The organism is Ramlibacter sp. JJN2-2R (genome assembly GCF_057747835.1).
Map to the genome: position 1 here is coordinate 3,266,266 of NZ_CM173226.1, position 54,756 is coordinate 3,321,021.

The following is a 54,756-nucleotide window of genomic DNA, read 5'->3' on the forward strand; positions in this document are numbered from 1 at the left end:
ACCGGCAGCTGCTCGCGCATCAGCGGCGCCTCCTTGGCCAGGATGGGCGCCACCAGCAGCAGCAGCGACAGCAGCGTGACGACGAACAGCAGCTCCACCACGATCACCGACACCACCCGCGGCAGCCGGCCGCGCCCGGTCTCGTCCAGCCGGTCCACCAGCGGCGTGAGCGCGTAGGCCAGCACCGCCCCGACGACGAACGGGGTGAGCACCGGGCCGAGCAGGCGCAGCACCAGCACCGCCAGCAGCGCGATGAGCGCCCAGGCGGCGACACGTTTCTGGGTGAATGTGAATTGCATTGGGGGCGCGCCGGGGCGCGGTGCGGCACGGGGGCCGCCGGTAGAATCGCCGCAAATTCTATCGGGCACTCTGCAGTGCCCGGCTTTGCGCCCTCCTCCATGAGCCAGACCCCCCTTTCCTACAAAGACGCCGGCGTCGACATCGATGCGGGCGACGCGCTGGTCGAGCGCATCAAGCCGCTGGCGAAAAAGACGCTGCGCGAAGGCGTGCTGGCGGGCATCGGCGGCTTCGGCGCGCTGTTCGAGGTGCCCAAGCGGTACAAGGAGCCGGTGCTGGTGAGCGGCACCGACGGCGTGGGCACCAAGCTCAAGCTGGCCTTCGAGTGGAACATGCACGACACGGTGGGCATCGACCTGGTGGCCATGAGCGTCAACGACGTGCTGGTACAGGGCGCCGAGCCCCTGTTCTTCCTCGACTACTTCGCCTGCGGCAAGCTGGACGTCGACACGGCGGCCCGCGTGGTGGGCGGCATCGCCCGCGGCTGCGAGCTGTCGGGCTGCGCGCTGATCGGCGGCGAGACGGCGGAGATGCCCGGCATGTACCCGCCGGGCGAGTACGACTTGGCGGGCTTCGCCGTCGGCGCGGTCGAGAAGTCCAGGATCCTCAGCGGCGCCGACGTGCAGGCCGGCGACGTGGTGCTCGGCCTGGCTTCCAGCGGCGTGCACTCCAACGGCTTTTCGCTGGTGCGCAAGTGCATCGAGCGCGCCGGCGCCTCGGTGCCCGCCACGCTGGACGGCAAGCCGTTCCGCGAGGCCGTGATGGAACCGACCCGGCTGTACGTCAAGCCGGTGCTCGCCGCGCTGGCGCAGCACCCCATCAAGGCCCTGGCCCACATCACCGGCGGCGGCCTGCTGGAGAACATCCCGCGCGTGCTGCCCGACGGCCTGGCCGCGCACCTGCGCGCGGGCAGCTGGCCGCGCACCGAGCTGTTCGCCTGGCTGCAGGACACGGCGGGCATCTCGGACCACGAGATGAACCGCACCTTCAACAACGGCATCGGCATGGTCGTGGTCGTCGATGCGCAGCAGGCCCAGGCCACCGCGGCGACGCTGCGCGCCCAGGGCGAGGCCGTGCACGAGATCGGCGTCATCGCGCCGCGCGCCGGGGGCGCGGCCGTCACCGTCGCCTGACGCCCGGCCCCGCGATGCCGGCGCCGGCCCCGCCCTCGCCGCGCCTGCCCGCCAGCATCTGGGCACTCGGTTTCGTCAGCCTGCTGATGGACATCTCCTCGGAGCTGATCCACAGCCTGCTGCCCGTGTTCATGGTCACCACGCTGGGCGCCAGCATGCTGCTGGTCGGCCTGGTGGAAGGCGCCGCCGAGGCCACCGCCCTCGTCACCAAGGTGTTCTCGGGCGCGCTGTCCGACTGGATGGGGCGGCGCAAGCCGCTCGCCGTGCTCGGGTACGGCCTGGGCGCCGTCTCCAAGCCGCTGTTCGCCCTGGCCTCCACCTCGGGCATGGTGCTGGGCGCCCGCCTGCTCGACCGCGTCGGCAAGGGCATCCGGGGCGCGCCCCGCGATGCGCTGATCGCCGACATCGCGCCGGCGTCGATGCGCGGCGCCGCCTTCGGCCTGCGCCAGTCGCTCGACACGGTGGGTGCGTTCCTGGGCCCCCTGCTCGCCGTTGCGCTGATGCTGCTGTGGGCCGACGACTTCCGGGCCGTGTTCTGGGTCGCGGTGATTCCCGCCGCGCTGTGCGTCCTGCTGCTGGTGGTCGGCGTGCGCGAGCCCGACACGACCGCCGCGCACCGCGGCGTCAACCCGATCTCGCGCGCCAACCTGCGCCAGCTGACGGCCGCCTACTGGTGGGTGGTGGCGGTGGGCGCCGTGTTCACGCTCGCGCGCTTCTCGGAAGCCTTCCTGGTGCTGCGCGCGCAGCAGGGCGGCCTGCCGCTCGCCTACGCGCCGCTCGTGCTGATCGCGATGAACGTGGTGTACGCGCTCGGTGCGTATCCGTTTGGCAAGCTGGCGGACCGGATGGACCGCACCCGCCTGCTGGCCGGCGGGCTGGTGCTGCTGATCGCCGCCGACGCGCTGCTCGCGATGGCGGGCCAGGGGCCGCTGTTGTGGGCCGGCATCGTGCTGTGGGGCCTGCACATGGCGATGACGCAGGGGCTGCTGGCGGCGATGGTCGCCGACAGCGCGCCGGCGGCGCTGCGCGGGACGGCGTTCGGCGTGTTCAACCTGGCCAGCGGCGTGGCGCTGCTGGCCGCCAGCGGCATCGCCGGCTGGCTGTGGGACCGGCATGGCGCCGGCACGACGTTCGTGGCGGGGGCGGTGTTCAGCGCGGTCGCGCTGGCCGGCGTGCTGCTGCGGCCGGCCCCGGCGCGCTGACCCTCAGTTGTTGCGGGCGCGGCGCAGGTCGGCCACGCGGTCGGCGATGGCGTCGATGTCCAGCGAGTCCTGCGCGTGGATCAGGTACGTCTCCAGGTCCAGCACGGCCAGCGCGGAATGGCCCTGCTCGGCATGCGCGAGGCCGCGGTCGCGGTACTCGGCCCAGGCGTCGGGCAGCAGCACCAGCAGGCGGTCCTGCACGGCGATGAGGCGCTGCCAGTCCTCCTGCGCACGGTGGATCTCCTTCAGGTTGCGCAGCATGCGCGCGATGATGTCGCGCGGCGGCGCGGCCTGCAGGTACAGCCCCAGCGGCACCTCGAAGTCGTCGACCAGGCCGCTGCGCCGCTTGTACGGCTCGAGCCGCTCGGACAGCTCCTCGCGCGAGAGCGACTGGCCGGTGAAGGGGTCGATCACCACCTGGCCCTTGGGCAGGTTGACCTTGACCATGAAGTGGCCGGGAAAGCAGACGCCGCGCGCATGCAGGCCCAGGCCCTGCGCGAGCTCGATCCACAGGATGGCCAGCGAGATCTGGATGCCGCGCCGGGTGCGCAGCACGACGTTCAGGTAGCTGTTGTCCGGGTCGCAGTAGTCGTTGACGTTGCCGCCGAACGAGAGGTCGCGGAAGAAGAACTGGTTGAGCGCGCGCAGCCGCTGCAGGGGCGGCGCATCGGCGGGCAGGCGCCGCTTCAGGCGCGCCAGCAGCTGGTCCACGTCGCCCAGCACCTGCTGCACGTCCAGGTCCGGGTATTCGTCCTGCGCGATGCTGGCGGCCGCCTCCATCAGCGGGAAATGGTCGTCGTCCTGCACCAGGGACCGGAAGTAGTCCAGTGAAGTCGGGACGTCGAAATGGAGGGCCATATGGCCAACCGTTGTAATGGAGCCGCCCGGGGGCGTCAAGGCGGCCCCCCTGTGGGTCCTACCAGCGCGTGACAAATTGCCTCAGGCGCACGCCGGCCACGACCAGCGCCCCGAAGTAGATGCCGGCCGCGGCGACGAGCAGCACGGCGAGCAGGCCGGCCCGCATGGGCGCCTGCGCGCGCAGGGCCAGCCAGTCGAACTGCGTGGCCGACCAGGCCAGGAAGGCGGTGAGCAGCGCGGTGGCGGCGATCACCTGCAGCAGGAAGCGCGGCCAGCCCGGCGCGGGCTTCCAGCTGCCGCGCCGGTGCAAGCCGAACAGCAGCCAGCCGGCGTTGAGCAGGGCGCCCAGGCCGATCGACAGCGCCAGCCCGGCATGCTGCAGCCTCGGGACGAACACCACGTTGAGCAGCTGGGTGGCCACCAGCGCGACGATGGCGATGCGCATCGGGGTCTTCATGTCGTGGCTGGCGTAGTAACCCGGCGCGAGCACCTTGATCGCCACCAGCCCGAGCAGCCCGGTGCCGTAGCCGCCCAGCGCCAGGCCGACCTGCACCACGTCGCTGTCCTTGAAGGCGCCGTAGTGGAACAGCGTGGCCACCAGGGGCTGGGCGAACACCAGCAGCGCGGCCGAGCACGGGATGGCCAGCAGGACCACCAGCCGCAGCCCCCAATCCAGCATCTTCGAGTAGCGATCCCCGTCGCCGCCGGCGCGCGCGGCGGCCAGCTGCGGCATCAGCACCACGCCCAGCGCCACGCCCAGCAGCGCGGTGGGGAATTCCATCAGCCGGTCGGCCGCATTGAGCCAGCTGACGCTGCCGGGCGCCAGGTACGAGGCGATCTGCGTGTTGATCAGCAGCGAGATCTGGGCGACGCTGACGCCCAGCAGCGCCGGCAGCATCAGGCGCAGCACCTGGCGCGTGCCCTCGTCGGCCCAGGCCGCCCGCAGCGCCGCGCGGCTCGCCCCGATGCGCGGCCACTGGCCGATGCGCCGCAGCGCCGGCACCTGGATGGCCAGCTGCAGCACGCCGCCCACCATGACGCCGACGCACTGGGAATAGATCGGCTCGATGCCCCAGCCGCGGAACAGCGGCACCAGCCAGAGCATGGATGCGATGAGCGACACGTTCAGCAGCACCGGCGCGAAGGCCGGCACTGCGAAGCGCCGCCAGGTGTTGAGCACGCCGCCGGCCAGCGCCACCATCGACATGAAGCCGATGTAGGGGAACATCAGGCGCGTCATCACCACGGCCGCGTCGTAGGCGTTCGGGGTCTGCCGCAGCCCGCTGGCGAGCGCCCACACCAGCAGTGGCGCGCCCACCACGCCGGCCACGCACAGGACCACCAGGGTCCACAGCAGCACCGTGCTCACGTGGTCGACCATGGCCTTGGCGCCGGCTTCGCCGTGCTTCTCGCGCGTGGCGGCGAGCACCGGCACGAACGCCTGGCTGAACGCCCCTTCGCCGAACACGCGGCGGAACAGGTTCGGGATGCGGAAGGCGACGTAGAAGGCGTCGGTCAGCGCCGTGGCGCCGAAGAAGGCGGCCATCAGCAGGTCGCGCACGAGCCCGGTGATCCGGGAGGCCAGGGTCAGCAGGGAGACGGTCGAGGCAGCTTTGATCAGGCTCATGAAGGCTCGCGGCCGCCGAGTTTATCGTGCGGCCCGGCCCCGGACGGCAATCCCGGCGGTGCCCCGGGCGTGGGGAGCCGGCTTGCGGGTACAATGGAAGGCTTTGCTGGCATCATCCTCAGACACCAAGGATCACTCTCATGGCATCAGCCAAACCCAAGAAAAAGAACCCGCGCCTCGCGTCGGGCCGCAAGCGCGCCCGCCAGGACGTCAAGCTGAACTCGGCGAACACGTCCCTGCGCTCCAAGTACCGCACCGCGGTGAAGAACGTGGAGAAGGCCGTCGCCGCCGGTGACAAGGCCAAGGCCACCGAACTCTTTGCCAAGGCCCAAGGCATCGTCGACGCCGTCGCCGACAAGGGCATCTTCCACAAGAACAAGGCCGCTCGCGACAAGAGCCGCCTCTCGGCCAAGGTCAAGTCCCTGGCCACGGCGCAAGCCGCCGCCTGACCTCCCAGGTCACCCGCCCGGGCTTCGCCTGAAGCCCGCCGTTTGAACCGGGTGCGCTGCCAGCAAAAGCGAAAAAACCGCCTTCGGGCGGTTTTTTCGTTGCGCGACGCGCAAGCGCGTCCCGCGCACCCTGGCTGGCACCCGAATGCATCGCGGGACAGACGGCGGACGCGCGCGCAGCGCCCCGCGCTCTGTCCCCGACTGGCTAGAAATCCGCTGCTGGTGAATTCCCAGGCGCGAATTGCCCGCGCGCTCCCCTCAAGCCGCCGGCCGCTCCTCCGGCAACAGGCAAGCCTCCATGACCTGCAGGTCGTTGTCGCGGGCGAAGCTCATGACGAAGTCCCAGGCCATGGGCTCGTGCTCGCGCAGGTCGGCGTGGACGACGACGGTCTTGATGCCGCTGATCAGGCACGGCACGCACCACGGCGAATAGCTCAGGTGGCTGCCGGGGCGGGCGCCGCCGGGACGGAAACTGCTCATGACGCCGGCCAGCCGTTCGGCCCAGTCGCTCGGCCGGAAGGTGCGGCCATCCCGGGTGATGCCCTGGATGAAGACTTCTTTGGCGCTGCTGGAGACCATCGGTGCTGGCGGAGGGGGGATGCGCCGCAGCCGAGGATCGCTCATTGCTGCGACGCACAAGAATTCTATCTTATATAAGACTTCGCGCCCGGTTTGCCAAGCCCGGCGGCGGCCTGCCCGGCCGCATCGCTGCGATGCGAAAACGGCAAGCAACGAGCGCGCGCGCCGTGCCTAGAATCGGGCCTCAACGGCTCACGCGTTGAGCCGATTTTTTTTTGCCGCCGGGCTTGCCGCCCGCACGACCAGGAGAACCGACGCCATGGCACTGATCGAGGCCGCCTCGCCCCACACGATGAACACCTACGGCCGCGTGCCGATCGCCCTGTCGCACGGGCAGGGTGCCCGCGTGTGGGACGTCAACGGCAAGGTGTACCTGGACGCGCTGGCGGGCATCGCCGTCAACACGCTCGGCCACAACCACCCCAAGCTGGTGCCGGCGCTGCAGGACCAGGTGGCCAAGCTGATCCACAGCAGCAACTACTACCACGTGCCGAACCAGGAGAAGCTGGCGGCCAAGCTGGTCGAGCTGTCGGGACTGACGAACGTGTTCTTCTGCAGCACGGGCCTGGAGGCCAACGAGGCCGCCATCAAGCTGGCGCGCAAGTTCGGCCACGACAAGGGCATCGAGCGGCCGCAGATCGTCGTCTACGAGAAGGCCTTCCACGGCCGCAGCATCGCCACCCTGTCGGCCACCGGCAACGAGAAGGTGCAAAAGGGCTTCGGGCCGCTGGTCGAGGGCTTCATCCGGGTGCCGCTGAACGACATCGGCGCGCTGCGCGCGGCGACCGAGGACAACCGCGACGTGGTGGCCGTGTTCTTCGAGACCATCCAGGGCGAAGGCGGCATCAACCCGATGCGCGCCGAGTACCTCAAGCAGGTGCGCGCCCTGTGCGACGAGCGCGACTGGCTGCTGATGATCGACGAGGTGCAGTGCGGCATGGGCCGCACCGGCAAGTGGTTCGCGCACCAGTGGGCGGGCATCAAACCCGACGTGATGCCGATCGCCAAGGGGCTGGGCTCGGGCGTGCCGGTGGGCGCCGTGGTGGCCGGCCCGCGTGCCGCCAACATCTTCCAGCCGGGCAACCACGGCACCACCTTCGGCGGCAACCCGCTCGCCATGCGGGCGGGCGTCGAGACCATCCGCATCATGGAGGAGGACGGCCTGCTGGAGAACGCGGCGGCGATCGGCACGCACCTGCGCGAGGCCCTGGCCCGCGAGCTGGGCGCGCTGCAGCAGGTGAAGGAGATCCGCGGCCAGGGCCTGATGCTCGGCATCGAGCTGGACCGGCCCTGCGGCGTGCTGGTCAACCGCGCGGCCGAGGCCGGCCTGCTGATCAGCGTGACGGCCGACTCCGTGGTGCGCCTGCTGCCGCCCCTGATCTTCACCAAGGCCGAGGCCGACGAGGTGGTGGCCATCCTCGCGCCGCTGGTGAAAGGATTCCTCGCGGAGTGACCATGGCGATCCAGCATTACCTGCAGTTCACCGACCTCACGGCCGACGAGTACGCCTGGCTGTTCGCGCGCGCGGCGGCGATCAAGCGCAAGTTCAAGGCGTACGAGAAGTACCACCCGCTGGCCGACCGCACGCTGGCGATGATCTTCGAGAAGGCGTCCACGCGCACGCGCGTGAGCTTCGAGGCCGGCATGTACCAGCTGGGCGGCAGCGTCGTGCACCTGACCACCGGCGACAGCCAGCTCGGCCGCGCCGAGCCGATCGAGGACACGGCGCGTGTGATCAGCCGCATGGTGGACCTGGTGATGATCCGCACCTTCGGGCAGGACAAGATCGAGCGCTTCGCCACGCACTCGCGCGTGCCGGTGATCAACGGGCTGACCAACGAGTTCCACCCCTGCCAGATCCTGGCGGACATCTTCACCTACCAGGAGCACCGCGGCTCCATCGCCGGCAAGGTGGTGGCCTGGGTGGGCGACGGCAACAACATGGCCAACACCTGGCTGCAGGCCGCCGACCTGCTGGGCTTCACCGTCCACGTGAGCACCCCGCGCGGCTACGAGGTGGACCAGGCGGTGGCCGGCGTGCGCAGCCGCGACAGCTACAAGGTGTTCAAGGACCCGATGGACGCCTGCCGCGGCGCCGACTTGGTGACCACCGACGTGTGGACCAGCATGGGCTACGAGGCCGAGAACGAGGAGCGCCGCAAGGCCTTCGCCGACTGGTGCGTCGACGAGGACATGATGCGCGTGGCCAAGCCCGATGCGCTGTTCATGCACTGCCTGCCCGCCCACCGCGGCGAGGAAGTCGCCGCCGAGGTGATCGACGGGCCGCAGTCGGTGGTCTGGGACGAGGCCGAGAACCGCATGCACGCGCAGAAGGCCCTGATGGAGTACCTCCTGCTCGGCAAGGTCGCCGGCTGAGCCCCGGGCTCAGTGCGCGGGCGACAGCGCGGCCGGCGCGCCGCCCAGCGTCATCACCCCCAGCTTGACCAGGCGCGACTCGACCGCCCAGCGCGTGCGCCCGAGCGCCGCCGCCAGGTCGCGGGTGGGCGTGCCGGCGTCGAAGCCGGCGCGCAGGTCCTCGTCGTCCTGCGCCGTCCAGGGCTTGCCGGTGTTGGCCGGCGTCTCGCCGCGCGGCCGCTTGCGCGCGGGCGGGCCGTCCGACCCGAGCGCCTGCGAGACGGCGAACAGGGCCCGGATGACGGGCGGAGCGTTGTAGGGACTGTCCTCGGGCATGGCTTCCCCGGTGACGGGGTGAATGCCCTGGGCCAGCGTGTCGATAATGGCGCGCGCGGTTTGCAGTTCCATGTCGTACCCTTTCGTCGAATGGCTGTATGGACATACAGCCTTTCCGCAACGCCGGGCGCCCCGGCGCCGTTGACACCATGTCCGAGCCCCACCCCTGCCTGAGTTGCGGCGCCTGCTGCGCCGCCTTCCGCGTCGATTTCTCCGCGCACGAGCTCGACGAGCACGGCGGCACCGTGCCCTCGGGGCTGGCCGTCGAAGTCACCGGCGCCACCTGGCGCATGCGCGGCACCGACCACGTTCCCACGCGCTGCGCCGCGCTGCAGGGCCGCATCGGCGAGCGCGCCAGTTGCGGCATCTACGAGTGGCGCCCCAACCCCTGCCGCGAACTGGAGCCGGGCAGCCCGGCCTGCGAGAAGGCGCGCGCCCGCCACGGCATGCCGCCGCCGGCGATTGCTTGAAGCTTCAACAATCTGCGTCGGTGTTGGAGGGAACCGACACCACGCCCCCGCGAGCCGGTCCACACTCCGCGCATGCCACGCCTCTGGGACATCTCGCCGCCGGTGCAGCCCGGCTCCCCTGTCTTTCCGGGTGACACGCCCTACCGCCAGGAGTGGGCCGCGCGGATCGCCCCCGGCTGCCCGGTGAACGTCAGCAGCCTCACGCTGTCGCCGCACGTGGGCGCGCATGCCGACGCGCCGCTGCACTACGACTCCGCGGGGCAGGCGATCGGCGCCGTGCCGCTGGAGCCCTATCTCGGTCCGTGCCGCGTGATCCATGCGATCGGCAGGCGCCCGCTCGTCACCTGGGACGATCTGGCGCATGCGGCGGGCAGCCTGCCCGCGCGCGTGCTGGTGCGCACCTACGAGCGCGCGCCGGCCGATCGCTGGGACGGCGAGCTCGCGGCGTTCGCGCCGCAGGCCATCGAGCGGCTGGCCGACCTGGGGGTGCAGCTGGTGGGCATCGACACCGCCAGCATCGATCCGGCCGACAGCAAGACGCTGGACAGCCACCAGGTGGTCCGCCGCCGCGGGCTGCGGGTGCTGGAGAACCTGGTGCTCGACGACGTGCCCGAGGGCGACTACGAACTGATCGCGCTGCCCCTGAAGCTGGTGACCGCCGACGCGTCGCCGGTGCGCGCGGTGCTGAGGAGCCTATGACCATCACGCTGCAAGACTGCCGCGCGCGCGACGCCGCCGACCCGCTGCGCCCGCTGCGCGACCTGTTCGTCCTGCCCGCCGGGGTGACCTACCTGGACGGCAACTCGCTCGGCCCCCTGCCGCGCGCGACGGCCGCGCGCGTCGCGCAGGCGGTCGAGCACGAATGGGGCCAGGGCCTGATCCGGTCGTGGAACGACGCCGGCTGGTTCGAGCTGCCGCAACGCGTGGGCAACCGCATCGGGCGCTGGATCGGCGCGCGCGACGGCGAGGTGGTCGCCACCGACACGACGTCGGTCAACCTGTACAAGGTGCTGAGCGCGGCCCTGTCGATGGCGGCGCAGGACGCGCCCTCGCACCGCGTCGTCCTCAGCGAACGCAGCAACTTCCCCACCGACCTGTACATCGCGCAGGCGCTGTGCCGCGAACGCGGCTGCACGCTGCGGCTGGTCGAGGCGCACGAGATCGAAGCGGCGCTGCGCGAGGGCGACGTCGCGGTGCTGATGCTCACCCACGTGAACTACCGCACCGGCGCGATGCACGACATGGCCGCCCTCACCCGCTTCGCGCACGCCGCGGGCGCGCTCACCGTCTGGGACCTGGCGCACAGCGCCGGCGCCGTTCCCGTGGACCTGCATGCCGCGGGGGCCGACTTCGCGATCGGCTGCGGCTACAAGTACCTCAATGGCGGCCCGGGCTGCCCCGCCTTCGCCTGGGTGCACCCGCGCCACGCCGACCGCTTCTGGCAGCCGCTGGCCGGCTGGTGGGGCCACGCGGCGCCGTTCGAGTTCGACCCCGAATACCGCCCCGCCCCCGGCGTGGCGCGCTACCTGTGCGGCACGCAGCCTGTGCTGAGCATGCTGGCGCTCGACTGCGGGCTCGACACGCTGGAGGCGGCCGTGCCGCTGGGCGGCATGGCGGCGCTGCGCGCCAAGTCGCTCGCGCTCACCGACCTGTTCATCGACCTGGTGGACGAGCGCTGCGCCGGCGCCGGGCTCGAGCTGGTGACGCCGCGCGAGCATGCGCGCCGCGGCTCGCAAGTGTGCCTGTCGTATCAAGGTCCCCACGCTGGCGCCTACGCCATCGTGCAGGCGCTGATCGCCCGCGGCGTCATCGGCGACTTCCGCGCGCCGGACATCCTGCGCTTCGGCTTCACGCCGCTCTACACCGGCTTCGAGGATGTGTGGAACGCGGTGGACCACCTGCGGGCGGTGCTCGATTCCGGCGAATGGCGCCGGCCCGAATTCGGCCGCCAGAACGCGGTGACCTGACATGAACCACACCACCCGCCCCGAAGACATCGTCCGCGCCGAAGGCGCGCAGCTGGATTTCAGCCGGGCCATGAGCTACGGCGACTACCTGCACCTGGACGAGATCCTGAACGCGCAGCATCCGCTCTCGCCGGACCACAACGAGATGCTGTTCATCATCCAGCACCAGACCAGCGAGCTGTGGATGAAGCTGATGCTGCACGAGCTGCAGGCGGCGATCGCCTGCATCGCGCGCGACCAGCTGGGCAGCGCGTTCAAGATGCTGGCGCGCGTCTCGCGCATCATGGAGCAGCTGGTGCACGCGTGGGACGTGCTGGCCACCATGACACCGCCCGAGTACAGCGCCATCCGGCCCTACCTCGCCAGCTCCAGCGGCTTCCAGAGCGCGCAGTACCGCCGCATCGAGTTCGCGCTGGGCAACAAGAACGCCGCCATGCTCAAGCCCCACGAGCACCGGCCCGACCTGCTGGCGCAGGTGCGGGCGGCACACGAGGCGCCGTCGCTCTACGACGAGTCGCTGCGGCTGCTCGCGCGCCGCGGGCTGCCCGTTCCCGCGAGCCACACGCAGCGCGACTGGACCCAGCCGTACGTGGAGGACGCGGCGGTGGAGCAGGCCTGGCTCACCGTGTACCGCGACCCCGACCGGTACTGGGACCTCTACCAGCTCGGCGAGGAACTCACCGACCTGGAGGACGCGTTCCGCCTCTGGCGCTTCCGCCACGTGACGACGGTCGAGCGGATCATCGGCTTCAAGCGCGGCACCGGCGGCACGGGCGGCGTGCCGTACCTGCGCAAGATGCTCGAGGTGGTGCTGTTCCCCGAGATCTGGCGGCTGCGCACCGACCTCTGACTCAGGGTCCGCGGTAGAGCCAGGGCAGGTCCAGCAGCGGCTCGCCCAGCAGGCGCATGGCGGTGTCGCGGCCCCAGCGCGTGAAGCCGCCCGCGTGGAAGATCCATGCGTTGCGCAGCGCCCGCGACTGCACGCGCGCGCAGCGGTGCCAGCGGCCATGCGCGTAGCGGTGCAGCGCCTCCGGCAGGCCGCTGGCGGGCAGCACCTGCTGCAACGTCCACGCATCCTCGATCGCCATGCCCGCGCCCTGGGCCAGGTAGGGCAGCATCGGGTGCGCGGCGTCGCCGAGCAGCGCGATGCGCCCGCGCGCCATCTGGTCGGGCGAGCGCACCGGCGCGCGCGCGTGCAGCGCCCACAGGCGCCACTGCACCGCCGCCTCGACCTGCTCGCGCAGCGTGCCGGCAAGCGGGCCCACGGCGCCCCGCAGCGCCTCGGCCACGGCGGCCCGGTCCCAGCTGCGCGGGTCGCCGTCGACATGGCCTTCGGCCAGCACGACGAGATTGAGCCACTCGCCCCCGCGCACCGGGTACGTGACGGCGTGCATGCGGCTCGCCAGCCAGACGCAGACCTCCTGCGATCGCAGGTGGGCCGGCAGGTCGGCCTGCCGCAGCAAGGTGCGGTACGCCAGGTGGCCGGTGAAGGCGGGCGGTCCATCGCCCAGCAGGGTCTCGCGCACGCGGCTCCACAGGCCGTCCGCCCCCACCAGCGCCGAACAGCGCACCTGCGCCCCGCCCTCGAGCCGCAACGACACGCCATGGGCGTCCTGGCGCGCGTCGTCCACGCGGCTGGCGGTGCGCAGCGCGACGCCATCGGCCTGCGCCTGCGCGAGCACGGCCGCATGCGCGTCGGCGCGGTGCAGGGTCAGGTAGGGGCCGTCATAGCGCGCCGCGAAGTCGGCGCCCAGGCGCAGCACGCCGCGCTCGGCGCCCGTCGCGGCATCGCGCACCCGCAGGGCCGAGGGCGCGGCCGCCGTGGCCTGCACGGCCCGCCAGGCGACCGGCCAGCGCCGCAGCAGCCGGGTGGCATTGGGGCCGAACTGCAGGCCGGCGCCCACTTCCGAGAATTGCGCCGCCTGCTCGAGCACCTGCGCGCGGCAGCCCCCGCGGCATGCCCCGACGGCCGCCGCCAGCCCGCCGATGCCGCCCCCGGCGACCACGATCTCGTGTTCCATCGCGGCGGATTGTGCCGCGTGCGCGCCGCGCGACGCGGGCCGTCTAACCCAGCGCGGGCGGTGCGGGCGGGATGCCCAGCAGCAGGGCCATCAGTTGCGCCTCGGTCAGGCGCGGACTGCGCGGGATCACTGCGCCGGGCAGCCGCGCGCGCAGGAAGTCGCCCACGCTGCTTCCGACGGCCGCGCTGTCCGCGAGCAGGTCGATGTCCGCCGCGGCGCTGCCGCGCTGCAGGAAGGCCGCCACGCCGGCGGCCAGGTCCATGGCCTGCCGGTGCTGGTCGCCCAGCAGCAGCGCCAGCCGGTCCGGCAGCCGCAGCGATTCGTGCACCAGCGCATGGCCGAACGCCCGCCGCGAGACCGCCTGCACGCGCAGCGCGCGCCCCTGCACCGGCAGGTCGAAGTAGGCGGCGCCGACATCGTTGCTGGCCGGATCGGCGGCGGCGAACCGGCGGTAGACCAGCGGCCGGCCGAAATGCTCGGCCAGGCGGCGCGCGAGTTCCATCGAGCGCTGGTCGTCGGAAGCGAGCAGCCCGACGCGGCACGACTGCGGCGGCAGGTGCCCGGGCGTGCCGAGCGTGCACGGCTCGCTGAGCGCGCGCCAGACTTCCGCCGGACGCATGCCGGCCGCGGCGGCGGTGACGGACGCGATGCGCTGCTCGAACTGGTCCGGGCCTTCCAGCCACTGGGTGGTGCTCAGCCCGATCGGCTCGCGCAGCGACGGCGGACCGACGCTGCGGTGGACCACGAGCGGCGAGCCGTGGTCCTGCTTGCGCAGCGAGGCCTGCAGCGCCTGCTCGATCGCCTCCTGCGGGCCTTCCTGCCACAGCACGTACCAGCCGCTCGCGTGCAGCACGGCCCCGCACAGGCCCGGCACGGCGCCGGCCCCGGTCACGCGGCGGCGGGCCGCGAACAGCCGCTCCATCGCGGAGCCCTGCACGCGCGCGCGGCTGGCGCGGATCAGCCGGGTCACCGTGGCGGCCGGGGCCGGGGCGAGCGATCCGGGCAGCGGACCCTGGCTCATGGCGCTTGCCGGCCGCAGGCGGCCCGGCCCGCGATGCGGACTCGCGGTTCGAAGGCTCCCAAGCTCAAGGTCGGCTCACTCCACGAAAACGCCCGCATCGGCGGGCGTGAAAACTGGCACCAACGGATTATTCAGTGGCTCGACAATTCAATCCAATGCATTGCTTTGCTAGAGTCAATGCGCTGGGTGCATCCCATGAACATCCGCCGGCTCCAACACGTCGTGGTCCTGGCCGACGAAGGCAACTTCCGTCGCGCCGCCGAGCGCGTTCACCTGAGCCAGCCCGCCTTCAGCCGCAGCATCCAGGCCGCCGAGGCCGAACTGGGCCTGAAGCTGTTCGACCGCGGCACGCTGGAGGCCAAGCCGACGCCCGCCGGCGCCTTCGTCGTGGAGCGCGCGCGCAGCCTGCTGCAGCAGACGCGCAACCTCGAGCGCGACGTCTCGCTGTACCGCGAGCGCGCGATCGGCGACCTCACGTTCGGCTCGGGGCCGTTCCCCGCGGTGTCGCTGGTGCCCGCGCTGATCGCCGACCTGCGCCGGCGCTACCCGGACGTGGGCGTGTGCGTGCAGGTCAACAACGCGCACCACCTGATCGGCTACGTGCGCCGCGAGGAGCACGAGTTCTTCGTCGCCAACACCATCGACGTGCCCCGCGACGGCGCGTTCCACGTCGAGCCCATCGGGCAGATGCCCGCCGGCCTGTACGTGCGGCACGGGCATCCCCTGCTCGCGCGGCGCCACCTCGCGGTCGCCGACCTGATGCCGTACGGCATCGCCGCCGGGCGGATGCCGCGCGAGACCACCGCGCGCATGCTCGAGCTGATGGGCATGCAGCCCGACCAGAAGCTGCCGATCGCCGTCGAGTGCGACGACATGCACCTGCTGCGGCGCATCGCGCTGGACAGCGACACCGTGCTGATCGCCAACGGCGACGTCCTCGCCGAGGACCTGCGCCGCAAGGTGATCCACGAACTCGTGCCCAAGGACCTGCCACCGCAGATGTCCCAGCTGGGGATCGTGACCCTGGCGGGCCGCACGCCTTCGCCCGTCGCCGCCTTCGCCATGCAGTTCCTGGCGCAGCTGGCACGCTCGCGCGCGGGCGGCAAGGCGGCAGCCGGCAAGGCCCTCGCCGGCTGAATGCGCCTCAGGCGGCCGCTGACTGCGGCTCGGCGAGCAGCTGGCGCAGCACGAACGGCAGGATGCCGCCGTGCCGGTAGTACTGCACCTCGATCGCGGTGTCGATGCGCAGCGTGACGGTGATCTCCTGGCGGCTGCCGTCGGTGCGCACGATCACCACCTTGGCATCGCTTTGCGGACGCAACTGCGGGTCCGGCACCACGTCCACCAGCTCCGATCCGTCCAGGCCCAGCGACTGCCAGGTGTCGATGCCCTGCAGCTGCAGTGGCAGCACGCCCATGCCCACCAGGTTGCTGCGGTGGATGCGCTCGAAGCTGCGCGCCACCACGGCCTTGATGCCCAGCAGCTGCGTGCCCTTGGCGGCCCAGTCGCGCGAGGAGCCGGTGCCGTACTCCTCGCCGGCGAAGATCACCGTCGGCCGGCCCTCGGCCATGTACTTCATCGCCGCGTCGAAGATGAACATCTTCTCGGCCCGGCCCTGCGCATCGCGGTGCAGCGTGAGGCCGCCCTCCTCGCGCGAGCCGTCCGCCAGCGCCGGCAGCATCAGGTTCTTGATGCGCACGTTGGCGAAGGTGCCGCGCATCATCACGTCGTGGTTGCCGCGGCGCGCGCCGTAGCTGTTGAAGTCCGGCTTCATCACGCCGTGCGCGAGCAGCCACTGGCCGGCCGGCGAGCTTTCCTTGATCGAGCCGGCGGGCGAGATGTGGTCGGTGGTGATCGAGTCGCCGAACAGCGCCATGATCCGTGCGTTGCGCACCGAGACGTCCTGCCTCGGGTCATTGGCCGGCGGCTGCGGATCGAACCCCTTGAACAGCGGCGGCTCGGCGATGTACGTGCTGGCCGGCCAGGCGTAGGTCTCGCCCGCGACGCCATGGATGGCCTTCCACAGCTCGCCCGGCTCGCTCTTGACCTTGGCGTAGTTGTCCCGGTACGCCTTGCCGTCCATGGCGTACTTCATCAGCTTGTGGATCTCGTCGCTCGTCGGCCAGATGTCGCCCAGCCAGACGTCCTTGCCGCCCCAGCCCTTGCCCACCGGCTCGGTCATCAGGTCCCGCAGCACGGTGCCGGCAATGGCATAGGCCACCACCAGCGGCGGGCTGGCCAGGAAGTTGGCCTTGATGTTCGGGTGGATGCGGGCCTCGAAGTTGCGGTTGCCCGAGAGCACGGCGGCGCACACCAGGTCGCTCTTGCTGATGGCCTCGTTGATCTCCGGCGCCAGGTCGCCGGAGTTGCCGATGCAGGTGGTGCAGCCGTAGCCGGCCAGCGAGAACCCGAGCTGCTCCAGCGACGTCAGCAGCCCGGCCTTCTTCAGGTACTCGGTGACGATGCGCGAGCCCGGCGCCAGCGATGTCTTGATGTGCGGCTGCACGCGCAGGCCGGCCGCCACCGCCTTCTTGGCCAGCAGGCCCGCCGCGAGCAGCACGCCGGGGTTGGAGGTGTTGGTGCAGCTGGTGATGGCGGCGATCAGCACGTCGCCGTTGCCGATCGTCACGTGCTGCGGGGCGGCCGGCGCGGCCGGTGCCTCGAACTGCGCCGACGCCAGCGTCTGCTTGTTGGACTCCATCTCCGTTTCGGATTCCTGCGCCGCCGCACGCACCGGCGGATTGGCCGGCACCTTGGGAGTCGGGGTCTCGCCGCCGCGGTGCAGCAGGTGACGCGTCTGCAGCGTCTCGGCCTGCTTGTTGAAGCCGTTCTCGCTCGCGGACTTGGCGAACAGGGTGCGGAACTGCTCGGCCACCTTGCCGATCTCGATGCGGTCCTGCGGGCGCTTGGGACCCGACAGGCTGGGCGTCACCTCGCCCAGGTCCAGGCGCACCACCTGCGAGTAGTCCAGCTCGCCGGCCAGCGGAATGCCGAACAGGCCCTGGGCGCGGAAGTAGCCCTCCAGCGCGTCGATCTCGTCGCTGCTGCGCCCCGTGCCGCGGAAGTAGTCGATGGTCTTCTCGTCGACCGGGAAGAAGCCCATGGTGGCGCCGTACTCGGGCGCCATGTTGGCGATGGTCGCGCGGTCGGGCACGGACAGCGTGCGCGTGCCCTCGCCGAAGAACTCGACGAACTTGCCCACCACCTTGTGCCTGCGCAGCAGCTCGGTGACGGTGAGCACCAGGTCGGTCGCCGTGCAGCCTTCGCGCAGCCGGCCGGTGAACTCGAAACCGACCACGTCGGGCGTGAGCATGTACACCGGCTGGCCGAGCATGGCGGCCTCGGCCTCGATGCCGCCGACGCCCCAGCCCACCACGCCGATGCCGTTGATCATGGTCGTGTGGCTGTCCGTGCCCACCAGCGTGTCGGGGTAGTAGACGTCGTCGGCGCCGCGGTGCACGCCGCGCGCCAGGTACTCCAGGTTGACCTGGTGCACGATGCCGAAGCCGGGCGGCACCACGCCGAACGTCCGGAAGGCCTGCATGCCCCACTTCATGAACTCGTAGCGCTCGCGATTGCGCTGGAACTCCAGCTTCATGTTCAGGTCGAGCGCGTCCTTGGTGCCGTAGTAGTCGACCATCACCGAGTGGTCCACCACCAGGTCCACCGGCACCAGCGGCTCGATCGCGCCGGGACGGCGTCCCAGCCGCGCGGCGGCGCTGCGCATCGCGGCCAGGTCGGCCAGCAGCGGCACGCCCGTGAAATCCTGCAGCACCACCCGCGCGACCACGAACGGGATCTCCTCCGTGCGTTCGGCGCGGGCCTGCCAGTTGGCCACCTGCCGCACGTGCTCCGGCGTCACCTTCAGCCCGTCGCAGTTGCGCAGCACGGACTCCAGCACGATGCGCATGGAGACCGGCAGGCGCCGGATGTGGGGGAACTCCTCGGCAAGCGCGGGCAGCGAGTAGAGGCTGCCGGTGCGGCCGGAGCCGAACTGGAAGGTCTTGCGGGTGCGGTCAAAGGCGTGCGTCATCGGTCCTCCTGCAGTCGTCAGCGACAAACATTGTGCCGCCCCTGCATGACCAATGTGCTGCTGGGGCTGGCCGCCCCCGCGCCGCGCCTAGCCGTGCTCGCGTTCGAACTCGCGCATGTACGCGACCAGGGCCTGCACCCCTTCGATGGGCATGGCGTTGTAGATCGAGGCGCGCATGCCGCCCACGATGCGGTGGCCCTTGAGCTGCACCATGCCCCGGGCCTGGGCGCCCTGCAGGAACGCCGCATCCAGCGACTCGTCGCGCAGCTTGAACGGCACGTTCATGAGCGAACGATCCTCGCGCGCGACCGGGTTGCGGAAGAACTTGCTGCCGTCGAGGTAGTCGTACAGCAGCGCCGCCTTGGCCCGGTTGTGCGCCTCCATGGCCTCGATCCCGCCATGGGCCTTGATGTGCTGCAGCACCAGCCCGGCGATGTAGATCGCGTAGGTGGGCGGCGTGTTGTACATCGAGTCGTGCTCGGCCTGCAGCCGGTAGTTGAACGCCGACGGCGTGATCGGCAGCGCGTGGCCGAGCAGGTCCTCGCGCACGATCACCACCGTCACGCCGGACGGCCCCATGTTCTTCTGCGCGCCGGCATAGATGAGCCCGTAGCGCGAGACGTCGATGCGGCGCGACAGGATGTTGGAGGACATGTCGGCCACCAGCGGCACGCTGCCGGTGTCGGGCGTCCAGTGGTATTCCACGCCGCCGATGGTTTCGTTCGCGCAGATGTGCACGTACGCCGCGCCGGGGTCGAGCTTCCAGCCCGACTGCTTCGGGATGGCGGTGAACCCGCTGGCCTCGCCCGAGGCCGCGACGTGGACCTGCCCGTAGGTGGCCGCCTCCTTGATCGAGCGCTTGGACCATTCCCCGGTGTTGACGTAGTCGGCGCGGCCGGTGCGCCCGATCAGGTTCATCGGCACGATCGCGTTCTCGCCGATCGCCCCGCCCTGCATGAACAGCACCTTGTAGTTGGACGGGATGCCCATCAGCTCGCGCAGCAGGCCCTCGGTTTCGGCATGGATGGCGACGAATTCCTTGCCGCGGTGGCTCATCTCCATCACCGACATGCCGCTGCCGTGCCAGTCCAGCATCTCGTCGGCGGCGCGCCGCAGCACGGCTTCGGGAAGGACGGCCGGGCCGGCACTGAAATTGAACACGCGGGTCATGGGAAGCTCGTTTCGCTGCGATCTCGGGGAGCCGGACAGCATACAAGAAGAGCGGCCCGCGCCCGCCGCGCGTGACGGGGGCCGGTGCGCTCGGCGCCGGCCCGCGCCCCCTTGCGCCGCACCGGCGGGCTCGGTGCGGGCGGAACCCGTGCGCCAGGGCCATGACGCGGGAGGTCATGGAATCTCCCGCCGCCAAGCCCTAGCATGCGCGCATGACTTCCGCCACTTCCCACCTGCGTGCCGCCCCGCAGCCGTTCGGCGCCCACCTGCGCCAGTGGCGCCAGCAGCGGCGCCTGAGCCAGCAGGGCCTGGCGCACGAGGCCGACATCTCCACCCGGCACCTGAGCTATGTGGAAACCGGCCGGTCGCTGCCCAGCCGCGAGATGGTGCTGCGACTGGCCGAGCGGCTGGACGTGCCGCTGCGCGAGCGCAACGCGATGCTGGTGGCGGCGGGCTACGCGCCGATGTACCGCGAGCGGCCGCTGGACGACCCGGCCCTGGCGACGGCGCGTGACGCGGTGCAACGCATCCTGCACGCGCACGAGCCGTGGCCCGCGCTGGCCGTCGACCGGCACTGGAACCTGCTGGCCGCCAACCGCATGCTGCCGCACCTGGTGGCGACGGCCGATCCGTCGCTGCTGCAGCCGCCGGTGAACGTGCTGCGGCTGAGCCTGCATCCGCGCGGCGTGGCCGGCCGCATCGTCAACCTGGCGCAGTGGCGCGAGCACCTGTTCGAGCGGCTGCGCCAGCAGATCCACGCGACGGGCGACGGGGTGCTGGTGTCGCTGCTGGAGGAACTGCGCCAGTACCCCGCGCCGATCGAGGAGGGGCAGGCGCGCCTGCCCGGCGAGCATGTCGGCGTGGCGCTGCCGCTGCAGATCCGCACCGCCGCCGGCGACGTGCTCAGCTTCATCAGCACCACGACGGTGTTCGGCACGGCCGTCGACGTGACCGTGCAGGAACTGACGCTGGAGACCTTCTTCCCCGCCGACGAGGCGACCTCGGCCGCGCTGCGGGCGCTGGCGGCGGCTAGCGATTGAGGGCGCGGTCGAGCTCGGCGAACGCCTGCGGCCCGACGGCTTCCTTGATGCGCGGGGCGAGCTCGCGCAGCTGCTCGCAGTTCATCGCCTGCTCCACCGCCAGGTTCAGGCGGAACCCGCGCAGCCCCAGGCTCGCGGTGAGCCGGGTGGCGATCGGGTAGGCCTGCTGGAAACGCTCCTGCGGCGTGCGTTCGGACGCCGGGGCGGACTCGGCAGCGGCGGGCGCCGTTGCCGGCGTCTCGGGGCGTGCGTCGCCGGGCGCTGGCGCGGCCCCCGCCGCCGGCTCGAGCAGGCCGACCTGCATCAGGTGGTCGATGTCCTCGCGGGCGACGCCCACCGCGCCGGTGGCGGCGAGGACCTCGTCCACGCTGTGGCGGCCGTCGAACAGGATGAACGCCGCGCGCTGGCGTGGCGTGAGGGGCACGGAGCGGTCCTTGAGGACGCGCTGCCCGACTTCGGTCTTGACCAGTTTCATGTGCGTCGTCCCCTCTGTCCCCCAGGACTGCTGACCCATGATCGCGCGCGGGGCCGGCGCCGCTCCAGAGGGACATCCCTGATCGGCCTGGATCCTGTGGCCCGTGCGCCACGGCGGCGTGAGGTCTGCAGCGCGCCGGGTGTCAGTGGGCCCGCACAGGCCGCGGCGGACCCTTCCGACGGCGGCGCGCACCGAAGGCCCCCACGATGAGCCGGATCGATCCAACCCATAAGCAAAGGACCCCCATGAGCAAGGAAAAGACGCCGCACCAGCACCTCTGGGAGATGATCAAGGACATCCGCTTCGCGATGCTGACGCACCGCCACCCCGAGGGGGGGCTGCACGCCCACCCGCTCACGACGCAGAACAAGGAGCTCGGCGAGAAGGACGTGCTGTACTTCTTCGTCAGCCGCAGCACCGAGGTCGGCCAGCGCCTGCGCGCCGACGGCAACGTGAACCTGTCGTACGCCGATCCGCACAAGGACCGCTACGTCTCGATCTCCGGCACGGCGCGCATCAGCGAGGACCCGGACGCCAAGAAGCGCCTGTTCAACCCGATGGCCAAGGCATGGTTCCCCGGCGGCCCGACCGATCCGGACCTGGAGCTGGTCGAGGTGCAGATCGAGCACGCCGAGTACTGGGACGTCAAGGAGAGCAAGCCCACGCAGCTGTTCAAGATGGCCGCGGCGGCGGTGAGCGGCGAGCGCCCGACCATGGGCGAGCACAAGGAAGTCGCGCTCTGACGGCGCTGCCCCGCGACAAAAGGAAAAGGCCCCGAGGGGCCTTTTCCTTCGTTCGCTGCCGCGGGCGTTACGCCGGCACCGTGTCGGCGACCTTGCGGAAGTCCTCGATCTGGTCGAAGTTCATGTACTGGTAGATCTTGTCGCCGTTGGCGTTGATCACGCCGATGTCGGCCATGTACTCCTCCCTGGTCGGGATCTTCCCGAGGCGCGAGCAGATGGCGGCCAGTTCGGCCGAGCCCAGGTACACGTTGGTGTTCTTGCCCAGGCGGTTGGGGAAGTTGCGGGTGCTGGTGGACATCACCGTCGCGCCTTCGCGCACCTGCGCCTGGTTGCCCATGCACAGCGAGCAGCCGGGCATCTCCATGCGGGCGCCGGCGGTACCGAGCACGCCGTAGTGGCCTTCCTCGGTCAGCTGCTTCTGGTCCATCTTGGTCGGCGGGGCCACCCACAGCTTGACCGGGATGTCGCGCTTGCCTTCCAGCAGCTTGGACGCCGCGCGGAAGTGGCCGATGTTGGTCATGCACGAGCCGATGAACACCTCGTCGATCTTGGCGCCGGCCACGTCGGACAGCGTCTTCACGTCGTCCGGGTCGTTCGGGCAGGCCACGATCGGCTCGTGGATGTCGGCCAGGTCGATCTCGATCACCGCCGCGTACTCGGCGTCGGCATCGCGCTCGAGCAGCTGCGGGTTCTTCAGCCAGGCTTCCTGCGCGGCGATGCGGCGGGCCAGCGTGCGGCCGTCGGCGTAGCCGTTGGCGATCATCCAGCGCATCAGCGTGATGTTGCTGTTGACGTACTCGATGATCGGTTCCTTGTTCAGGTGCACCGTGCAGGCGGCGGCGGAACGCTCGGCCGAGGCATCCGACAGCTCGAATGCCTGTTCCACCTTCAGGTCGGGCAGGCCCTCGATCTCCAGGATGCGGCCGGAGAAGATGTTCTTCTTGCCGGCCTTGGCCACCGTCAGCAGGCCCTGCTTGATGGCGTACAGCGGGATCGCGTTGACCAGGTCACGCAGCGTGACGCCGGGCTGCATCTGGCCCTTGAAGCGCACCAGCACGCTCTCGGGCATGTCCAGCGGCATCACGCCGGTGGCGGCCGCGAAGGCCACCAGGCCGGAGCCGGCCGGGAAGCTGATGCCGATCGGAAAGCGCGTGTGCGAGTCGCCGCCGGTGCCCACGGTGTCGGGCAGCAGCAGGCGGTTGAGCCACGAGTGGATGACGCCGTCGCCCGGGCGCAGCGAGACGCCGCCGCGGGTGGAGATGAAGTCGGGCAGCTCGTGGTGCATCTTCACGTCCACCGGCTTGGGGTAGGCGGCCGTGTGGCAGAACGACTGCATCACCAGGTCGGCCGAGAAGCCCAGGCAGGCCAGGTCCTTCAGCTCGTCGCGGGTCATCGGGCCGGTGGTGTCCTGCGAGCCCACCGAGGTCATCCTCGGCTCGCAGTAGGTGCCGGGGCGCACGCCCTGGCCTTCCGGCAGGCCGCAGGCGCGGCCGACCATCTTCTGCGCCAGCGTGAAGCCCTTGCCGCTGTCCTTGGGCGACTGCGGCAGGCGGAAGAGCGTCGAGGGCGGCAGGCCCAGCGCCTCGCGCGCCTTGGCCGTCAGGCCCCGGCCCACGATCAGCGGGATGCGGCCGCCGGCGCGCACCTCGTCGAACAGCACTTCGCTCTTGACCTGGAAGCTGGCGATCACCTGGCCGTTCTTGAACGCGGTGCCTTCGTACGGGCGCAGCTCGATGGTGTCGCCCATCTCCATCTTGGAGACGTCCAGCTCGATCGGCAGCGCGCCGGCGTCTTCCATCGTGTTGTAGAAGATCGGGGCGATCTTGCCGCCCAGGCAGACGCCGCCGAACTTCTTGTTCGGCACGAACGGGATGTCCTCGCCGGTCCACCACAGCACGCTGTTGGTGGCCGACTTGCGCGACGAGCCCGTGCCCACCACGTCGCCGACGTAGGCGATCAGGTGGCCCCTGGCCTGCAGCTCCTGCAGCAGCTTCATCGGGCCGCGCTTGCCCTCCTCGTCCGGCACGATGCCCGGACGCGGGTTCTTCAGCATGGCCAGCGCATGCAGCGGGATGTCGGGGCGGCTCCACGCATCGGGGGCCGGAGACAGGTCGTCGGTGTTGGTCTCGCCGGTCACCTTGAAGACCGTGAGCGTCATGCTCTGCGGCACTTCCGGGCGGCTGGTGAACCACTCGGCGTCGGCCCAGCTTTGCAGCACGGCCTTGGCGTTGGCGTTGCCCTTGTCGGCCTTTTCCTTGACGTCGTGGAACTGGTCGAACATCAGCAGCGTCTTCTTCAGCGCGTCGGCCGCGACCGCGCCGACTTCGGCATCGTCCAGCAGGTCGATCAGCGGGCTGATGTTGTAGCCGCCCAGCATGGTGCCCAGCAGCTCGGTCGCCTTGGCGCGGCTGATGATCATGCACTTCTCGGTGCCGTGGGCCACGGCGGCCAGGTAGCTCGCCTTGACCTTGGCGGCGTCGTCGACGCCGGCCGGCACGCGGTGGGTGATCAGGTCCAGCAGGAAGTCGGCTTCGCTGGTGGACGGCGTCTTCAGCAGCTCGACCAGGGCGGCCGTCTGCTGCGCGGTCAGCGGCAGCGGCGGGATGCCGAGCGCGGCGCGCTCGGCGACATGCTTCACGTACTCTTGCAACATGGGGTTCTCTCCGGGCTTGGTCTTGGAAGGATCAGGAGTTGGGCTTGGACGCCGATGCGGCAGCGGCCGGCACCGCCGGTTGCGGATCGGACGCGGCGCCGGCCGGGCCGGCGGGCGCGCTGGCCGCGGCCGCGGCACTGGCCGGCACCGCGGGGGCGGACGCCGGGGGCAGCGCCGCCGCGCCGGCGGGCTGCTGCGGACCGCAGCACGGCATGCCGCCTTGCATGCCGCCCTGCATCCCGTGGTGCATGCCGGGCATCGGCTCCAGGATGCTGGGGCGCGGGTTCTTCTTCAGCTCCTCGGCGAAGGTGATCTGCTGCGGGCTCTGGCACTCGTCGGCCAGGCGCTGGCCGAGCTTCTGGCTCATGAGCATCGACTTGTTGCCCAGCTGCAGCCACATCGCGCCGCGGCGCGGGTCCTCGAGCCGGATGGCGCCCGTGCGGCTTTCCACCGGGTGCATCAGGAAGCGGTAGCCCTTGGTCGACACCAGGAACACGCCCGCGCGGCGCCCGGGCTTGACCTTCACGGTGGCGCCGAGCTCGCACGGCATGTCGCCGACATAGACCTGCTTGGCGACCTCGAGCTCGGCGTCGGTCAGGTTCAGGCTCGGGTCGTCGTCGATCGGCGTGACCTCCTCGACGGCCTTCTGGGCCGAGCGGGCGAGCTTGGGGTTGACGCCCTTCTTCGCGGCGGGCTTGGCCGCGGCGGCGGGCTTGTGTGGCGCCGGCTTGGCGTCCTGCGCGAAGGCGGCAGGCGCGAAGGCCAGCAGGGCCGCGTGCGCGGCGGCGGAAAGGCGGGCTTGCATGGAGTCTCCTGTGTCGTTCATGGCGCGGCGAACCACGCCTGCGCCTCGGGCGGCAGCTTCCGGCCGGTCTGGTGCGCTCGCTCCAGCACCTGCCAATGGAAGCGGTAGCTCGCCCGGTCGTGCAGCTTCCCCTGGAAGCTGATGGGTGCCCAGCTGGCTCGCTGGGCCTCGGTGAGGATGCCGACGGCCTGGCCGATCTCGCCTTCGCTGGGCGAGAGCGCCTCCAGGATCGGGCGGATCTGGTCGGGGTGGATGCTCCACATGCGCGTGTAGCCGAACTCGGACGCGGCGCGCCGCGCGGCGGCGGCCATGGCCGCGGCGTCCTTGAACTCGGTGACCACGCAGTGCGACGGCACCTTGCCGTGCGCATGGCAGGCGGAGGCGATCTCCAGCTTGGCGCGCACGACCAGCGGATGCGTGAACTGGCCCTGCACGCCCATGCCCGCCTCGGGGATGGCGCCGCCATGGGCGGAGACGAAATCCATCAGCCCGAAGCTGAGCGACTGCACGCGCGGATGCGCGGCGATATCGAAGGCGCGGTGCACCGCCGCGGGCGACTCGATCAGCGCATGCACCGGCAGCTGCGGCGCGCCGGCGGCATCGATGGCGCGCACTGCGATCTCGATGTCGCGCGGCGACTCCACCTTGGGCAGCATGACGTGGCGCAGGCGATGGCCGGCCGCGCCGACGATCGCCTGCACGTCGGCGCCGAAGGCCGGGTGGTCCACCGGATGCACGCGCACCGCGACGCGGGCGTCCTGCGCGGCGCCCAGGGCGAGCTCGGTGACGAGCGCGGCGTGCTCGGCCTCGCGGCCCGCCGGCGCGCCGTCCTCGCAGTCGAGGGTGACGTCGAAGACGCAGGCGCCGAACTCCGCCGCCATCTCGGCCTGCAGCTGCAGGCTCTTGCGCATCCGCGCCTCCACGCCGCTGTAGTGGTCGCACGCCGGAATGTGGCCGGTGCGCGCCTGGGCGCCGAGGAGGACGTCGCGCGGGTGCTGCTTCACGCTGCGGGGCGCCGGATCAGAGCAGGTGGGCCACGCCGGCCTGCTCGTCCTGCAGCTCCTTGAGGGTCTTGTTGATGCGCTCCTGGCTGAAGGCATCGATTTCCAGGCCCTTGACGATCTCGTACTTGCCGTCCTTGGTGGTGACCGGGAAGCCGAACATCACGTCCTTGGGGATGCCGTAGTCGCCGTTGGACGGCACGCCCATGGTGACCCACTTGCCGTTGCTGCCCAGCGCCCAGTCGCGCATGTGGTCGATGGCGGCGTTGGCGGCCGAGGCGGCCGACGACAGGCCGCGCGCCTCGATGATGGCGGCGCCGCGCTTGCCCACCGTGGGCAGGAACGTGTCGGCGTTCCACACCTGGTCGTTGATCATGTCCTTGATGCTCTTGCCGCCGGCGGTGGCGAAGCGGTAGTCGGCGTACATGGTGGGCGAGTGGTTGCCCCACACGGTGAGCTTCTCGATGTCGCCGACCTTCACGCCGGTCTTGGCGGCGATCTGCGAGGCGGCGCGGTTGTGGTCCAGGCGCAGCATGGCGGTGAAGTTCTCGCGCGGCAGGCTGGGCGCGCTCTTCATCGCGATGTAGGCGTTGGTGTTGGCCGGGTTGCCGACCACCAGCACCTTGACGTTGCGGCTGGCGACCTTGTCCAGGGCCTTGCCCTGGGCGGTGAAGATCTGGGCGTTGGCGGCCAGCAGGTCGGCGCGCTCCATGCCGGGGCCGCGCGGGCGGGCACCGACGAGCAGCGCGTAGTCGGTGTCCTTGAAGGCGGTCATCGGGTCGCTGTGGGCTTCCATGCCGGCCAGCAGCGGGAACGCGCAGTCCTCCAGTTCCATCATCACGCCCTTGAGCGCCTTTTGCGCCTTCTCGTCCGGGATCTCCAGCAGCTGCAGGATCACCGGCTGGTCCTTGCCCAGCATCTCGCCCGAGGCGATGCGAAACAGCAGTGCATAACCGATCTGGCCGGCGGCGCCGGTGACGGCGACGCGGACGGGCTTCTTGCTCATGGGAAGTTCTCCGAAGGAAGGTTGCGAAACGGCGCGAAGCCTGAGCGGGCCGCGCAGGCGGCGGAACCGGGGCGAGGCCCTCGCGGACAGCCCGGGAGTGTACCCGCGAATGCGCCAGCCGGTCAATTTGTCTTATGTCTTATATAAGATATGATGCCGCCGTCCACGCGCGCCCCAGACGCCCATGCCCACCACCTCCCTGCCGGACGACACGAGCACCGACGCCGCGCCGGCGGGACCGGCGTTCAGCCCCCTGTACCAGCAGATCAAGGACCTCATCCTGCAGAGCCTGCAGGCGGGCGAATGGAAGCCCGGCGAGGCCATCCCCAGCGAGATGGAGCTGGCCGCGCGCTTCCGCGTGAGCCAGGGCACCGTGCGCAAGGCGATCGACGAGCTGGCGGCCGACCACCTGCTGGTGCGCCGCCAGGGCAAGGGCACCTTCGTCGCCACCCACGCCGAGCAGCACGTGCAGTACCGCTTCCTGCGGCTCGTGCCCGACAGCGGCGACCGCGAGGCCGAAGGCCCGGCCGAGCGCCGCATCCTGGAATGCCGGCGCACGCGCGCCTCGGCCGAGATCACCCGCACGCTCGGCTTGCGCTCGGGCGACGCGGTGGTGCAGGTGCGCCGCGTGCTCTCGTTCGCCGGCACGCCGACCATCCTGGAAGACCTGTGGCTGCCCGGCAATGCGTTCAAGGGACTGACGGCCGAGCAGATGGCCGACTGGCCCGGGCCGACCTACGCGATGTTCGAGGTCGAGTTCGGCGTGCGCATGGTGCGCGCCGAGGAGAAGATCCGCGCCGTCGCCGCCGACGAACAGCAGGCGCAGCTGCTGGCGGTGGCGCCGGGAACCCCGCTGCTGAGCGTGGAGCGCATCGCCTTCACCTACAACGGCCTGCCGATGGAACTGCGCCGCGGCCTCTACCGCACCGACCACCGCCATTACCGCAATGTGCTCGGCTGAGGGCCGTTCCCCTGTCGGGTTCCTTGCAACCTCCGTGTCAGCTTGTTGCACTGAAATAGAATCGTGGGCTGTCCGCGCCCCGTCGCGGCGCCCTCGCGACCTTCCAGAAAGCCCCTGTCCATGCCTGTAGCCCAGAAGCGGCCGGAATTCCGCAACATCAACGCCCTCACCGACCTTCCCAGCTACCGCCTGCCCGCCGCGGGCTGGGTGTCCATCCTGCACCGGGTGAGCGGGGTCCTGATGTTCGTGCTGCTGCCGTTCATCATCTGGATGTTCGACACTTCCGTCTCCTCCGAACTGTCCTTCGCACGCTTCAGGGCCGCCTTCAACAGCGGCCTTGGTTTCGTTCCGGGCTGGTTCGTCAAGCTCGTCGTGCTGGGGCTGATGTGGGCGTACCTGCACCACCTGTTCGCCGGCGTGCGCCACCTGTGGATGGACGTGAACCACCGCGCCACCACCAAGCAGTTCGGCGGCAGGAGCGCCCTGGTCGTGCTCACCGCGAGCGTGCTGCTCACCGTCGTCCTCGGCGCCAAGCTGTTCGGCCTGTACTGATTCACCGAAGAAGAACCATGGCAGTCAACTACGGATCCCACCGCACCGTCGTCGGCGCGCACTACGGCATGCGCGACTGGCTCAGCCAGCGCGTCACCGCCGTGCTGATGGCGCTGTTCACCCTGCTCGTCCTCGCCCAGCTGCTGCTCACGCGCGGCCCGATCGGCTACGACAAGTGGGCCGGCATCTTCGCCAGCCAGTGGATGAAGGTCCTGACCTTCTCCGTCATCGCGGGCCTGCTCTGGCACGTCTGGGTCGGCATGCGCGACGTGCTGATGGACTACGTCAAGCCCGTCTTCCTGCGCCTCGCGCTGCAGGTGTTCGTGATCGTGTGGCTCACCGGCTGCGCCGGCTGGGCCATCCAGGTGCTCTGGAGAGTTTGAAGTGGGTTACAGCAGCAAGAACATCACCCGTCGCCGGTTCGACGTCGTCATCGTCGGCGCGGGCGGCTCCGGCATGCGCGCGTCGCTGCAACTGGCGCGCGCGGGCCTGAACGTCGCCGTCCTGTCCAAGGTCTTCCCGACCCGCTCGCACACGGTGGCCGCGCAAGGCGGCATCGGCGCGTCGCTGGGCAACATGTCCGAGGACAACTGGCACTACCACTTCTACGACACCGTCAAGGGCTCCGACTGGCTCGGCGACCAGGACGCGATCGAGTTCATGTGCCGCGAGGCGCCCAAGGTCGTGTACGACCTCGAGCACATGGGCATGCCGTTCGACCGCAATCCCGACGGCACCATCTACCAGCGCCCGTTCGGCGGCCACACGGCCAACTACGGCGAGAAGCCCGTGCAGCGCGCCTGCGCCGCGGCCGACCGCACCGGCCACGCCATGCTGCACACGCTGTACCAGCAGAACGTCAAGGCCCGCACCAGCTTCTTCGTCGAGTGGATGGCGCTGGACCTGATCCGCGACGCCGAGGGCGACGTGGTGGGCGTCACCGCCATCGAGATGGAGACCGGCGACCTGCACATCCTGGAAGCCAAGACCACCCTGCTGGCCACCGGTGGCGCCGGCCGCATCTTCGCCGCCTCCACCAACGCCTTCATCAACACCGGCGACGGCCTGGGCATGGCCGCGCGCGCGGGCATCCCGCTGGAGGACATGGAGTTCTGGCAGTTCCACCCCACCGGCGTGGCCGGCGCGGGCGTGCTGCTGACCGAAGGCTGCCGCGGCGAAGGCGCCATCCTGCTCAACAGCAACGGCGAGCGCTTCATGGAGCGCTACGCCCCGACGCTCAAGGACCTGGCCCCGCGCGACTTCGTCTCGCGCTCGATGGACCAGGAGATCAAGGAAGGGCGCGGCTGCGGTCCCAACAAGGACTACGTGCTGCTCAAGCTCGACCATCTGGGCGCCGAGACCATCCACAAGCGCCTGCCCTCGGTGTACGAGATCGGCGTCAACTTCGCCAACGTCGACATCACCAAGGAGCCGATCCCGGTGGTGCCCACCATCCACTACCAGATGGGCGGCATCCCGACCAACGTCCATGGCCAGGTGGTGGTGCAGACCGCCGACAGCCACAACGCGGTGGTCAACGGCCTGTACGCCGTCGGCGAGTGCTCCTGCGTGAGCGTGCACGGCGCCAACCGCCTGGGCACCAACTCGCTGCTGGACCTGCTGGTGTTCGGCCGCGCCGCCGGCAACCACATCGTGGAGTTCGCCAGCCGCACCAAGTCGCACAAGGACCTGCCCAGGGACGCCGCCGACCGCACGCTGGAGCGCCTGGCGCGCCTGGACGCGGCCACCAGCGGCGAGTACGCGCAGGACGTGGCCAACGACATCCGCGCCACCATGCAGAAGCACGCCGGCGTGTTCCGCACCCAGTCCAGCATGGACGAGGGCGTGAGCAGGATCGCCGCGATCCGCGAGCGCGTGCAGGGCATCGGCCTGAAGGACCAGTCCATGGTGTTCAACACCGCGCGCATCGAGGCGCTGGAGGTGGAGAACCTGATCGAGTGCGCCCAGGCCACCATGGTCTCGGCCGCCGCGCGCAAGGAATGCCGCGGCGCCCACACCGTGAGCGACTACGAGCGCCCCGCCGACGACCCCGTGTCGCCGCTCGGCCGCGACGACGCGAACTGGATGAAGCACACGCTCTGGCACAGCCGGTCCAACAGCCTCACCTACAAGCCGGTGAACCTCAAGCCCCTGACGGTCGACTCGGTGCCGCCCAAGGTGCGGACGTTCTGAAGTAGGTTCTCCTACGTACTTCCCCGGCAGCACCAAAGCCCCTAGATTCCAGTCGAACCACCATGCAGAAACGCACGTTCCAGATCTATCGCTACGACCCGGACAAGGACGCCAAGCCGTACATGCAGACGGTCGAGATCACGCTCGAGGGCAACGAGCGGATGCTGCTCGACGCGCTGATGAAGCTCAAGGCGCAGGACCCCACGCTGGCGTTCCGGCGCTCGTGCCGCGAGGGCGTCTGCGGCTCCGACGCGATGAACATCAACGGCAAGAACGGCCTGGCGTGCCTGACCAACATGCGCACGCTCAAGGACCCGATCGTGCTCAAGCCCCTGCCCGGGCTGCCCGTCGTGCGCGACCTGATCGTCGACATGACGGACTTCTTCAAGCAGTACCACTCGATCAAGCCGTACCTGGTCAACGACGAGATCCCGCCCGAGAAGGAGCGCCTGCAGTCGCCCGAGGAGCGCGAGGAGCTCAACGGCCTGTACGAGTGCATCCTGTGCGCCAGCTGCTCGACCAGCTGCCCCAGCTTCTGGTGGAACCCCGACAAGTTCGTCGGCCCGGCCGGCCTGCTGCAGGCCTACCGCTTCATCGCCGACAGCCGCGACCAGGCGACCAGCGATCGCCTCGACAACCTCGAGGACCCGTACCGCCTGTTCCGCTGCCACACCATCATGAACTGCGTGGACGTGTGCCCCAAGGGCCTGAACCCCACCGCGGCCATCGGCAAGATCAAGGAACTGATGGTCCGCCGGGCCGTCTAGTCGCCATGGCCGAGGCGCTCCTGGACGAACACGAGGTCGGCAAGCTGCGCTGGCGCTGCCGGCGCGGCCTGCTGGAGAACGACCTGTTCCTCGAGCGCTTCTTCGCCCGCCACGCCGACCGCCTCACCGCCCGCCAGGGGCTGCTGCTCGAGGAACTGATGCAGCTGGCCGACAATGACCTGCTCGACCTGCTGCTGCGCCGCCGCGAACCCGACGGCGAGCTCGACCGCGCCGAGGTCCGCCAATTGCTGCAGCTGCTGCGCTCGCACTGATGCGCGGCCGGCTCACGATACATCTGAAGGAACCGACATGAAACTCGCCGACAACAAAGCCACCCTGTCGTTCTCCAACGGCAGCCCCAACGTCGAGCTGCCCGTGTACCAGGGCACGCTCGGCCCCGACGTCATCGACATCCGCAAGCTGTACGCGCAGACCGGCATGTTCACGTACGACCCGGGCTTCATGTCCACGGCCGCCTGCCAGTCGACCATCACCTACATCGACGGCGACAAGGGCGAGCTGCTGTACCGCGGCTACCCGATCGAGCAGCTGGCCACCCAGTGCGACTTCCTGGAGACCTGCCACCTGCTGCTGTACGGCGAGCTGCCCGACGCGACCCAGAAGAACGACTTCGTCTCGCGCGTGACCAACCACACGATGGTCAACGAGCAGATCCAGTTCTTCCTGCGGGGCTTCCGCCGCGACGCGCACCCGATGGCGGTGATGACCGGCCTGGTGGGCGCGCTGTCGGCCTTCTATCACGACAGCACCGACATCAACAATCCCGAGCACCGCGAGATCGCGGCGATCCGCCTGATCGCCAAGATGCCCACGCTGGTGGCCATGGCCTACAAGTACGGCGTCGGCCAGCCGTACATCTATCCGAAGAACGACCTGTCGTACACCGCGAACTTCATGCGCATGATGTTCGCCACCCCGTGCGCCGACTACGAGCCCAACGACGTGCTGGTGCGCGCGATGGACCGCATCTTCATCCTGCACGCCGACCACGAGCAGAACGCCTCGACGTCGACCGTGCGCCTGTGCGGCAGCTCGGGCACCAACCCGTTCGCCGCCATCGCGGCCGGCGTGGCCTGCCTGTGGGGCCCCGCGCACGGCGGCGCCAACGAGGCGGCGCTGAACATGCTGGAGGACATCCAGCAGATGGGCGGCGTGGCCAAGATCGGCGAGTTCGTCAGCAAGGTCAAGGACAAGAACTCGGGCGTGCGCCTGATGGGCTTCGGCCACCGCGTGTACAAGAACTACGACCCGCGCGCCAAGCTGATGCGCGAGACCTGCCACGAGGTGCTGAGCGAGCTGGGCCTGGAGAACGACCCGCTGTTCAAGCTGGCCATGTCGCTGGAGAAGATCGCGCTCGAGGACGAATACTTCGTCTCGCGCAAGCTCTACCCGAACGTGGACTTCTACTCGGGCATCGTGCAGCGCGCGATCGGCATCCCGGTCAAGCTGTTCACCGGCATCTTCGCCCTGGCCCGCACCGTCGGCTGGATCGCCCAGCTCAACGAGATGATCGGCGACCCCGAGTACAAGATCGGCCGCCCGCGCCAGCTGTTCACCGGCGCCACCAAGCGCGACGTCAAGCCGATCGCCCAGCGCTGATCGGCGCAGGCTGCTGCCCCACTGGCCCGCCTCGGCGGGCCTTTTTCATGGCGCGTCCGCCGCCTGGGACGCAGCCACCCATCGCGGTTCGAGATGCCTCAGCGCCGCCTGCGTTGGATAATCGTGCTGGCCATCGCGCCGCACGAATCCTCATGCAGAGCACCGAACGCAGCTTCGCCCGCCGCCTGGACCTCACGTCCCTGCAGCTGTTCGTGGCCGTCTGCGAGCTCGGCTCCATCGGCCGGGCGGCCGAGCGGGAGTTCATCGCCGCCTCGGCGATCAGCAAGCGGCTGTCGGACCTGGAAGCCGCGCTGGGCACGCCGCTGCTCTACCGCCGTCCGCGCGGCGTGGAACTCACGCCCGCCGGCGACACCTTCCTGCACCACGCCCGCTCCGTGCTGTTCAGCCTGGAGCGCATGCAGGGCGAGCTGAGCGAGTTCGCGCTCGGCGTGCGCGGGCACGTGCGCATCCACGCCAACCTGTCGGCCATCATGCAGTTCCTGCCCGACGACCTGGCGGGGTTCGCCACGCTGCATCCGCAGGTCAAGCTCGACCTGGAGGAGCACGTGAGCAGCGAGGTGGTGCGGGCGGTGCGCGACGGCGATGCCGACATCGGCATCTGCAATCCGCCCGGCGCGGCCACCGACCTGCAATCGCGCCGCTACCGGCAGGACCGCCTGGTGGTGGCGGTGCCGCGCGGCCATCCGCTGGCCGCCTACGACGCCGTCTGGTACGCCGACACGCTGGACCATGACCAGATCGGCCTGCACGGCAACAGCGCCATCGACCTGGCCATGCGCCGCGCCGCAGCCGCCGCGGGCAAGGACATCGCGCTGCGCATCCGCGTGACCGGGCTCGACGCGCTGTGCCGCATGGTGCACAACCGGCTGGGCATCGGGCTGCTGCCCGACCGTGCGTTCGAGCTGCTGCGCGGCGTGGGCGACCTGCAGGCCGTACCGCTGCGCGACGACTGGGCCGTGCGCGACATCGACCTGCTGGCGCGCGACTTCGCCGCCCTGCCGGTCACGGCCCGGCTGCTGGTGGACCACCTCTGTCCGCCCCAGGCCGCGCCGTCCCCTTCCGCCGGAGAGCTTGCTCCCCGGTCCTAGAATCAACCCTTCCGCTGGAACACGCCATGGGTCGCACCCTCTACGACAAGATCTGGGACGAGCACGTCGTCCACACCGAGGAAGACGGCACCGCCATCCTCTACATCGACCGCCACCTGGTGCACGAGGTCACCAGCCCGCAGGCGTTCGAGGGCCTGCGCGAGGCCGGCCGCAAGGTCTGGCGCGTGAGCTCCGTGGTCGCGACGGCCGACCACAACACGCCCACCACCGGGTGGGAGCGCGGCTACGACGGCATCGACGACCCGATCAGCAAGGAGCAGGTCACGACGCTGGACAAGAACATCGCGCAGTTCGGCGCGGCGGCGTACTTCCCGTTCCTGTCCAAGCGCCAGGGCATCGTGCACGTCATCGGGCCCGAGCAGGGCGCGACGCTGCCGGGCATGACGGTCGTCTGCGGCGACTCGCACACGTCCACGCACGGCGCGTTCGGCGCCCTCGCCCACGGTATCGGCACCAGCGAGGTCGAGCACGTACTGGCCACGCAGACGCTGCTGGCCAAGAAGGCCAGGAACATGCTGGTCAAGGTCGAGGGCCAGTTGGCGCGCGGGGTCACGGCCAAGGACATCGTGCTGGCGATCATCGGCCGCATCGGCACCGCCGGCGGCACCGGCTACACCATCGAGTTCGGCGGCTCGGCCATCCGCGCGCTGTCGATGGAAGGGCGCATGACGGTCTGCAACATGGCGATCGAGGCGGGCGCGCGCGCCGGCATGGTCGCCGTCGACGACAAGACCATCGAGTACCTGAAGGGCCGGCCGCTTTCGCCGACGGGCGTGGAGTGGGACCAGGCCGTCGCCTACTGGCGCACCCTGCATTCCGACCCCGACGCGAAGTTCGACGCCGTGGTGGAACTGGACGCCGCGCGGATCGTGCCGCAGGTCACCTGGGGCACCTCGCCAGAGATGGTGCTGGGCATCGACGGCCGCGTGCCCGATCCCGACAAGGAGAAGGACCCCAGCCGGCGCGGCGCGATCGAGCGCGCGCTCACCTACATGGGCCTGGAGCCCGGCAAGCCGCTGAACGACATCTTCGTCGACAAGGTGTTCATCGGCTCGTGCACCAACAGCCGCATCGAGGACATGCGCGAGGCCGCCGCCGTCGTCAAGAAGCTCGGCCAGAAGGTGGCGAAGAACGTGAAGCTCGCCATGGTGGTGCCGGGCTCGGGCGTGGTGAAGGAACAGGCCGAGCGCGAGGGCCTGCACGAGATCTTCAAGGCCGCGGGCTTCGACTGGCGCGAGCCGGGCTGCTCGATGTGCCTGGCGATGAATGCCGACCGGCTCGAGCCGGGCGAGCGCTGCGCATCGACCAGCAACCGCAACTTCGAGGGCCGCCAGGGCGCCGGCGGCCGCACCCACCTCGTCAGCCCCGCGATGGCGGCGGCGGCCGCCGTGCACGGCCATTTCGTCGACGTTCGCCAGTTCGCCTGAGAGTGCCAATCCACCAGAAGAAAGAGGAGACCTCCCGATGAAACTGCTCGCCACCGTGCTCGCCCTGGCCTTCGCCCTCGCGGGCTGCAACACGCTCAAGGGCGCCGGCCAGGACATCCAGAAGGCCGGCAACGCGATCGAGAACGCGGCCAAGAAGTAATGAACACGGGGACAGGCCACCGGAGCGCAGCGAGGTGCTCTGTCCCCGACCGACGACGGAAGATTCCATGGACAAGTTCACCGTGCACAAGGGCCTCGTCGCCCCGATGGACCGGGAGAACGTCGACACCGACGCGATCATCCCCAAGCAGTTCCTCAAGTCGATCCGCAAGACCGGCTTCGGGCCGAACCTGTTCGACGAGTGGCGCTACCTCGACCCGGGCTATCCCGGCCAGGATCCCGCCAGCCGCAAGGTCAATCCGGACTTCGTGCTGAACCAGCCGCGCTTCCAGGGCGCCTCGATCCTGCTGGCGCGCAAGAACTTCGGCTGCGGGTCCTCGCGCGAGCATGCGCCGTGGGCGCTGGTGCAGTACGGCTTTCGCGCCATCGTCGCCCCCAGCTTCGCCGACATCTTCTTCAACAACAGCTTCAAGAACGGGCTGCTGCCCATCGTGCTGCCCGAAGCCACGGTGGCCCGGCTGTTCGACGACGTCGCCGCTTTCCCCGGCTACGAACTGACCGTCGACCTCGAGCGGCAGGTGATCGTGAAGCCGCAGGGCGAGGAAATCCCCTTCGACGTGCAGCCGTTCCGCAAGTACTGCCTGCTCAACGGCTTCGACGACATCGGCCTCACGCTGCGCCAGTCCGACAAGATCCGGGCCTTCGAGGCCCAGCGCCTGGCCACCAAGCCCTGGCTCGCCCACACCCTCACCGCCTAGGACTCCCCCATGAAGATCGCAGTGCTGCCGGGCGACGGCATCGGCAAGGAAATCGTCGCCGAGGCCGTCAAGGTCCTGAACGTCCTGGACCTGAAGTTCGAGATGGAGACGGCGGACGTCGGCGGGACCGCGTACGAATCCCAGGGGCATCCCCTGCCCGAGGCCACGCTGGCGCTGGCCAAGGCGTCGGACGCGATCCTGTTCGGCGCGGTGGGCGACTGGAAGTACGACCAGCTCGAGCGCGCGCTGCGCCCCGAGCAGGCGATCCTGGGGCTGCGCAAGCACCTGGGGCTGTTCGCCAACTTCCGCCCGGCCATCTGCTACGAGCAGCTCACCCACGCCTCGAGCCTGAAGCCCGAGCTGGTGGCGGGCCTGGACATCCTGATCATCCGCGAGCTGACCGGCGACATCTACTTCGGCCAGCCGCGTGGGCGGCGCATCGCGGTCGACGGCCACTTCCCCGGCGCGGAGGAAGCCTTCGACACCATGCGCTACTCGCGCCCGGAGATCGAGCGCATCGCGCACGTGGCCTTCCAGGCCGCGCGCAAGCGCAGCAAGCGCGTGACCAGCGTCGACAAGGCCAACGTGCTCGAAACCTTCCAGCTGTGGAAGGACGTGGTCACCGAGATCGGCAAGCAGTACCCCGACGTCGCGCTGGACCACATGTACGTGGACAACGCCGCGATGCAGCTGGTGAAGGCGCCCAAGAAGTTCGACGTGGTGGTCACCGGCAACATGTTCGGCGACATCCTGTCCGACGAGGCGGCCATGCTCACCGGCTCGATCGGCATGCTGCCCTCGGCCAGCCTGAACGCGGGCAACCAGGGCCTGTACGAGCCCAGCCACGGCAGCGCGCCGGACATCGCGGGCCAGGGCGTCGCGAATCCTCTGGCTACAATCCTGTCCGCAGCCATGATGCTCCGCTTCTCCCTCAACCAGCCCGAAGCCGCCGACCGGATCGAGTCCGCGGTGAAGTCGGTGCTCGCCCAGGGCTTGCGCACCGCGGACATCCATTCCGAAGGCACCACGAAGATCGGCACCCGCCAGATGGGCGACGCCGTCGTGGCCGCGATCACCAAGAAAACCATTACCAAGAGCTAGCAAGCTCCGGTTCGTCGCGCGCCTCTCCCCCGGGCCGGACGAGCCGGGGGAACCGGGATTCACTGAAAGGCGTATGACGATGGCACTCTCCAAGGCACAACAACCGCTGGTCGGCCTGGTCGGCTGGCGCGGCATGGTCGGCTCGGTCCTGATGGACCGCATGCAGGCCGAAGGCGACTTCGGGCTGATCGAGCCGGTCTTCTTCTCCACCTCCAACGCCGGCGGCAAGGCGCCCGCGCAGGCCCGCAACGAGTCCACGCTGAAGGACGCGTTCGACATCGAGGCGCTCAGGAAGTGCGATGTCGTCATCACCTGCCAGGGCGGCGACTACACGACCGAGGTGTTCCCCAAGCTGCGCGCCGCGGGCTGGACCGGCCACTGGATCGACGCCGCCTCGACCCTGCGCATGAAGGACGACGCGGTGATCGTGCTCGACCCGGTCAACCTGCCGGTGATCAGGAACGCGCTCGCCAAGGGCGGCCGCAACTGGATCGGCGGCAACTGCACCGTCAGCTGCATGCTGATGGGCGTGGGCGCGCTCTACAAGGCCGGCCTGGTCGAGTGGATGAGCAGCATGACCTACCAAGCCGCCTCCGGCGGCGGCGCGCAGCACATGCGCGAGCTGCTCACCCAGTTCGGCACCCTCAACGCCGAGGTGAAGGCGCTGCTGGACGACCCGAAGTCGGCCATCCTCGAGATCGACCGCAAGGTGCTGCACCGTCAGCAGGGCCTCACCGCCGCCGAGACCGAGAACTTCGGCGTCCCGCTGGGCGGCTCGCTGATCCCCTGGATCGACAAGGACCTGGGCAACGGCATGTCGCGCGAGGAGTGGAAGGCGGGCGCCGAGACCAACAAGATCCTCGGCCAGGGCGAGGGCTTCGGCAGCGCGGCCGTGCCGGTCGACGGCTTCTGCGTGCGCGTGGGCGCGATGCGCTGCCACAGCCAGGCGCTGACCTTCAAGCTCAGGAAGGACGTCCCGCTGGCGGACATCGAGGCGATGATCGCGGCCGACAACCCGTGGGTGAAGGTCGTGCCCAACACGCGCGAAGCCACGCTGCAGGACCTGACGCCCGTTGCCGTGACGGGCACGCTGACCATCCCGGTCGGCCGCCTGCGCAAGATGGCCATGGGCCCCGAGTACCTCGGCGCGTTCACCATCGGCGACCAGTTGTTGTGGGGCGCGGCCGAGCCGCTGCGCCGCATGCTGCGCATCCTGCTCGAAGCCTGATCGCCCGCGAGCTGTAGCGTGTCGTTACAGCTCGTTGTGGTCGGACAACAGGACAGTGGGCGAGTGGAGCGGAAGGAATTGCCTCCGGACGTTAAGCCTTGTCTCAGCTTGTCACCCTAAGACATTGATGTTATGGTCCTTTTAGCAATTTCCGCCGCAAGGCGACTGTCCGCATGAAGAGCACAAGACTGCCTGCCGACCGAGCAGTGGGGACCTCAACAAGCAAGACGACACGGACCTGGCAAGCCACTGCGGTGGCGCTCGCCACGGCCGCGCTGTTGAGCGTCCCGTCGTTCGATGCGCAGGCACTCGCGATGGGCCGCGTCACGGTTCAGTCCGCGTTGGGCGAACCGCTGCGCGCCGACATCGAGCTGCCCGAGATCACGGCCGACGAAGCAGGCAGCCTGCGCGCGGTCATCGCCCCGCCGCAGACCTTCCGCAGCGCGGGCATGGAATACAACTCGGCGCTGTCCAACGTGACCATCACGCTGCAGCGCCGCCCGGACGGCCGTTACTTCCTGCGCCTGGCCGGCGACCGGCCGATCAACGAGCCGTTCGTCGACGTCGTGCTGGAGACCAGCTGGTCCTCGGGCCGCATCCAGCGCGACTTCACGATGCTGTTCGACCCGCCGAGCATGCGGCAGGGCCAGGGCACCGCCACCGCGCAGTCCACCCCGTTGCCGCCGGTCGCATCGCAGCCGCAGGCCACGCCGTCGCGCGCCGCGCCGTCCACCGCCACCACCGGTCGCGCCGCCCCGCAGCGCGCGGCCGCCGCGCCGCAGCCGTCCGCCAGCGCGCCCAAGAGCCCCGCCCCGGCCGGCGAGGGCAAGCAGGTGACCGTGCAGGCAGGCGACACCGCCGGCAAGCTCGCCGGTGCCAACAAGCCGGCCACGGTGTCGCTCGACCAGATGCTGGTCGCGATGCTGCGCGCCAACCCGGATGCCTTCATCGGCGGCAACATCAACCGGCTGCGCGCCGGCGCGGTCGTCAACCTGCCGTCGCAGGAACAGGCGGAGTCGGTCACGCCCGGCGAGGCCCGCCAGACGCTCGTCGCGCAGAGCCGCGACTTCAATGAATTCCGCCGCAAGGTCGCCGACTCGGTCCCCACTGCGCCGCCCACCGGCGCCGACCGTGCATCCAGCGGCCGCGTGCAGGCGCAGGTCGACGAGAAGAAGCCCGCGGCCGCCGCACCGGACAAGCTGACCCTCTCCAAGGGCGCCATCCAGGGCAAGGCGGGCGAGGACAGGATCGCCCGCGACCGCGCGGCGCAGGACGCCGCCGCCCGCATGGCGGAACTCAATCGCAACCTGGCCGAACTCAAGGGACTGTCGTCCGCGGCCAGCGGCCCCAAGGGCGCTGCCTCCGCGCCGGCTGCCTCTGCGCCGGCCAAGGCCGGCTCCGCCCCCGGCGGCGCCGCGGTCGCGCTCGGTTCGCCGGCCACCGCCCGCCCGGCCTCCGCGCCGGCACCGGCACCGGCCGCACCGATGGCCACCGCGTCCGCGGCCCGTCCGGCATCCAGCCCGGCGGCATCGGTGGCCGCTTCGGCGGCCCGGTCGGCCTCCATGCCCGCGGCCGCCGCTGCGGCGGCGGGCTCCGCGCCCGTGGCAGCGACGCCCGCCAGTTCGCCTGCAACGCCCGTGACCGCCGCCGCCTCCGCGCCGGCGGCCGCCACTTCGAGCCCGGTGGCCGCGGCGCCTGCCGCCGCGCGCGCCTCGGCCGCCAGGAAGCCGGCCACGCCGCCGGCCCCCGCGCCGGAACCCAGCTTCGTCGACCAGATGATGGACGAGCCGCTGGTCCCCGCCGCCGTCGGCGGCGTGCTCGCCCTGCTGCTGGGCCTGGGCGTCTGGAAGGCGCGCCAGCGGCGCAAGGCCACCCAGGTCGACAGTTCGTTCCTCGAGAGCCGGCTGCAGCCCGACTCGTTCTTCGGCGCCAGCGGTGGCCAGCGCGTGGACACCAACGAAGGCACGCCGACCGGCTCGTCCATGGTCTATTCACCGAGCCAGCTCGATGCGGCCGGCGACGTCGACCCGGTGGCCGAAGCCGACGTGTACCTCGCCTACGGCCGCGACCTGCAGGCCGAGGAGATCCTCAAGGAGGCCGTGCGCATCAATCCCCAGCGCGTGGCCATCCATGCCAAGCTGCTCGAGATCTATGCCAAGCGCCGCGACGCCAAGGCCTTCGAGCAGGTCGCCAGCGAGGCGTACAGCCTCACGCATGGCGAGGGCTCCGAATGGGCCCGCATCTGCGAACTCGGCCAGGAGCTCGATGCCGGCAATCCGATGTACCGGCCAGGCGGCCAACCGGTCGGCGGCAGCGCCGCGCCGGTCGCCGCACCGGTGATCGCCACGGCCGCCGCGGCTGGCGCCGCCGCCGCGTCCAACGCATTCGTGGCCACCGGCCGGCAGAATGCGGTCGAAGCGCCGCCGGCCGCGCCCAGCACCGGCCCCGTCGACCTCGACCTGGACCTCGATTTCTCGCTCGGCGACGAACCCGCGGCGCCCGCCGCCGCGGCCCTCGATCCCGATGCCACCTTCGTCCCCGGGATGAGCGCGGCAGCGCCCGCCCCGGCCGCCGGGCAAGCCCAGCCGGTGCAGTCGCTCGACGAACCGCTCGAGATGGACTTCGGCAGCCTGGCGCCCGTCACGACGACGGAGCCGGCGCGCCTGGACGCGCCCAGCCTCACCCTCCCCGACAACGGCCTGGATTTCAGCACCGAGCCGATGGACCTCGCCGCCGCGCCTGCGCCGGCACCCGCCGCGCCCGCTGCCGCGCCGGCAGCCGACTCGGGGATGATCGAATTCGACCTCGGCGCGTTGTCGCTGGACCTGGGCAACTCGGCGCCGGCGCCTGCCCCCACGCCTGCAGCCGACGTCCTGGAAGCGCCGTCACTGGACTTCCCGGCCGCCATGGACGACGGCGAGGACCCGCTCGCGACCAAGCTCGCCCTCGCCGAGGAGTTCAACGCCATCGGCGATGCCGACGGCGCACGCAGCCTCGCGCAGGAAGTGATCGCCGAAGCTTCGGGCGACCTCAAGAGCAAGGCCCAGAAGCTCCTCGCGGAGATCGGCTGATCCCGCTGGCGGCAAAGGCCCGGCCGTGAGGTGGGCGCTCGGCATCAGCTACCTCGGCCAGGCCTACGAAGGCTGGCAGAGCCAGCCCTCGGGCCGCACGGTGCAGGACCGGCTCGAGGCCGCCCTCTCCCGCTTCGCCGCCCGCCCCGTCTCGACGGTGTGCGCCGGGCGCACCGACGCCGGCGTGCACGGGCTGATGCAGGTCGTGCATTTCGACACCGAAGTGGAACGCGAGCCGTTCTCCTGGGTCCGCGGCACGAACACCTTCCTGCCGCCGGACATCGCCGTGCAGTGGGCGCATCCCGTGCCCGACGCGTTCCACTCGCGCGCCAGCGCGCTGGCCCGCCGCTATGCCTACGTGCTGCTCGAGTCGCCGGTGAGGCCGAGCGTCGAGAGCGGCCGCGCCGGCTGGGTGTTCCGTCCGCTGGACGAGGCGGCGCTGCGCGATGCGGCCGCCCGGCTGCTCGGCGAGCACGACTTCACGTCCTTCCGCGCCGCCGGCTGCCAGGCGCGCTCGCCGGTCAAGACGATGCGCCGCGTGGAGATCAGCCGTCGCGGGCCGTACTGGCGCATCGAGTTCGAGGCCAACGCGTTCCTGCACCACATGATCCGCAACATCATGGGTTGCCTGGTCGTCGTCGGCCAGGGCCAGCAGCCGCCCGGCTGGATCGACCAGGTCATCGCCGCGCGCAGCCGCGACGCGGCCGCCCCGACGTTCGCCCCCGACGGCCTGTATTTCCTCGGCCCCGTGTACGAAGACCATTGGGGCCTGCCGGCCAGGGCCGCTGCGTATGATTGGTTGCCATGACCGCCGCGCCTTCCCTGCCGAGCCAGCGCACGCGCATCAAGGTCTGCGGCCTCACGCGTGAGCAGGACGTCGATGCGGCCGTGCAGGCCGGCGCCGACGCCGTCGGCTTCGTCCTCTATCCGCCCAGCCCCCGCTTCGTGAGCGCCGCCCGCGCCGCCGAGCTCGCGCGCCGGCTGCCGCCCTTCGTCACGCCCGTGCTGCTGTTCGTCAACGAGTCGCCCCCGGCCGTGCAAGCGGCCTGCGAGGCGCTGCCCACCGCGACGCTGCAGTTCCACGGCGACGAGACGCCCGAGCAGTGCATGGCGGCGTCGGCCGGCGGGCGACGGGCCTGGCTGCGGGCGGCGCGCATCCCCCTCGACGACTCAGCGCCATTCGACTTGGTAAAATTCGCGGACCGCCACGCAGGCGCGAGCGCCATCCTCGTCGACGCCCATGTCGAGGGATACGGCGGCGGCGGCAAGGCTTTCAATTGGTCACGTCTTCCACCAAGCGTCAACGCTCACCTCGTCTTGTCTGGTGGATTGACGCCTGCAAACGTGGCCGATGGCATCGTGCAAGTGCGGCCGCGTTGCAGGACGCTGGCCGTTGATGTGAGTTCCGGGGTCGAGAGCGCCAAGGGCGTGAAGGATCCCGACAAGATCCATCAGTTCGTCGCGGCCGTGCGCGCCGCCGACGTGCTCCTTGCAAGGTCCACCGATGCCCTCCTATCAACAGCCTGACGCGCGCGGCCATTTCGGCCCGTACGGCGGCAGCTTCGTCAGCGAGACGCTGACCCACGCGATCAACGAGCTGCGCGACGCCTACGCGCGCTACCAGCACGACCCGCACTTCCTGGCGGAATTCCGCTATGAGCTGGCGCACTTCGTCGGCCGGCCCTCGCCCGTCTACCACGCCGAGCGCATGAGCCGCGAGATGGGCGGCGCGCAGATCTACCTCAAGCGCGAGGACCTCAACCACACCGGCGCGCACAAGATCAACAACGTCATCGGCCAGGCGATGCTCGCCCGCCGCATGGGCAAGCCGCGCGTCATCGCCGAGACCGGCGCCGGCCAGCACGGCGTGGCCACGGCCACGATCTGTGCCCGCTACGGCCTAGAGTGCGTGGTCTACATGGGCAGCGAGGACGTGCAGCGCCAGAGCCCGAACGTCTACCGCATGAACCTGCTCGGCGCGCGCGTGGTCCCGGTCGAATCCGGCAGCCGGACGCTGAAGGACGCGCTGAACGAGGCGATGCGCGACTGGGTCACGAACGTGGAGAACACCTTCTACATCATCGGCACCGTGGCGGGCCCGCACCCGTATCCGATGATGGTGCGCGACTTCCAGAGCGTGATCGGCAACGAGTGCATCGAGCAGATGCCGCAGATGGCGGGCCAGCAGCCTGATGCCGTGATCGCCTGCGTGGGCGGCGGCAGCAACGCGATGGGCATCTTCCATCCCTACATCCCGTTCGAGGCCACGCGCCTGATCGGCGTGGAGGCCGCCGGCCAGGGGCTGGACAGCGGCAGGCACTCGGCCTCGCTGCAGCGCGGCAGCCCGGGCGTGCTGCACGGCAACCGCACCTACATCCTGCAGGACGAGAACGGCCAGATCACCGAGACGCACAGCGTCAGCGCCGGGCTGGACTATCCCGGCGTCGGCCCGGAGCATTCCTGGCTGAAGGACATCGGCCGCGCCGAATACGTCGGCATCACCGACCAGGAGGCGCTGGACGCGTTCCACTACCTGTGCCGCACCGAGGGCATCATCCCGGCGCTGGAGTCGAGCCATGCGGTCGCCTACGCGATGAAGCTGGCCAGGACGATGGCCAAGGACCAGATCATCCTGGTGAACCTGTCCGGCCGCGGCGACAAGGACATCGGCACCGTCGCCGACCTCGCCGGGGTCGACTTCTACGACCGCCCGTCGATGCGGGGCCTGAAGGTCAAGGGCGGCAAGGCATGAGCCGCATCGCCGCTACCTTCCAGCGCCTGCAGGCCGCCCGCCGCAAGGCCCTGATCCCCTACGTCACCGCCGGCTTCCCGTTCGCCGACATCACGCCCGAGCTGATGCACGGCATGGTCGAGGCGGGCGCCGACGTCATCGAACTGGGCGTGCCGTTCTCCGACCCGATGGCCGACGGCCCGGTGATCCAGAAAGCCGGCGAACGCGCGCTGGCGATGGGCATCGGCACCGCGCAGGTGCTGGCCATGGTGCGCCAGTTCCGCGAGCGCGACACGACGACGCCGGTGGTCCTCATGGGCTACGCGAACCCGGTCGAACGGTACGACCTGGGCCACGGCGCCGGCGCCTTCATCCGCGATGCCGCGGCCGCGGGCGTCGACGGCGTGCTGATCGTGGACTACCCGCCCGAGGAGTGCGAGGGCTTCGCCGCCGACCTGCGCGCCGCCGGCCTCGACCTGATCTTCCTGCTGGCCCCCACGTCCACCCCGCAGCGCATGCAGGAAGTGGCGCGCGTGGCCAGCGGCTACGTGTACTACGTCTCGCTCAAGGGCGTGACGGGCGCCGGAAACCTGGACACCGAGGCGGTGGCACAGGCGCTGCCGCGCATCCGCGAGCACGTGAAGATCCCCGTCGGCGTGGGCTTCGGCATCCGTGATGCCGGCACGGCCCGCGCCATCGGCCGGGTCGCCGACGCGGTGGTGATCGGCAGCCGCATCATCCAGCTGGCCGAAGCCCAGCCGCGCGAGCGCGTCGTCCCCGAGGTGGCGTCCTTCCTGCGCGGGATCCGCCAGGCGCTGGACCACTAGAATCCCTGCTTCACCCGGAGCACCGTCCCCATGAGCTGGCTCGAGAAACTGCTGCCCCCCAAGATCCAACACACGGACCCCAACGAGCGCCGCAGCGTGCCCGAGGGCCTGTGGGTCAAGTGCCCCAGCTGCGAGACGGTGCTGTACAAGACCGACCTGGAGCAGAACGTCAACGTCTGCCCGAACTGCAGCCACCACCACCGCATCGGCGCGCGCACCCGGCTCAACGCCTTCCTCGACCCCGAGGGGCGCTGGGAGATCGGCCAGGAGGTGCTGCCGGTCGACGCGCTGAAGTTCAAGGACAGCCGGCGCTACCCCGAGCGGCTGAAGGAAGCGCTGGAGAACACCGGCGAGACCGATGCGCTGATCGTGATGGGCGGCGCCGTGCACGGCGTCAGCCTGGTCGCCGCGGCGTTCGAGTTCGACTTCATGGGCGGCAGCATGGGCAGCGTCGTCGGCGAGCGCTTCGTGCGCGGCGTCGAGAGCGCCATCGAGCAGAAGGTGCCGTTCGTGTGCTTCACCGCCACCGGCGGCGCCCGCATGCAGGAGGGCCTGCTGTCGCTGATGCAGATGGCCAAGACCAACGCGGCGCTCACCCGCCTGGCCAAGAAGGGCCTGCCCTACGTCAGCGTGCTGACCGACCCCACCATGGGCGGCGTCAGCGCGGGCTTCGCCTTCGTCGGCGACGTGGTGATCGCCGAGCCCAAGGCGCTGATCGGCTTCGCCGGACCGCGCGTGATCGAATCCACGGTGCGCGTCACGCTGCCCGAGGGCTTCCAGCGCGCCGAGTTCCTGCAGCAAAAGGGCGCGGTCGACTTCATCTGCGACCGCCGCGAGCTGCGCACGCGCATCGCGCACACGCTGGCCATGCTGCTGCGGCAGCCGGCCGACGCCGTCATCTAGCCGCTCAGAACATCCAGCGCGGTCCGGTGGCGGCGTTCAGCACCATCGAGACCACCTGCAGCACCACCAACAGCGCCAGCGGCGACAGGTCGATGCCGCCCACCAGCGGGATCACGCGCCGGAACGGCCGCAGCAGCGGCGCGCACAGCCGGTCGATCAGGTCCGTCATCGGCGAGTCGTTCTGCACCCACGACAGGATCGCGTAGACGATCACCAGCGCCGTCATGGCCGAGATGGCCAGGCGCACCACGCCCAGCAGCGCCAGCCCGAACACCACCTCGAAGCCGCCGTGGCCGACCAGCGCCCACAGGATGGCGTATTGCGCCACCTCGACCAGGTAGGCCGCCACCAGGCTGGCGGTGTCCAGCCGGCCGATGGCGGGCAGCACCTTGCGCAGCGGCAGGATCAGCCAGTCGGTGAAGGCGAACACGAAGCGCCCCACCGGGTTGCCGAACGGCATGCGCTGGTGCTGCATGTACAGCCGCAGCAGGCATGCACCGCCGAGCAGCCCGGCGGCCACGTCGAGCAGGAATGAAAGGATTTGATAGACCATGGCCCCCCGCCGTCACTCTTGCATGGGATGATAGCGGCGTCATCCGTCGGACCCGTCCTTGGCCACCGCCCTCACCCTGCAGTCGCTGCCGTTGTTCCCGCTGGACACGGTGCTGTTTCCCGGCGGCGTCCTGCCGCTGCGCATCTTCGAGGTGCGCTACCTCGACATGATCAGCCGCTGCCAGCGCGCCGGCGCCCCGTTCGGCGTCGTCTCGCTCACGCAGGGCCAGGAGGTGCGCCAGCCCGGCGCCGGCCCGGAGGCGTTCGCCACCGTCGGCACCCTGGCGACGATCGACCGCTTCGAGCAGCCGCGCCCCGGCCTGCTGGTGATCCGGGCGATCGGCGGCCAGCGCTTTCGCATCCGGGCCAGCGACCAGCTCAAACACGGGCTGTGGGTCGCCGACGTCGAGCAGCTGCAGCCCGACAAGGCCGTGCCGGTGCCCGATGACCTGCGGCCCACCGCCACGGCGCTCGCCAACCTGGTGCGCTCGCTGCAGGAGAAGGCGGGCGCTGCCGAGCAGATGCCGATCGCGCCCCCGTTGCAGTTCGACGACTGCGGCTGGGTCGCCAATCGCTGGTGCGAGCTGCTGCCCATGCCCGTGCCGCTCAAGCAGCGGCTGATGGAGCTGGACAACCCGCTGGTGCGCCTGGAACTGGTGAGCGACGTGCTGGTGCGCACCGGCATCGCCGGCTGAGCGGGCTCAGCGCGGCTGGTACTCCGGCACCTGCGACTTCAGCCACTCGCGCACCTCGCGCTCGCCGGGCAAGGGACCGGCCTGCTCGATCCACGCGCACACGGCCTGCGGGTCGGGCAACTGGCCGCAGGTCGCGGCCACGCGCAGCTTGGGATGCGGCGTCGGCAGGGTGGTCTCGTCGTCGGCCAGCAGTTCCTCGTACAGCTTCTCGCCGGGCCGCAGCCCGCTGAAGGTGATCGGGATGTCCTGCTCGGTGTGGCCGGACAGGCGGATGAGCATCCGCGCGAGTTCCACGATGCGCACCGGCTCGCCCATGTCGAGCACGAAGATCTGCCCCGACTGCCCCATCAGGCCGGCCTGCAGCACCAGCTGCGCGGCCTCGGGAATGGTCATGAAGTACCGCACGATGTCCGGGTGCGTGACCGTCACCGGCCCGCCGCGCGCGATCTGCGCCGTGAACAGGGGGACCACCGAGCCGCTGGAGCCCAGCACGTTGCCGAACCGCACGGACACGAAGCGCGTCTGCGGATGCTGCGCGGCCACGGCCTGCACCATCAGCTCCGCCAGCCGCTTGCTCGCGCCCATCACGTTGGTGGGGTTGACGGCCTTGTCGGTGGAGATCATCACGAAGCGGCGGGCCCCGCACTCGCCCGCCACCCGCGCCGCGTGCAGCGTGCCGTTCACGTTCGTGCGCAGCGCCTCGATCTCGTTCAACTGCTCCATCAGCGGCACGTGCTTGTAGGCCGCGGCGTGGAACACCACCGCGGGCCGGTGCCGCTGCGCGATCGCCGCCAGCCGCTGCGGCTCGCGCACGTTGGCCGTGTAGTAGACGCCGCGCAGCTGCGGATGCGTCTCGCGCAGCTCCTGCTCGAGCTGGTAGATCGCGTACTCGGACACGTCGACGCACACCAGGCGCGCCGCGCCGAAGCGCGCGATCTGCCGGCACAGCTCGGAGCCGATCGAGCCGCCCGCGCCGGTGACCAGCACGGTCTGGCCGGACAGCATGTCCGCCAGCCCCTCGACGTCCAGGTCCACCGGCGCGCGCCCCAGCAGGTCCTCGAGTTCGACCTTGCGCGGCCCCGTGCTCTCGGCCTTGAGCCACTCGTCGGGGCGCGGCATGGTGAGCAGCGTGACGCCGACCTCGCTCGCGCCCAGCAGCGCGGCGCTCCGCTCGGGCGACCCCGGCGGGCTGGCGATCAGCGCGGTCTGCGCCTCCACCGCCGCGCTCGCGCTGCCCAGGTCGTCGATCGTCGCCAACACCGGCAGGCCCTGGATCGAGCGGCCCACCTCCGAAGCGAACGGGCTGACGATGCCCGCCGGCTTCCACTGCTGCGAGCCCTTGAGCGCCCGCAGCGCGCCCGAGGCGTCCTGCAGCGAGCCGACGATCAGCAGCCGCCGGCCGCCGCCGACGGCAAGCCGGCGCTCGGCCAGCGTGCGCCAGATGGCCCGCGCCGCGCCGAGCAGCACCAGCGACAGCACCGGCTGCAGCAGCAGCACCGAGCGCGGGAAGAACGGCAGCCGCAAGCCCAGCACCACCGCCGCGGTGATCGCCGCGCCCAGGCCCACGCCGAACACGAGTTGCCGCAGCTCCGGCAGGCCGATGTAGCTCCACACGTGCCGCCACACACCGGTGATCGCGAGCGCCGCCGCGTAGCCGGCCAGGGACCAGGGCATCGCCCGGATCGCGAGTTCCTCGAATTCGTCGGGGATGTCCAGGTTGAAGCGCAGCCAGAAGGCCATCCACCACGCCAGCAGCACCAGCGCGAGGTCGGCGCCCGCGGCGAGCAGGACGCGCCTAGGCCAGCGCATCGCGGCGGGACGCGGCATGCAGCGCGCGCCGCAGTTGCCCGATTACCCTGTCGAGGTCGGCCGGCGTCAGGTTCGAGCCCGAAGGCAGGCACAGCCCGGCCTCGAACAGCCCCTTGCTGACGTCCTCGTCGCCGTGCGCGAAATACGGCGCGCCGGCAAAGAGCGGCTGCAGGTGCATCGGCTTCCACACCGGGCGGGCCTCGATCGAATGGCGTTCGAGCTGGCGCAGCACGGCATCGCGGCGCGCCTGGCCGTCGGGGCCTTGCAGCGTCAGGCAGGTGAGCCAGCGCGTGGACACGCTGCCGACCGGCTCCGGCATCCAGCCCAGGTCGGGCAGGTCCGCCAGCGCCTGGCGGTACCGCTCGAAGACCGCGCGGCGCTGCTGCACGCGCTGCGGCAGCACGCGCAATTGCCCGCGGCCGATGCCGGCCAGCACGTTGCTCATGCGGTAATTGAAGCCGACTTCGGCGTGCTCATAGTGCGCGGCGGGCTCGCGCGCCTGCGTCGAGAGCTTGCGCGCGCGCGCGACCAGCGCGGCGTCGTCGGCGACCAGCATGCCGCCGCCGGAGGTGGTGATGATCTTGTTGCCGTTGAACGAGAAGATGCCCACGCGCCCGAAGCTGCCGCTGGGGCGGCCCTTGTACGTCGCACCCAGCGATTCGGCCGCGTCCTCCAGCACCGGGACGCCATGGCGCTGGCAGATCGGCAGCAGCGCGTCCATGTCGGCGCTCTGGCCATACAGGTTGACCAGGATCACGCAGCGCGGCAGCCGCCCTTCGCGGCGCGCCCAGTCGAAGGCGCGCTCCAGGGCCTGCGGCGACATGTTCCAGCTGCCCGGCTCGGCGTCGATGAACACCGGGCGGGCGCCGCAGTACAGGATCGGGTTGCAGCTGCCGACGAAGGTGAGCGACGAGCAGAAGACGGTGTCGCCCGGCTGCACGCCGAGCAGCAGCAGGCCGAGGTGGATGGCCGCGGTGCCGGAGCTCAGGGCGGCGGCATGGCCGACGCCGGCATAGGCGGCGACCTCGCGCTCGAAGCCGTCGACGTGCGGGCCGAGCGGCGCGATCCAGTTGGTGCGGAAGGCCTCCTCGACGAACGCGGTCTCCTCCTCGCCCAGGTGCGGCGAGGACAGCCAGATGCGGCTGGAGAGCTCGCGCCGCAGCACGATGTCCACCGGCCGGCCCTGCGCGTCGAGCACCGGGACATGGTCGATCTGGTGCTGGTCGAGCAGCGCGAGCGCCGCCGGCAACGGCGCCGTGTCGGGAATGGTGATCGGCGCGCCGTGCGGCAGCCGGCCGACGCCGGACTGCTCCGGCACGTGCTCGAGCGCGGCGCGGCGCAGGTCGCCGTCGGTCAGCGTGCGCAGCAGCCGCCCGCCCTCGCCCACCACCAGCAGCACGCCGCGCGCGGTGCGGTTCAGCGCCGCGAGCGCGTCGTGCACGGTGCACTCCGGCCCGATGCACAGGTCGCGGAATTCCTGCTCCGTCATCGCACCCTCCCGGCCGGCACGCCGGCATAGGTGCCCGGCTCCTCGATCGGCCGGCGCACGACGGCCCCGGCCCCCACGATCACCGCGTCGCCCACGTGCACGAGCGGCAGCACCGTGGCGTTGGCCCCGACCAGCGTGCGCTCGCCCACCGAGGCCTGGCCGCCCAGCACGGCATGCGGCGCGATGTGGCTGAAGGCGCCCACGCGCACGTCGTGGTCGACGACGGCGCCGTGGTTGACGATGGCGCAGCGGCCCACTTGTGCACGCGGTGCGACCACGGCCTGCGCCGCGACGAAGGCGCCCGGCTCGATGGCGGCCTGGCGCGAGACGGTGGCAGCGGGGTGGATCACGGTGGCCAGCCGCTGCGCCACGGGCGCGGCCTCGCGGGCGCGAAACTCTGCCGAACCGATGGCGATGTGGAAGACGGCGCCGGGCATCGCCAGCGCGTCGGCCAGGGGCACGAGCGCCACGCCGGGCAGCAGCTCGCCCGAGCAGCGCGCGGGATCCCGGTCGGTGGCGACGATGCGTTGCCAGCTGCCGGCCAGCAGCGCCGCATCGGCGACGACGCACCCGTGGCCGCCGGCGCCCACGATGACCAGGGTCGAAGCTTGCTGCGCTTGCACTTCAGTAGGCGTTGATCTTCTCGAGGAGGGGCCCGCGAAGCGGCAGCTTCGCAAGCAGCGCGGCGATCCGTTCGCCGGCGTGGCCGTCGCCCCAGGGATTGTCCCACGGCCACGGCCCGTGCCCGAGCTGCCGGCGCACCGCCTGCTCGATCGCCGCGGCCTCGCAGGGCACGTCGACCACGTTCGGGCCGTGCAGCCTCAGCCGCTGGCGATCGCCGACGTTCACCACCGGCGTGCCGAAACTCGCCGCCTCGATGATCCCGGACGAGGAGTTGCCGACCATCACGGCGCAGTGCCGCATCGCGGCGACGAAATCGGCGCGGGCCAGGTGCGTCACCCGGCGCGACCCCGGCGGCCAGGCGGCCGCGTCCAGCGAGGCGAGGATGGCCCGGGAGCCCGCATCGGCGTTCGGCTCGAGCCAGAGCACCGGCAGGCCCACCGCGCGCAGCGCCTGCTGCACCGCGCCGGCCTGTGCGCCGGCGGCTTCGGCCTGCTGCACGACGGGGTGGAACAGGGCGAGCACGAAGTCGGGCACCTGCGCCAGGCCCAGTGCGGCCAGCGTTCCGGCGCGATCGGCCGTCCCCTGGGCCTGCAAACCGTCGAGGCCGGGCGCCCCGACCACGAACAGGCGCGAGGCGTCCTCGCCCATGCGCAGCAGGCGCTCGCGTGAATCCTCGGTGGCGACGAGGTGGTAGGTGCTGAGCTTGCTGATTGCATGGCGCACCGGTTCGTCCACGGTGCCCGAGCGCTCGCCGCCGTGCACGTGCACGCAGGCGATGCCCAGGTGCAGCGCGGCGATGGCGCCGGCGAGCATCTCGCCGCGATCGCCCAGCACCAGCAGCAGGTCGGGCCGCTCGCGCTCGAGCAGCGGCGTCAGCCCGCGCAGGCAGTCGGCGATGCCGGCGGCCATGCTCGCGCCCGAGCGCGTGTCCATGTCCAGGGGAATCTGGCCGCAGATGCGCAGGCCGCTGGCGCGGACCTCGTCGACGGTCGCGCCGTGGGCGGCGCTCAGGTGCATGCCCGTCACCGCGATCGACAGGTCCACCCCGGGCGTGTCGGCGATCTGCCGCAGGGTCGACGCCATCAGGCCGAAATCGGCGCGCGTGCCGCTGAGGTAGACGATGCGCCGGCTCACGCCAGGTGCTCCCATTGCAGCACCGTGCCGGCCGCCAGCGCCTGGCGCGCCGTGCGGCCCACCAGGCCGCCGAGTTCGGCGGGCGCGATGCCGGTCGCGGGCCGGCGGCAGGCCAGCATGCCGGCCTCCAGCCGCGCACCCGCGGGGATGTCGACGGCGGCGACGACACTGCGCCGGGCCACCCGGGCCGCATCGCGCTCCTCGGGGCGCGGCGCCTTCACGCCGTCGCCACGCATCGCCTCGACCCGGCGGATGCCGCGCACCATGGCGGCGAACTCGCCCGGCTCCAGCGACGCGCTGTGGTCCGGGCCGGGCAGCGTGCGGTCCAGCGTCAGGTGCTTTTCGATCGCCACCGCGCCGAGCGCCACGGCCGCAAGCGCGGCTTCGGTGCCCAGGCTGTGGTCCGAGTAGCCGATCGGCACGCCCAGCTCGCGCTGCATGGTGTCGATCGCCGTGAGGTTCAGCGCCTCGTCGGGCGCCGGATAGGCCGACGTGCAATGCATCATCACCAGCCCCTGCGTCGAGCCGCGCGCCGCGCTGGCCCAGGCCAGGGCTTCGTGCGCCTCCTCGAGCGTCGCCATCCCGGTGGAGATCAGCAGCGGCAGGTGGGTGGCCGACGCATGCTCGATGAGCGCGCGGTGCGTGAGCTCGCCCGAGGGCATCTTGAGCCGCTGCACGCCCAAGTTCACCAGCAGGTCCACGGCCGCGACCGAGAACGGGGTGGAGAAGAACTCGATGCCCAGCGCGCGGCAGTGCACCTGGATGCGATGGTGCTGGGCGGCGTCCAGCTCCAGCTTGCGCAGCATCTCGAACTGGTCGGCCTCGCCGGTCTCGCGCGCCTGGTAGGCCGCGGTCGGCGCGCCGCGCACCACCAGGTCCTCCGCCCGGAAGGTCTGGAACTTCACCGCGTCGGCGCCGGCGGCCCGGGCCGCCTCGCACAGCTGCAGGGCGAGCGCGAGGTCGCCGTTGTGGTTGACGCCGGCCTCGGCGATCACGAACACGCTCATGCCCTGCCTCCCGCGTGCCGGGCGTGCAGCCACTCGGCCTGTTCGAAATCCTCGAGGTCGTCGATGTCCACCGACTTCCAGCGCGGCATGAGGTGCGGCGCGATGCGCACGCTCCACAGCCCGTGCACCGCCGCATGCGCCAGCGCCTGGCGCCGCCACACGTAGATCGAGCCGTTGAGGGCGAACACGGGCGGCGTGTCCTGCCGGCGGCCCGTGCCGTCGCCCTTGCACAGGTGCACGAAGCCGTCCGCGCCGGGCTCGACCAGGTTGAAGTACGGGTTGTCGGCGGCTTCGCGCACGCTCACCACCAGGTCGGCGCCATCGAGCGCCATCGCCGCCGTGATGTCCGCCGGCTCGCGCAGGGGCGACGTGGGCTGCAGGTCGACGATGCGCGCGATGCGCTGCCCCTGCCCTTCGAGCTGCCGGACCAGGTGCTCGATGACGGGCAGCTTGCCCGCCTGGTCGGTCGCCAGCTCGGCCGGCCGCAGGAAGGGGACTTCGGCGCCCGCCGAGCGGGCGATCGCCGCGATCTCGTCGCTGTCGGTGGACACGTACACGCCCTGGATGCCGGGGCAGGCGAGCGCCTGCTCGATGCTGTGCACGATCAGCGGCTTGCCCGCGAACGGGCGGATGTTCTTGCCCGGCAGCCCCTTGCTGCCGCCGCGCGCGCAGATGGTGGCGATGGTGCGGCCGGCGGCGTTCATGGCGCGAGGAACCGCTGCAGCATCGCCAGGCCCGCATGGGCGCTGCGCTCGGGATGGAACTGGCAGCCGTAGAGATTGTCGCGATGCACGGCGGCACAGAGCCGGTGGCCGC

54 protein-coding genes (2 of these 54 cut by a window edge) are annotated in these 54,756 nt (G+C 70.8%); 32 read left to right on the forward strand and 22 right to left on the reverse strand.

The features are described 5' to 3' along the window. On the reverse strand, window positions 1-299 hold the 5' portion of the coding sequence (locus tag AC3ANR_RS15830) for an AI-2E family transporter (protein WP_488289065.1). 775 nt of this gene lie to the left of the window's left edge; the window shows 299 of its 1,074 coding nt (coding positions 1-299); the start codon lies at window positions 297-299; its stop codon lies off the left edge, out of view. A gap of 99 nt (window positions 300-398) precedes the next feature. On the opposite strand from AC3ANR_RS15830, the gene purM reads away from it, so the two are divergent. Both purM and AC3ANR_RS15840 read left to right on the forward strand, forming a co-directional pair. Beyond that, window positions 399-1,430 (forward strand): phosphoribosylformylglycinamidine cyclo-ligase, encoded by a 1,032-nt coding sequence (purM, locus tag AC3ANR_RS15835; RefSeq protein ID WP_488289066.1) that lies wholly within the window; start codon window positions 399-401, stop codon window positions 1,428-1,430. 14 nt (window positions 1,431-1,444) lie between these two features. Then, a complete protein-coding gene (locus AC3ANR_RS15840) occupies window positions 1,445-2,632 on the forward strand; it encodes an MFS transporter (protein WP_488289067.1) in 1,188 nt (395 codons plus the stop codon). Between the two features lie 3 nt (window positions 2,633-2,635). On the opposite strand, the gene AC3ANR_RS15845 is transcribed toward AC3ANR_RS15840, so the two are convergent. Both AC3ANR_RS15845 and murJ read right to left on the reverse strand, forming a co-directional pair. After that, window positions 2,636-3,490, reverse strand: coding sequence for a SirB1 family protein (locus tag AC3ANR_RS15845; RefSeq protein ID WP_488289068.1), 855 nt, complete (start codon window positions 3,488-3,490; stop codon window positions 2,636-2,638). A 58-nt stretch (window positions 3,491-3,548) separates the two neighbouring features. After that, on the reverse strand, window positions 3,549-5,117 hold the full coding sequence (murJ, locus tag AC3ANR_RS15850; protein ID WP_488289069.1) for a murein biosynthesis integral membrane protein MurJ: 1,569 nt from the start codon (window positions 5,115-5,117) through the stop codon (window positions 3,549-3,551). A gap of 140 nt (window positions 5,118-5,257) precedes the next feature. Here murJ and rpsT point away from each other — a divergent pair, with 140 nt between their 5' ends. Beyond that, complete coding sequence (gene rpsT / locus AC3ANR_RS15855; protein ID WP_488289070.1) at window positions 5,258-5,566, forward strand: 30S ribosomal protein S20; 309 nt, start codon at window positions 5,258-5,260, stop codon at window positions 5,564-5,566. Window positions 5,567-5,824: 258 nt separating this feature from the next. Here rpsT and AC3ANR_RS15860 read toward each other — a convergent pair whose 3' ends face one another. After that, complete coding sequence (locus tag AC3ANR_RS15860) at window positions 5,825-6,145, reverse strand: DUF3579 domain-containing protein (protein ID WP_488289071.1); 321 nt, start codon at window positions 6,143-6,145, stop codon at window positions 5,825-5,827. Between the two features lie 259 nt (window positions 6,146-6,404). Here AC3ANR_RS15860 and AC3ANR_RS15865 point away from each other — a divergent pair, with 259 nt between their 5' ends. Then, a complete protein-coding gene (locus tag AC3ANR_RS15865; protein WP_488289072.1) occupies window positions 6,405-7,598 on the forward strand; it encodes an acetylornithine/succinylornithine family transaminase in 1,194 nt (397 codons plus the stop codon). Window positions 7,599-7,600: 2 nt separating this feature from the next. Beyond that, complete coding sequence (argF, locus tag AC3ANR_RS15870; RefSeq protein ID WP_488289073.1) at window positions 7,601-8,521, forward strand: ornithine carbamoyltransferase; 921 nt, start codon at window positions 7,601-7,603, stop codon at window positions 8,519-8,521. 9 nt (window positions 8,522-8,530) lie between these two features. Here the strand turns inward: argF and AC3ANR_RS15875 are convergent, their stop codons facing one another. Continuing rightward, window positions 8,531-8,908, reverse strand: a complete 378-nt coding sequence (locus AC3ANR_RS15875; RefSeq protein WP_488289074.1) for a hypothetical protein — start codon at window positions 8,906-8,908, stop codon at window positions 8,531-8,533. A gap of 77 nt (window positions 8,909-8,985) precedes the next feature. Between AC3ANR_RS15875 and AC3ANR_RS15880 the strand changes: the two genes are divergently transcribed. The 4 genes from AC3ANR_RS15880 to kynA all read left to right on the forward strand — a co-directional run bounded on the left by AC3ANR_RS15880 (window position 8,986) and on the right by kynA (window position 12,123). Continuing rightward, window positions 8,986-9,306, forward strand: coding sequence for a YkgJ family cysteine cluster protein (locus AC3ANR_RS15880; protein ID WP_488289075.1), 321 nt, complete (start codon window positions 8,986-8,988; stop codon window positions 9,304-9,306). 72 nt (window positions 9,307-9,378) lie between these two features. Continuing rightward, a complete protein-coding gene (kynB, locus tag AC3ANR_RS15885) occupies window positions 9,379-10,005 on the forward strand; it encodes an arylformamidase (protein ID WP_488289076.1) in 627 nt (208 codons plus the stop codon). Beyond that, the gene (gene kynU, locus AC3ANR_RS15890; protein ID WP_488289077.1) at window positions 10,002-11,273 is read left to right on the forward strand and encodes a kynureninase; all 1,272 of its coding nucleotides are present in this window, start codon (window positions 10,002-10,004) and stop codon (window positions 11,271-11,273) included. Before kynB ends, kynU begins: the two co-directional genes overlap by 4 nt. 1 nt (window position 11,274) lies before the next feature. Beyond that, window positions 11,275-12,123 carry a tryptophan 2,3-dioxygenase gene (gene kynA / locus AC3ANR_RS15895; RefSeq protein WP_488289078.1) on the forward strand — a complete coding sequence of 283 codons (849 nt, stop codon included), beginning with the start codon at window positions 11,275-11,277 and terminating at the stop codon, window positions 12,121-12,123. Between the two features lies 1 nt (window position 12,124). Here the strand turns inward: kynA and AC3ANR_RS15900 are convergent, their stop codons facing one another. Together AC3ANR_RS15900 and AC3ANR_RS15905 are read right to left on the reverse strand one after the other, a co-directional pair. Further along, complete coding sequence (locus AC3ANR_RS15900; RefSeq protein ID WP_488289079.1) at window positions 12,125-13,294, reverse strand: FAD-dependent monooxygenase; 1,170 nt, start codon at window positions 13,292-13,294, stop codon at window positions 12,125-12,127. A 43-nt stretch (window positions 13,295-13,337) separates the two neighbouring features. After that, window positions 13,338-14,315, reverse strand: coding sequence for a hypothetical protein (locus AC3ANR_RS15905; RefSeq protein ID WP_488289080.1), 978 nt, complete (start codon window positions 14,313-14,315; stop codon window positions 13,338-13,340). Between the two features lie 195 nt (window positions 14,316-14,510). Between AC3ANR_RS15905 and AC3ANR_RS15910 the strand changes: the two genes are divergently transcribed. After that, the gene (locus AC3ANR_RS15910; protein ID WP_488289081.1) at window positions 14,511-15,452 is read left to right on the forward strand and encodes a LysR family transcriptional regulator; all 942 of its coding nucleotides are present in this window, start codon (window positions 14,511-14,513) and stop codon (window positions 15,450-15,452) included. 7 nt (window positions 15,453-15,459) lie between these two features. Here AC3ANR_RS15910 and AC3ANR_RS15915 read toward each other — a convergent pair whose 3' ends face one another. Both AC3ANR_RS15915 and serC read right to left on the reverse strand, forming a co-directional pair. Further along, window positions 15,460-18,348 (reverse strand): aconitate hydratase, encoded by a 2,889-nt coding sequence (locus AC3ANR_RS15915; protein WP_488289082.1) that lies wholly within the window; start codon window positions 18,346-18,348, stop codon window positions 15,460-15,462. Window positions 18,349-18,435: 87 nt separating this feature from the next. Beyond that, window positions 18,436-19,518: a 3-phosphoserine/phosphohydroxythreonine transaminase gene (gene serC / locus AC3ANR_RS15920; protein ID WP_488289083.1), complete on the reverse strand. Its 1,083-nt coding sequence runs from the start codon at window positions 19,516-19,518 to the stop codon at window positions 18,436-18,438. Window positions 19,519-19,730: 212 nt separating this feature from the next. Between serC and AC3ANR_RS15925 the strand changes: the two genes are divergently transcribed. Next, window positions 19,731-20,558, forward strand: coding sequence for a helix-turn-helix domain-containing protein (locus AC3ANR_RS15925; RefSeq protein ID WP_488289084.1), 828 nt, complete (start codon window positions 19,731-19,733; stop codon window positions 20,556-20,558). On the opposite strand, the gene AC3ANR_RS15930 is transcribed toward AC3ANR_RS15925, so the two are convergent. Continuing rightward, complete coding sequence (locus AC3ANR_RS15930) at window positions 20,548-21,033, reverse strand: hypothetical protein (protein ID WP_488289085.1); 486 nt, start codon at window positions 21,031-21,033, stop codon at window positions 20,548-20,550. The two genes, AC3ANR_RS15925 and AC3ANR_RS15930, sit on opposite strands and share 11 nt — an antisense overlap. 245 nt (window positions 21,034-21,278) lie before the next feature. Between AC3ANR_RS15930 and AC3ANR_RS15935 the strand changes: the two genes are divergently transcribed. Further along, window positions 21,279-21,776 carry a pyridoxamine 5'-phosphate oxidase family protein gene (locus tag AC3ANR_RS15935; protein WP_488289086.1) on the forward strand — a complete coding sequence of 166 codons (498 nt, stop codon included), beginning with the start codon at window positions 21,279-21,281 and terminating at the stop codon, window positions 21,774-21,776. Between the two features lie 67 nt (window positions 21,777-21,843). Here the strand turns inward: AC3ANR_RS15935 and acnB are convergent, their stop codons facing one another. From acnB to AC3ANR_RS15955, 4 genes are read right to left on the reverse strand one after another with little or no spacing between them, the layout of a single operon-like run. Then, complete coding sequence (acnB, locus tag AC3ANR_RS15940; RefSeq protein WP_488289087.1) at window positions 21,844-24,429, reverse strand: bifunctional aconitate hydratase 2/2-methylisocitrate dehydratase; 2,586 nt, start codon at window positions 24,427-24,429, stop codon at window positions 21,844-21,846. Window positions 24,430-24,460: 31 nt separating this feature from the next. Then, window positions 24,461-25,234: a hypothetical protein gene (locus AC3ANR_RS15945; RefSeq protein WP_488289088.1), complete on the reverse strand. Its 774-nt coding sequence runs from the start codon at window positions 25,232-25,234 to the stop codon at window positions 24,461-24,463. A gap of 17 nt (window positions 25,235-25,251) precedes the next feature. Then, complete coding sequence (locus AC3ANR_RS15950; protein WP_488289089.1) at window positions 25,252-26,238, reverse strand: HpcH/HpaI aldolase/citrate lyase family protein; 987 nt, start codon at window positions 26,236-26,238, stop codon at window positions 25,252-25,254. Between the two features lie 16 nt (window positions 26,239-26,254). Further along, window positions 26,255-27,241 (reverse strand): malate dehydrogenase, encoded by a 987-nt coding sequence (locus AC3ANR_RS15955; RefSeq protein WP_488289090.1) that lies wholly within the window; start codon window positions 27,239-27,241, stop codon window positions 26,255-26,257. A gap of 184 nt (window positions 27,242-27,425) precedes the next feature. Here AC3ANR_RS15955 and AC3ANR_RS15960 point away from each other — a divergent pair, with 184 nt between their 5' ends. From AC3ANR_RS15960 to accD, 19 genes are all read left to right on the forward strand, one after another. Continuing rightward, window positions 27,426-28,202, forward strand: coding sequence for a GntR family transcriptional regulator (locus tag AC3ANR_RS15960; RefSeq protein ID WP_488289091.1), 777 nt, complete (start codon window positions 27,426-27,428; stop codon window positions 28,200-28,202). A gap of 120 nt (window positions 28,203-28,322) precedes the next feature. After that, a complete protein-coding gene (sdhC, locus tag AC3ANR_RS15965; RefSeq protein WP_488289092.1) occupies window positions 28,323-28,754 on the forward strand; it encodes a succinate dehydrogenase, cytochrome b556 subunit in 432 nt (143 codons plus the stop codon). A gap of 17 nt (window positions 28,755-28,771) precedes the next feature. Further along, complete coding sequence (gene sdhD / locus AC3ANR_RS15970) at window positions 28,772-29,137, forward strand: succinate dehydrogenase, hydrophobic membrane anchor protein (RefSeq protein ID WP_488289093.1); 366 nt, start codon at window positions 28,772-28,774, stop codon at window positions 29,135-29,137. Between the two features lie 73 nt (window positions 29,138-29,210). Then, a complete protein-coding gene (sdhA, locus tag AC3ANR_RS15975; RefSeq protein WP_488291829.1) occupies window positions 29,211-30,947 on the forward strand; it encodes a succinate dehydrogenase flavoprotein subunit in 1,737 nt (578 codons plus the stop codon). Between the two features lie 62 nt (window positions 30,948-31,009). Then, window positions 31,010-31,714: a succinate dehydrogenase iron-sulfur subunit gene (locus AC3ANR_RS15980; protein WP_488289094.1), complete on the forward strand. Its 705-nt coding sequence runs from the start codon at window positions 31,010-31,012 to the stop codon at window positions 31,712-31,714. A gap of 5 nt (window positions 31,715-31,719) precedes the next feature. Beyond that, window positions 31,720-31,986 carry an FAD assembly factor SdhE gene (locus AC3ANR_RS15985; protein WP_488289095.1) on the forward strand — a complete coding sequence of 89 codons (267 nt, stop codon included), beginning with the start codon at window positions 31,720-31,722 and terminating at the stop codon, window positions 31,984-31,986. A gap of 37 nt (window positions 31,987-32,023) precedes the next feature. Beyond that, window positions 32,024-33,334: a citrate synthase gene (locus tag AC3ANR_RS15990; RefSeq protein WP_488289096.1), complete on the forward strand. Its 1,311-nt coding sequence runs from the start codon at window positions 32,024-32,026 to the stop codon at window positions 33,332-33,334. A gap of 152 nt (window positions 33,335-33,486) precedes the next feature. After that, window positions 33,487-34,443 carry a LysR substrate-binding domain-containing protein gene (locus AC3ANR_RS15995; RefSeq protein ID WP_488289097.1) on the forward strand — a complete coding sequence of 319 codons (957 nt, stop codon included), beginning with the start codon at window positions 33,487-33,489 and terminating at the stop codon, window positions 34,441-34,443. Between the two features lie 26 nt (window positions 34,444-34,469). Next, on the forward strand, window positions 34,470-35,891 hold the full coding sequence (leuC, locus tag AC3ANR_RS16000; RefSeq protein WP_488289098.1) for a 3-isopropylmalate dehydratase large subunit: 1,422 nt from the start codon (window positions 34,470-34,472) through the stop codon (window positions 35,889-35,891). Window positions 35,892-35,928: 37 nt separating this feature from the next. Further along, window positions 35,929-36,051, forward strand: coding sequence for an entericidin A/B family lipoprotein (locus tag AC3ANR_RS16005; protein ID WP_488289099.1), 123 nt, complete (start codon window positions 35,929-35,931; stop codon window positions 36,049-36,051). Window positions 36,052-36,118: 67 nt separating this feature from the next. Next, a complete protein-coding gene (gene leuD / locus AC3ANR_RS16010) occupies window positions 36,119-36,769 on the forward strand; it encodes a 3-isopropylmalate dehydratase small subunit (RefSeq protein ID WP_488289100.1) in 651 nt (216 codons plus the stop codon). Window positions 36,770-36,778: 9 nt separating this feature from the next. Beyond that, window positions 36,779-37,870: a 3-isopropylmalate dehydrogenase gene (leuB, locus tag AC3ANR_RS16015; protein WP_488289101.1), complete on the forward strand. Its 1,092-nt coding sequence runs from the start codon at window positions 36,779-36,781 to the stop codon at window positions 37,868-37,870. 79 nt (window positions 37,871-37,949) lie between these two features. After that, complete coding sequence (gene asd / locus AC3ANR_RS16020) at window positions 37,950-39,098, forward strand: aspartate-semialdehyde dehydrogenase (RefSeq protein WP_488289102.1); 1,149 nt, start codon at window positions 37,950-37,952, stop codon at window positions 39,096-39,098. A 254-nt stretch (window positions 39,099-39,352) separates the two neighbouring features. After that, window positions 39,353-42,169 carry a motility hub landmark protein FimV gene (locus AC3ANR_RS16025; RefSeq protein ID WP_488289103.1) on the forward strand — a complete coding sequence of 939 codons (2,817 nt, stop codon included), beginning with the start codon at window positions 39,353-39,355 and terminating at the stop codon, window positions 42,167-42,169. 25 nt (window positions 42,170-42,194) lie between these two features. Continuing rightward, window positions 42,195-42,977, forward strand: a complete 783-nt coding sequence (gene truA / locus AC3ANR_RS16030) for a tRNA pseudouridine(38-40) synthase TruA (RefSeq protein WP_488289104.1) — start codon at window positions 42,195-42,197, stop codon at window positions 42,975-42,977. Beyond that, window positions 42,974-43,696, forward strand: a complete 723-nt coding sequence (locus AC3ANR_RS16035; RefSeq protein WP_488289105.1) for a phosphoribosylanthranilate isomerase — start codon at window positions 42,974-42,976, stop codon at window positions 43,694-43,696. The genes truA and AC3ANR_RS16035 overlap by 4 nt, the downstream gene beginning before the upstream one ends. Continuing rightward, on the forward strand, window positions 43,674-44,921 hold the full coding sequence (gene trpB / locus AC3ANR_RS16040) for a tryptophan synthase subunit beta (RefSeq protein WP_488289106.1): 1,248 nt from the start codon (window positions 43,674-43,676) through the stop codon (window positions 44,919-44,921). Before AC3ANR_RS16035 ends, trpB begins: the two co-directional genes overlap by 23 nt. After that, a complete protein-coding gene (gene trpA / locus AC3ANR_RS16045; RefSeq protein WP_488289107.1) occupies window positions 44,918-45,727 on the forward strand; it encodes a tryptophan synthase subunit alpha in 810 nt (269 codons plus the stop codon). The genes trpB and trpA overlap by 4 nt, the downstream gene beginning before the upstream one ends. Before the next feature lie 30 nt (window positions 45,728-45,757). After that, window positions 45,758-46,630, forward strand: coding sequence for an acetyl-CoA carboxylase, carboxyltransferase subunit beta (accD, locus tag AC3ANR_RS16050; RefSeq protein WP_488289108.1), 873 nt, complete (start codon window positions 45,758-45,760; stop codon window positions 46,628-46,630). A 4-nt stretch (window positions 46,631-46,634) separates the two neighbouring features. On the opposite strand, the gene AC3ANR_RS16055 is transcribed toward accD, so the two are convergent. Beyond that, window positions 46,635-47,183 (reverse strand): YggT family protein, encoded by a 549-nt coding sequence (locus AC3ANR_RS16055; protein ID WP_488289109.1) that lies wholly within the window; start codon window positions 47,181-47,183, stop codon window positions 46,635-46,637. A 58-nt stretch (window positions 47,184-47,241) separates the two neighbouring features. Here AC3ANR_RS16055 and AC3ANR_RS16060 point away from each other — a divergent pair, with 58 nt between their 5' ends. After that, on the forward strand, window positions 47,242-47,877 hold the full coding sequence (locus AC3ANR_RS16060) for an LON peptidase substrate-binding domain-containing protein (RefSeq protein WP_488289110.1): 636 nt from the start codon (window positions 47,242-47,244) through the stop codon (window positions 47,875-47,877). 6 nt (window positions 47,878-47,883) lie between these two features. Here the strand turns inward: AC3ANR_RS16060 and AC3ANR_RS16065 are convergent, their stop codons facing one another. The 7 genes in view from AC3ANR_RS16065 to hisH are tightly spaced (at most 1 nt apart) and all read right to left on the reverse strand, a layout consistent with a single transcriptional unit that may run on beyond the window. Continuing rightward, window positions 47,884-49,704, reverse strand: coding sequence for a polysaccharide biosynthesis protein (locus AC3ANR_RS16065; protein ID WP_488289111.1), 1,821 nt, complete (start codon window positions 49,702-49,704; stop codon window positions 47,884-47,886). Next, entirely contained in the window at window positions 49,673-51,175 is a 1,503-nt protein-coding gene (locus AC3ANR_RS16070; protein ID WP_488289112.1) for a DegT/DnrJ/EryC1/StrS family aminotransferase, read from the reverse strand. Before AC3ANR_RS16070 ends, AC3ANR_RS16065 begins: the two co-directional genes overlap by 32 nt. Continuing rightward, on the reverse strand, window positions 51,172-51,798 hold the full coding sequence (locus AC3ANR_RS16075) for a NeuD/PglB/VioB family sugar acetyltransferase (protein ID WP_488289113.1): 627 nt from the start codon (window positions 51,796-51,798) through the stop codon (window positions 51,172-51,174). Before AC3ANR_RS16075 ends, AC3ANR_RS16070 begins: the two co-directional genes overlap by 4 nt. A gap of 1 nt (window position 51,799) precedes the next feature. Continuing rightward, window positions 51,800-52,933: a UDP-N-acetylglucosamine 2-epimerase gene (gene neuC / locus AC3ANR_RS16080; protein ID WP_488289114.1), complete on the reverse strand. Its 1,134-nt coding sequence runs from the start codon at window positions 52,931-52,933 to the stop codon at window positions 51,800-51,802. Then, the gene (gene neuB, locus AC3ANR_RS16085) at window positions 52,930-53,940 is read right to left on the reverse strand and encodes an N-acetylneuraminate synthase (protein WP_488289115.1); all 1,011 of its coding nucleotides are present in this window, start codon (window positions 53,938-53,940) and stop codon (window positions 52,930-52,932) included. Before neuB ends, neuC begins: the two co-directional genes overlap by 4 nt. Further along, on the reverse strand, window positions 53,937-54,644 hold the full coding sequence (locus AC3ANR_RS16090) for an acylneuraminate cytidylyltransferase family protein (protein ID WP_488289116.1): 708 nt from the start codon (window positions 54,642-54,644) through the stop codon (window positions 53,937-53,939). The genes neuB and AC3ANR_RS16090 overlap by 4 nt, the downstream gene beginning before the upstream one ends. Further along, window positions 54,641-54,756, reverse strand: the final stretch of a protein-coding gene (gene hisH / locus AC3ANR_RS16095; protein ID WP_488289117.1) for an imidazole glycerol phosphate synthase subunit HisH. It continues 526 nt past the right edge of the window; the window shows 116 of its 642 coding nt (coding positions 527-642); its start codon lies beyond the right edge, outside the window; it ends in the stop codon at window positions 54,641-54,643. The genes AC3ANR_RS16090 and hisH overlap by 4 nt, the downstream gene beginning before the upstream one ends.

What these genes read in the sequence shown, in the direction of transcription:
- AC3ANR_RS15875 (WP_488289074.1), bottom strand. Translation starts at nt 8,908, where the DNA reads ATGGAACTGCAAACCGCGCGCGCCATTATCGACACGCTGGCCCAGGGC.
- leuB (WP_488289101.1), top strand. Translation starts at nt 36,779, where the DNA reads ATGAAGATCGCAGTGCTGCCGGGCGACGGCATCGGCAAGGAAATCGTC.
- AC3ANR_RS15845 (WP_488289068.1), bottom strand. Translation starts at nt 3,490, where the DNA reads ATGGCCCTCCATTTCGACGTCCCGACTTCACTGGACTACTTCCGGTCC.
- AC3ANR_RS15860 (WP_488289071.1), bottom strand. Translation starts at nt 6,145, where the DNA reads ATGGTCTCCAGCAGCGCCAAAGAAGTCTTCATCCAGGGCATCACCCGG.
- AC3ANR_RS15905 (WP_488289080.1), bottom strand. Translation starts at nt 14,315, where the DNA reads ATGAGCCAGGGTCCGCTGCCCGGATCGCTCGCCCCGGCCCCGGCCGCC.
- AC3ANR_RS15915 (WP_488289082.1), bottom strand. Translation starts at nt 18,348, where the DNA reads ATGACGCACGCCTTTGACCGCACCCGCAAGACCTTCCAGTTCGGCTCC.
- accD (WP_488289108.1), top strand. Translation starts at nt 45,758, where the DNA reads ATGAGCTGGCTCGAGAAACTGCTGCCCCCCAAGATCCAACACACGGAC.
- murJ (WP_488289069.1), bottom strand. Translation starts at nt 5,117, where the DNA reads ATGAGCCTGATCAAAGCTGCCTCGACCGTCTCCCTGCTGACCCTGGCC.
- AC3ANR_RS15865 (WP_488289072.1), top strand. Translation starts at nt 6,405, where the DNA reads ATGGCACTGATCGAGGCCGCCTCGCCCCACACGATGAACACCTACGGC.
- kynU (WP_488289077.1), top strand. Translation starts at nt 10,002, where the DNA reads ATGACCATCACGCTGCAAGACTGCCGCGCGCGCGACGCCGCCGACCCG.
- asd (WP_488289102.1), top strand. Translation starts at nt 37,950, where the DNA reads ATGGCACTCTCCAAGGCACAACAACCGCTGGTCGGCCTGGTCGGCTGG.
- AC3ANR_RS15900 (WP_488289079.1), bottom strand. Translation starts at nt 13,294, where the DNA reads ATGGAACACGAGATCGTGGTCGCCGGGGGCGGCATCGGCGGGCTGGCG.
- AC3ANR_RS16005 (WP_488289099.1), top strand. Translation starts at nt 35,929, where the DNA reads ATGAAACTGCTCGCCACCGTGCTCGCCCTGGCCTTCGCCCTCGCGGGC.
- sdhD (WP_488289093.1), top strand. Translation starts at nt 28,772, where the DNA reads ATGGCAGTCAACTACGGATCCCACCGCACCGTCGTCGGCGCGCACTAC.
- AC3ANR_RS16090 (WP_488289116.1), bottom strand. Translation starts at nt 54,644, where the DNA reads ATGAACGCCGCCGGCCGCACCATCGCCACCATCTGCGCGCGCGGCGGC.
- trpB (WP_488289106.1), top strand. Translation starts at nt 43,674, where the DNA reads ATGCCCTCCTATCAACAGCCTGACGCGCGCGGCCATTTCGGCCCGTAC.
- AC3ANR_RS16070 (WP_488289112.1), bottom strand. Translation starts at nt 51,175, where the DNA reads ATGACGGAGCAGGAATTCCGCGACCTGTGCATCGGGCCGGAGTGCACC.
- leuD (WP_488289100.1), top strand. Translation starts at nt 36,119, where the DNA reads ATGGACAAGTTCACCGTGCACAAGGGCCTCGTCGCCCCGATGGACCGG.
- AC3ANR_RS16055 (WP_488289109.1), bottom strand. Translation starts at nt 47,183, where the DNA reads ATGGTCTATCAAATCCTTTCATTCCTGCTCGACGTGGCCGCCGGGCTG.
- kynB (WP_488289076.1), top strand. Translation starts at nt 9,379, where the DNA reads ATGCCACGCCTCTGGGACATCTCGCCGCCGGTGCAGCCCGGCTCCCCT.
- sdhC (WP_488289092.1), top strand. Translation starts at nt 28,323, where the DNA reads ATGCCTGTAGCCCAGAAGCGGCCGGAATTCCGCAACATCAACGCCCTC.
- sdhA (WP_488291829.1), top strand. Translation starts at nt 29,211, where the DNA reads ATGCGCGCGTCGCTGCAACTGGCGCGCGCGGGCCTGAACGTCGCCGTC.
- neuB (WP_488289115.1), bottom strand. Translation starts at nt 53,940, where the DNA reads ATGAGCGTGTTCGTGATCGCCGAGGCCGGCGTCAACCACAACGGCGAC.
- rpsT (WP_488289070.1), top strand. Translation starts at nt 5,258, where the DNA reads ATGGCATCAGCCAAACCCAAGAAAAAGAACCCGCGCCTCGCGTCGGGC.
- AC3ANR_RS15980 (WP_488289094.1), top strand. Translation starts at nt 31,010, where the DNA reads ATGCAGAAACGCACGTTCCAGATCTATCGCTACGACCCGGACAAGGAC.
- AC3ANR_RS15985 (WP_488289095.1), top strand. Translation starts at nt 31,720, where the DNA reads ATGGCCGAGGCGCTCCTGGACGAACACGAGGTCGGCAAGCTGCGCTGG.
- AC3ANR_RS15910 (WP_488289081.1), top strand. Translation starts at nt 14,511, where the DNA reads ATGAACATCCGCCGGCTCCAACACGTCGTGGTCCTGGCCGACGAAGGC.
- AC3ANR_RS15995 (WP_488289097.1), top strand. Translation starts at nt 33,487, where the DNA reads ATGCAGAGCACCGAACGCAGCTTCGCCCGCCGCCTGGACCTCACGTCC.
- AC3ANR_RS15955 (WP_488289090.1), bottom strand. Translation starts at nt 27,241, where the DNA reads ATGAGCAAGAAGCCCGTCCGCGTCGCCGTCACCGGCGCCGCCGGCCAG.
- AC3ANR_RS15925 (WP_488289084.1), top strand. Translation starts at nt 19,731, where the DNA reads ATGACTTCCGCCACTTCCCACCTGCGTGCCGCCCCGCAGCCGTTCGGC.
- AC3ANR_RS15930 (WP_488289085.1), bottom strand. Translation starts at nt 21,033, where the DNA reads ATGAAACTGGTCAAGACCGAAGTCGGGCAGCGCGTCCTCAAGGACCGC.
- kynA (WP_488289078.1), top strand. Translation starts at nt 11,275, where the DNA reads ATGAACCACACCACCCGCCCCGAAGACATCGTCCGCGCCGAAGGCGCG.
- AC3ANR_RS15990 (WP_488289096.1), top strand. Translation starts at nt 32,024, where the DNA reads ATGAAACTCGCCGACAACAAAGCCACCCTGTCGTTCTCCAACGGCAGC.
- AC3ANR_RS16065 (WP_488289111.1), bottom strand. Translation starts at nt 49,704, where the DNA reads ATGCCGCGTCCCGCCGCGATGCGCTGGCCTAGGCGCGTCCTGCTCGCC.
- AC3ANR_RS15935 (WP_488289086.1), top strand. Translation starts at nt 21,279, where the DNA reads ATGAGCAAGGAAAAGACGCCGCACCAGCACCTCTGGGAGATGATCAAG.
- AC3ANR_RS16035 (WP_488289105.1), top strand. Translation starts at nt 42,974, where the DNA reads ATGACCGCCGCGCCTTCCCTGCCGAGCCAGCGCACGCGCATCAAGGTC.
- AC3ANR_RS15960 (WP_488289091.1), top strand. Translation starts at nt 27,426, where the DNA reads ATGCCCACCACCTCCCTGCCGGACGACACGAGCACCGACGCCGCGCCG.
- leuC (WP_488289098.1), top strand. Translation starts at nt 34,470, where the DNA reads ATGGGTCGCACCCTCTACGACAAGATCTGGGACGAGCACGTCGTCCAC.
- trpA (WP_488289107.1), top strand. Translation starts at nt 44,918, where the DNA reads ATGAGCCGCATCGCCGCTACCTTCCAGCGCCTGCAGGCCGCCCGCCGC.
- purM (WP_488289066.1), top strand. Translation starts at nt 399, where the DNA reads ATGAGCCAGACCCCCCTTTCCTACAAAGACGCCGGCGTCGACATCGAT.
- argF (WP_488289073.1), top strand. Translation starts at nt 7,601, where the DNA reads ATGGCGATCCAGCATTACCTGCAGTTCACCGACCTCACGGCCGACGAG.
- acnB (WP_488289087.1), bottom strand. Translation starts at nt 24,429, where the DNA reads ATGTTGCAAGAGTACGTGAAGCATGTCGCCGAGCGCGCCGCGCTCGGC.
- serC (WP_488289083.1), bottom strand. Translation starts at nt 19,518, where the DNA reads ATGACCCGCGTGTTCAATTTCAGTGCCGGCCCGGCCGTCCTTCCCGAA.
- AC3ANR_RS15880 (WP_488289075.1), top strand. Translation starts at nt 8,986, where the DNA reads ATGTCCGAGCCCCACCCCTGCCTGAGTTGCGGCGCCTGCTGCGCCGCC.
- AC3ANR_RS15945 (WP_488289088.1), bottom strand. Translation starts at nt 25,234, where the DNA reads ATGCAAGCCCGCCTTTCCGCCGCCGCGCACGCGGCCCTGCTGGCCTTC.
- AC3ANR_RS15840 (WP_488289067.1), top strand. Translation starts at nt 1,445, where the DNA reads ATGCCGGCGCCGGCCCCGCCCTCGCCGCGCCTGCCCGCCAGCATCTGG.